The 57,671-nt window shown below is 34.4% G+C and carries 47 protein-coding genes (1 of these 47 cut by a window edge); 19 read left to right on the forward strand and 28 right to left on the reverse strand.

From position 1 onward, the window contains the following. Positions 1–173: 173 nt before the first annotated feature. The 7 genes from L3049_RS03995 (at position 174) to L3049_RS04025 (ending at position 10,272) form a co-directional block, all read left to right on the forward strand. Positions 174–2,519: a TolC family protein gene (locus L3049_RS03995; RefSeq protein ID WP_275108499.1), complete on the forward strand. Its 2,346-nt coding sequence runs from the start codon at positions 174–176 to the stop codon at positions 2,517–2,519. A 75-nt stretch (positions 2,520–2,594) separates the two neighbouring features. Continuing rightward, positions 2,595–3,680, forward strand: a complete 1,086-nt coding sequence (locus tag L3049_RS04000; protein ID WP_275108500.1) for an efflux RND transporter periplasmic adaptor subunit — start codon at positions 2,595–2,597, stop codon at positions 3,678–3,680. Positions 3,681–3,704: 24 nt separating this feature from the next. Further along, complete coding sequence (locus tag L3049_RS04005) at positions 3,705–6,818, forward strand: efflux RND transporter permease subunit (protein ID WP_275108501.1); 3,114 nt, start codon at positions 3,705–3,707, stop codon at positions 6,816–6,818. Between the two features lie 56 nt (positions 6,819–6,874). After that, positions 6,875–7,768 (forward strand): DUF6268 family outer membrane beta-barrel protein, encoded by an 894-nt coding sequence (locus L3049_RS04010; protein WP_275108502.1) that lies wholly within the window; start codon positions 6,875–6,877, stop codon positions 7,766–7,768. Positions 7,769–7,850: 82 nt separating this feature from the next. After that, positions 7,851–8,951: an adenylate/guanylate cyclase domain-containing protein gene (locus tag L3049_RS04015; RefSeq protein WP_275108503.1), complete on the forward strand. Its 1,101-nt coding sequence runs from the start codon at positions 7,851–7,853 to the stop codon at positions 8,949–8,951. A gap of 214 nt (positions 8,952–9,165) precedes the next feature. Next, on the forward strand, positions 9,166–9,663 hold the full coding sequence (locus tag L3049_RS04020) for a TlpA disulfide reductase family protein (protein WP_275108504.1): 498 nt from the start codon (positions 9,166–9,168) through the stop codon (positions 9,661–9,663). A 12-nt stretch (positions 9,664–9,675) separates the two neighbouring features. Next, the gene (locus L3049_RS04025; protein WP_275108505.1) at positions 9,676–10,272 is read left to right on the forward strand and encodes a thioredoxin family protein; all 597 of its coding nucleotides are present in this window, start codon (positions 9,676–9,678) and stop codon (positions 10,270–10,272) included. An 81-nt stretch (positions 10,273–10,353) separates the two neighbouring features. Here the strand turns inward: L3049_RS04025 and L3049_RS04030 are convergent, their stop codons facing one another. The 5 genes from L3049_RS04030 to L3049_RS04050 form a co-directional block, all read right to left on the reverse strand. Next, positions 10,354–11,115: a NigD1/NigD2 family lipoprotein gene (locus L3049_RS04030; protein ID WP_275108506.1), complete on the reverse strand. Its 762-nt coding sequence runs from the start codon at positions 11,113–11,115 to the stop codon at positions 10,354–10,356. Positions 11,116–11,410: 295 nt separating this feature from the next. After that, entirely contained in the window at positions 11,411–12,169 is a 759-nt protein-coding gene (locus tag L3049_RS04035; RefSeq protein WP_275108507.1) for a LytR/AlgR family response regulator transcription factor, read from the reverse strand. Between the two features lie 56 nt (positions 12,170–12,225). Then, a complete protein-coding gene (locus L3049_RS04040) occupies positions 12,226–13,038 on the reverse strand; it encodes a sensor histidine kinase (protein WP_275108508.1) in 813 nt (270 codons plus the stop codon). 632 nt (positions 13,039–13,670) lie between these two features. Further along, a complete protein-coding gene (locus L3049_RS04045; protein ID WP_275108509.1) occupies positions 13,671–14,618 on the reverse strand; it encodes an NAD(P)-dependent alcohol dehydrogenase in 948 nt (315 codons plus the stop codon). A 138-nt stretch (positions 14,619–14,756) separates the two neighbouring features. Continuing rightward, on the reverse strand, positions 14,757–15,329 hold the full coding sequence (locus L3049_RS04050) for a nitroreductase family protein (RefSeq protein WP_275108510.1): 573 nt from the start codon (positions 15,327–15,329) through the stop codon (positions 14,757–14,759). A 187-nt stretch (positions 15,330–15,516) separates the two neighbouring features. Between L3049_RS04050 and L3049_RS04055 the strand changes: the two genes are divergently transcribed. Further along, positions 15,517–16,782 (forward strand): metallophosphoesterase, encoded by a 1,266-nt coding sequence (locus L3049_RS04055; protein WP_275108511.1) that lies wholly within the window; start codon positions 15,517–15,519, stop codon positions 16,780–16,782. A gap of 93 nt (positions 16,783–16,875) precedes the next feature. Here L3049_RS04055 and L3049_RS04060 read toward each other — a convergent pair whose 3' ends face one another. Together L3049_RS04060 and L3049_RS04065 are read right to left on the reverse strand one after the other, a co-directional pair. Continuing rightward, positions 16,876–17,580, reverse strand: coding sequence for a LytR/AlgR family response regulator transcription factor (locus tag L3049_RS04060; RefSeq protein ID WP_275108512.1), 705 nt, complete (start codon positions 17,578–17,580; stop codon positions 16,876–16,878). Next, on the reverse strand, positions 17,568–18,584 hold the full coding sequence (locus L3049_RS04065) for a sensor histidine kinase (protein WP_275108513.1): 1,017 nt from the start codon (positions 18,582–18,584) through the stop codon (positions 17,568–17,570). The genes L3049_RS04060 and L3049_RS04065 overlap by 13 nt, the downstream gene beginning before the upstream one ends. A 400-nt stretch (positions 18,585–18,984) precedes the next feature. On the opposite strand from L3049_RS04065, the gene L3049_RS04070 reads away from it, so the two are divergent. After that, positions 18,985–19,356 carry a hypothetical protein gene (locus L3049_RS04070; protein WP_275108514.1) on the forward strand — a complete coding sequence of 124 codons (372 nt, stop codon included), beginning with the start codon at positions 18,985–18,987 and terminating at the stop codon, positions 19,354–19,356. Positions 19,357–19,469: 113 nt separating this feature from the next. On the opposite strand, the gene L3049_RS04075 is transcribed toward L3049_RS04070, so the two are convergent. Continuing rightward, a complete protein-coding gene (locus L3049_RS04075) occupies positions 19,470–22,511 on the reverse strand; it encodes a DUF2268 domain-containing putative Zn-dependent protease (protein WP_275108515.1) in 3,042 nt (1,013 codons plus the stop codon). Positions 22,512–22,712: 201 nt separating this feature from the next. On the opposite strand from L3049_RS04075, the gene L3049_RS04080 reads away from it, so the two are divergent. The 4 genes from L3049_RS04080 (at position 22,713) to L3049_RS04095 (ending at position 26,489) form a co-directional block, all read left to right on the forward strand. Continuing rightward, positions 22,713–23,570, forward strand: a complete 858-nt coding sequence (locus tag L3049_RS04080) for a PPK2 family polyphosphate kinase (protein WP_275108516.1) — start codon at positions 22,713–22,715, stop codon at positions 23,568–23,570. Positions 23,571–23,752: 182 nt separating this feature from the next. Further along, a complete protein-coding gene (gene map / locus L3049_RS04085; protein WP_275108517.1) occupies positions 23,753–24,532 on the forward strand; it encodes a type I methionyl aminopeptidase in 780 nt (259 codons plus the stop codon). A gap of 107 nt (positions 24,533–24,639) precedes the next feature. Next, entirely contained in the window at positions 24,640–25,335 is a 696-nt protein-coding gene (locus L3049_RS04090) for an IspD/TarI family cytidylyltransferase (RefSeq protein ID WP_275108518.1), read from the forward strand. A gap of 89 nt (positions 25,336–25,424) precedes the next feature. Further along, the gene (locus L3049_RS04095; RefSeq protein WP_275108519.1) at positions 25,425–26,489 is read left to right on the forward strand and encodes a CDP-glycerol glycerophosphotransferase family protein; all 1,065 of its coding nucleotides are present in this window, start codon (positions 25,425–25,427) and stop codon (positions 26,487–26,489) included. A 35-nt stretch (positions 26,490–26,524) separates the two neighbouring features. On the opposite strand, the gene L3049_RS04100 is transcribed toward L3049_RS04095, so the two are convergent. From L3049_RS04100 to L3049_RS04135, 8 genes are all read right to left on the reverse strand, one after another. Beyond that, positions 26,525–27,364, reverse strand: coding sequence for an adenylyltransferase/cytidyltransferase family protein (locus L3049_RS04100; protein ID WP_275108520.1), 840 nt, complete (start codon positions 27,362–27,364; stop codon positions 26,525–26,527). Between the two features lie 178 nt (positions 27,365–27,542). Next, positions 27,543–28,448 (reverse strand): glycosyltransferase family protein, encoded by a 906-nt coding sequence (locus L3049_RS04105; RefSeq protein ID WP_275108521.1) that lies wholly within the window; start codon positions 28,446–28,448, stop codon positions 27,543–27,545. A 30-nt stretch (positions 28,449–28,478) separates the two neighbouring features. Beyond that, complete coding sequence (locus L3049_RS04110; protein ID WP_275108522.1) at positions 28,479–29,438, reverse strand: glycosyltransferase; 960 nt, start codon at positions 29,436–29,438, stop codon at positions 28,479–28,481. Positions 29,439–29,530: 92 nt separating this feature from the next. After that, a complete protein-coding gene (locus L3049_RS04115; protein WP_275108523.1) occupies positions 29,531–30,286 on the reverse strand; it encodes a hypothetical protein in 756 nt (251 codons plus the stop codon). Continuing rightward, positions 30,270–30,815 (reverse strand): NUDIX hydrolase, encoded by a 546-nt coding sequence (locus L3049_RS04120; RefSeq protein WP_275108524.1) that lies wholly within the window; start codon positions 30,813–30,815, stop codon positions 30,270–30,272. The genes L3049_RS04115 and L3049_RS04120 overlap by 17 nt, the downstream gene beginning before the upstream one ends. A 454-nt stretch (positions 30,816–31,269) precedes the next feature. After that, entirely contained in the window at positions 31,270–32,961 is a 1,692-nt protein-coding gene (gene ggt / locus L3049_RS04125; RefSeq protein ID WP_275108525.1) for a gamma-glutamyltransferase, read from the reverse strand. A 126-nt stretch (positions 32,962–33,087) separates the two neighbouring features. Next, positions 33,088–36,270, reverse strand: a complete 3,183-nt coding sequence (locus L3049_RS04130) for a TonB-dependent receptor (RefSeq protein ID WP_275108526.1) — start codon at positions 36,268–36,270, stop codon at positions 33,088–33,090. Between the two features lie 381 nt (positions 36,271–36,651). Continuing rightward, complete coding sequence (locus tag L3049_RS04135) at positions 36,652–37,683, reverse strand: carbohydrate-binding family 9-like protein (RefSeq protein ID WP_275108527.1); 1,032 nt, start codon at positions 37,681–37,683, stop codon at positions 36,652–36,654. A gap of 221 nt (positions 37,684–37,904) precedes the next feature. Here L3049_RS04135 and L3049_RS04140 point away from each other — a divergent pair, with 221 nt between their 5' ends. Both L3049_RS04140 and L3049_RS04145 read left to right on the forward strand, forming a co-directional pair. Next, on the forward strand, positions 37,905–38,423 hold the full coding sequence (locus L3049_RS04140) for a nitroreductase family protein (protein WP_275108528.1): 519 nt from the start codon (positions 37,905–37,907) through the stop codon (positions 38,421–38,423). A gap of 108 nt (positions 38,424–38,531) precedes the next feature. Then, positions 38,532–40,178: an ATP-binding protein gene (locus tag L3049_RS04145; RefSeq protein WP_275108529.1), complete on the forward strand. Its 1,647-nt coding sequence runs from the start codon at positions 38,532–38,534 to the stop codon at positions 40,176–40,178. On the opposite strand, the gene hisIE is transcribed toward L3049_RS04145, so the two are convergent. From hisIE to hisG, 8 genes are read right to left on the reverse strand one after another with little or no spacing between them, the layout of a single operon-like run. After that, entirely contained in the window at positions 40,179–40,799 is a 621-nt protein-coding gene (gene hisIE, locus L3049_RS04150; protein ID WP_275108530.1) for a bifunctional phosphoribosyl-AMP cyclohydrolase/phosphoribosyl-ATP diphosphatase HisIE, read from the reverse strand. Positions 40,800–40,817: 18 nt separating this feature from the next. Further along, the gene (gene hisF / locus L3049_RS04155; RefSeq protein WP_275108531.1) at positions 40,818–41,573 is read right to left on the reverse strand and encodes an imidazole glycerol phosphate synthase subunit HisF; all 756 of its coding nucleotides are present in this window, start codon (positions 41,571–41,573) and stop codon (positions 40,818–40,820) included. 2 nt (positions 41,574–41,575) lie between these two features. After that, positions 41,576–42,307: a 1-(5-phosphoribosyl)-5-[(5-phosphoribosylamino)methylideneamino]imidazole-4-carboxamide isomerase gene (gene hisA, locus L3049_RS04160; protein ID WP_275108532.1), complete on the reverse strand. Its 732-nt coding sequence runs from the start codon at positions 42,305–42,307 to the stop codon at positions 41,576–41,578. 8 nt (positions 42,308–42,315) lie between these two features. Beyond that, the gene (gene hisH / locus L3049_RS04165) at positions 42,316–42,906 is read right to left on the reverse strand and encodes an imidazole glycerol phosphate synthase subunit HisH (RefSeq protein WP_275108533.1); all 591 of its coding nucleotides are present in this window, start codon (positions 42,904–42,906) and stop codon (positions 42,316–42,318) included. Between the two features lie 11 nt (positions 42,907–42,917). Then, positions 42,918–44,063: a bifunctional histidinol-phosphatase/imidazoleglycerol-phosphate dehydratase HisB gene (gene hisB, locus L3049_RS04170; RefSeq protein WP_275108534.1), complete on the reverse strand. Its 1,146-nt coding sequence runs from the start codon at positions 44,061–44,063 to the stop codon at positions 42,918–42,920. A 4-nt stretch (positions 44,064–44,067) separates the two neighbouring features. After that, complete coding sequence (gene hisC / locus L3049_RS04175) at positions 44,068–45,132, reverse strand: histidinol-phosphate transaminase (protein WP_275108535.1); 1,065 nt, start codon at positions 45,130–45,132, stop codon at positions 44,068–44,070. Further along, positions 45,132–46,424 (reverse strand): histidinol dehydrogenase, encoded by a 1,293-nt coding sequence (gene hisD / locus L3049_RS04180; protein WP_275108536.1) that lies wholly within the window; start codon positions 46,422–46,424, stop codon positions 45,132–45,134. Before hisD ends, hisC begins: the two co-directional genes overlap by 1 nt. 18 nt (positions 46,425–46,442) lie before the next feature. Further along, positions 46,443–47,303, reverse strand: coding sequence for an ATP phosphoribosyltransferase (gene hisG, locus L3049_RS04185; protein WP_275108537.1), 861 nt, complete (start codon positions 47,301–47,303; stop codon positions 46,443–46,445). Positions 47,304–48,120: 817 nt separating this feature from the next. Between hisG and L3049_RS04190 the strand changes: the two genes are divergently transcribed. The 4 genes from L3049_RS04190 to L3049_RS04205 all read left to right on the forward strand — a co-directional run bounded on the left by L3049_RS04190 (position 48,121) and on the right by L3049_RS04205 (position 53,300). Then, complete coding sequence (locus L3049_RS04190; protein ID WP_275108538.1) at positions 48,121–48,468, forward strand: P-II family nitrogen regulator; 348 nt, start codon at positions 48,121–48,123, stop codon at positions 48,466–48,468. A gap of 36 nt (positions 48,469–48,504) precedes the next feature. Further along, positions 48,505–49,746 carry an ammonium transporter gene (locus tag L3049_RS04195; protein ID WP_275108539.1) on the forward strand — a complete coding sequence of 414 codons (1,242 nt, stop codon included), beginning with the start codon at positions 48,505–48,507 and terminating at the stop codon, positions 49,744–49,746. A gap of 151 nt (positions 49,747–49,897) precedes the next feature. Further along, a complete protein-coding gene (locus L3049_RS04200; protein WP_275108540.1) occupies positions 49,898–50,479 on the forward strand; it encodes a DUF3332 domain-containing protein in 582 nt (193 codons plus the stop codon). A 139-nt stretch (positions 50,480–50,618) separates the two neighbouring features. After that, on the forward strand, positions 50,619–53,300 hold the full coding sequence (locus L3049_RS04205) for an ABC transporter substrate-binding protein (protein WP_275108541.1): 2,682 nt from the start codon (positions 50,619–50,621) through the stop codon (positions 53,298–53,300). Between the two features lie 21 nt (positions 53,301–53,321). On the opposite strand, the gene L3049_RS04210 is transcribed toward L3049_RS04205, so the two are convergent. The 4 genes from L3049_RS04210 to L3049_RS04225 form a co-directional block, all read right to left on the reverse strand. Beyond that, positions 53,322–54,779, reverse strand: coding sequence for a glycosyltransferase family 2 protein (locus L3049_RS04210; protein ID WP_275108542.1), 1,458 nt, complete (start codon positions 54,777–54,779; stop codon positions 53,322–53,324). Then, complete coding sequence (locus L3049_RS04215) at positions 54,776–55,789, reverse strand: HEAT repeat domain-containing protein (protein WP_275108543.1); 1,014 nt, start codon at positions 55,787–55,789, stop codon at positions 54,776–54,778. The genes L3049_RS04210 and L3049_RS04215 overlap by 4 nt, the downstream gene beginning before the upstream one ends. Before the next feature lie 194 nt (positions 55,790–55,983). Continuing rightward, entirely contained in the window at positions 55,984–57,270 is a 1,287-nt protein-coding gene (locus tag L3049_RS04220) for a CotH kinase family protein (RefSeq protein WP_275108544.1), read from the reverse strand. 5 nt (positions 57,271–57,275) lie between these two features. Next, positions 57,276–57,671: the 3' end of a YaiO family outer membrane beta-barrel protein gene (locus L3049_RS04225; protein WP_275108545.1), read on the reverse strand. 900 nt of this gene lie beyond the right edge of the window; only the last 396 of its 1,296 coding nucleotides appear in the window; the start codon falls outside the window, past its right edge — the gene reads right to left on this strand; it ends in the stop codon at positions 57,276–57,278.

Raw genomic sequence — 57,671 nt, forward strand, 5'->3', positions numbered from 1 at the left:
ATAACCAAGTACTTTTATTTCAAACAATTGATTAAATCTATAATGTCATAAATAAAATTATAGATTAAGACGCCAAACTCTTTTTCTTTTTATTTGATGAGCTTAATCCTTATTTGTAGATTTATAGTAAACGATTCTAATCATATTTAAAATCATTATTAAATGTATTTAACATGAAGAACACTTTCATCTTACTTCTTTTGATATTCTCCTCCTTTTTGGGGCGATCTCAACAACAAGAAGATTATACCATCGCCATTCTAGGTGATAAACTGATTCCTGAAAATGAACAAATACTGCTTCAGCTTAAAGAAGAAATCAAATCGGTTGTCGGACAATCGGCGAATATCGTATTCAAAGATTCTTTCATTCTGTTGAATGACCTAAACCTTGAAAAGGCGAAAAGCAATTATGAAAACATGGTTCAATCAGATGATGTTGACCTGATCCTTTCTTTCGGATCAGTCAATAATTTTGTGATTGGAAAAAACAAGATTTTTTCGAAACCTGTTATTCTCTTTGGTGTTATCAACGACGATTTTATCACTTTTCCTGAAGGACAAATTAGTTCTAACATCACTAACTTAACCTATATATTAACGCCTCAGTCGTACAAAAGGGATTTATTACAGTTTAAGGAGATATATCCTTTTAAGAAGATTGGGATTATAGTCGATGATTACTTAACTGAAATATATCCAGTTAAGAATACACTAAATGACATATTCAAAACGATTGAAGCAGAATATGTTCTTATACCTATTAAACAAGCCAATGATGTTGATGGCAAACTAGAATCTCTTGATGCCGTTTATCTATCTGGCGGACTATTTTTCAATAAAGATGAGCAAATCAGTTTGGTCAATAAGATCAACCAGAAAAATTTACCTAGCTTTACTTCTATCAACGAACATCTTTCTGACTATGGAGTTCTTTTAACCTCTCAACCAGTCAATAATCTGGAGCAATTTTTTAGACGCATTGCATTGAATATTGAATCGGCTGTGAACGGTGATAATTTAGCTCAACTTCCTATCTATATGGATTTACAGGCAAAATTATCTCTAAATATCGAAACGGCTTTTCAAATCAACTTCCCGCTTAAATACAGTTTTCTTTTACGAACCAATATTGTGGGAAACGCGAACCAAATTTCTTTTCAAAAGCAATATACCCTTCCTGAGGTTTTTCATCAGGTGTTGAATCAGAACTTGAACCTAAAAGCAGAACAGAAAAATATAGAACTGGCTAATCAAGAAGTTAAACTATCGAAGAGTGAATACTTACCAGATTTATCAACTTCGCTAAGCGGAACGCATTTGGATCCTGAACTTGCTAAAGTATCGAATGGATCGAATCCTGAATATAGTACTTCGGGTAATATTACATTCGAACAACTTATTTTCTCGGAACAGGCTAGTGCCAACATCAAGATTCAAAAAGAACTAAAAGAAGCGACTAAAGAAACTTACAATGCTAAAGAAAAGGATGCCATTTTAAATGCTGGCGTAGCCTTCTACAATGCACTAATTGCCAAGGCAAACTTTTTAATTAACGATGAAAACCTAAGGGTTACACGTCAGAATTACGAAATAGCTCAGCAAAAATACGATGCAGGGCAAACTGGAAAATCTGATGTTTTGAGGTGGAAAAGTGAACTGGCTATGGCAACCCAAAACATTGTCAATAGCTACACACAACTCAATCAATCATTCAATGAACTGAATCAGATTCTAAACAACCCAATAGGATTAAAAATTGATGTTCTTAATTCCGATTTTAAGAAGCCTGGTGATAAAGACGATTTTAAATTTTTCAATATGCTGGATGATCCATTCCTAAGAGAAAGATTCACTCATCTTATAGAAGAAAAAGCCATTGAGAATGCACATGAGCTAAAATCATTGCAACACAATATTAGTGCAAGCAAACGTTCAGCAATGCTCCAGCAAAGAAGCAAATTCCTGCCAACAATCGGCTTGCAAGGCCAATATAACCATACTTTTAGTAGAGATGGTGAGGGCGCAACATATCCAACTGGTATTACGGGGGCGCCTGACGGCTATTATAATGTTGGCGTGCAGGTGAGTCTGCCAATCTTTCAAAAAAATCAGAGAAATATAAACCGACAAAAGTCATTTATACAACGTGATCAATTGAATATTCAGAAAGATGAAACCATTGTATCAATCAAAAGAAATGTGAATGATATCATTCTTTCCATCGTCAGTCAATTTTCAAACATAGAGCTATCGAAGGTTTCAACCGAGGCCGCTAAAGAGAGTTTAGAGCTAATGCAAATTTCCTATTCTAACGGAGCGATTGGTATTACCTCGTTAATTGATTCTCAGCAAGCTTATTTTCAAGCTCAACAGCAACAAGCCAATGCGGACTACAACTTTCAATTGAGCATTTTACAACTCGAGCGAATCATGTCCTATTTCTTTAGCCTCCATTCCGATGAAGAAAATCAAGTTTTTGTCAACCAGGTTAAAGAACGAATCGTTCAGATGAATTAAAAAATTAATCAAACAATACGAAAGAAGTCTAAACACATTATTGTTCTGACAAATTTCACAAAATAAAACACACATATGAAGACAATATATTATACTTTAATCCTAGCCATCGTCGTATTTAGTTCTGCTTGCTCAAATAAAAAAGAGCCTGTACAAAAAGAAAATTTACGTCCGGTTAAGTATGCCGAAATCAGCTATTCAGGTATCGGACAAGTTAGATCATTCAATGGAACAGCTCGGTCTGATAAAGAAATTAATTTAAGTTTTAGAACAAGCGGTATTCTAACAATATTGAATATTTCGGCTGGTCAAAAAGTAAAAAAAGGTGAATTATTGGCTCAAATCGATAATTCAGAGGCACGTCTTTCGTTAGAACAATCTATTTCATCTTTGAATAGTGCCAAAGCCAATTTAAACACAAGCACATCAACTCTGTCTCGTACTAAAACACTTTTCGAAAAGGGCTCTGCCTCTTTGAGTGATTACGAGAATGCTAAATCATCATTTGCATCTGCCAAAGCTGATTTTGAATCGAAAAAACGCACGGTTGAAATCCAGAAAAAGCAAGTTGGTTATGGTATTATCTATGCACCTGCCAATGGTATTATTGCGTCAAAAAATGTGGAGAATAATGAGAACGTAGGTTCTGGTAGTGTTATCGCTGTTTTAAATGCAGGAAGCTTTATGGAAATTAGCCTGGGTATGCCTGAGAATGTGATTAATCGTGTGCATAAGGGTATGAAAGTGATAGCTAAATTCCCGGCACTTCAGGGAAAAAAATTCGAAGGTGTTGTTGATGAAATTGCACCTTCAATCGAGAGTGGATCGGCAACCTACCCTGTTAGAGTTAAACTCCTTGGTAAGAATACTGAAGTCAAGTCAGGAATGGCTGCGAATATCACCTTTAACTTTCCTAAAACAGATAACCAAGAAGTACTCATTGTTCCAATTTCAGCTGTAGGAGAAGATAGCAAAGGAAACTTTGTTTACCTTATCGAGAAACAGAGTGAAAAGATCGGTTTAATCAAAAAGCAACACTTTACTATTGGTGAATTATCGCCTATAGGTTTCGAAGTTGTAAAAGGGTTAAAGCCCGGACAGATTGTGGCAACAGCAGGTTTACAGACCTTGCTTGACGGACAAAAAGTTAGCCTTAAATAATATCAACACTTTAAATCGGCAAATATGAATCTTACGAAATTCGCAATTGAAAAAAGTCGTATTACATTCACACTGCTTGCTGTAGTGGTGATAATGGGACTAACGCTATACAAATCCTTACCTAGAGACAGTATGCCTCCTTATACGGTTCGGGTTGCAACAATTATCTCTTCCTTTCCGGGAGCCGGCCCCGAGCGAGTTGAGCTTTTGGTTACTGATAAAATTGAGAAGAAAGCACAGGAAATTCCTGAAGTAAAAGAAATAAATAGTACCTCGCGTACAGGTTTATCTATTGTTTCAGTAAAACTTAAGGACGAAGTCAGTCCAGACCAACTTCAAAGTATTTGGGATAAACTAAGACGTAAGCTTAACGACATTAAAGGCTTACCAAAAGGTGTTAGCCCTAAATTAAATGACGACGACGTTGGTGTGGTTTACGGTATTGTTGTCGGTCTAATAAGCGACGGCTATTCTTATACAGAGATGAAAGATTATGCCGACGATCTTCGCGATGATTTAATCAAACTAGATGATGCAGCAAAGGTAGAATTTGGTGGTGCACAAGAAGAACGTATCTTCATCGAATTCGACGAAGCGCAACTTAAAGAATATGGACTAACCTCAACCTCGCTTCAAAATACGATTGCATCAACCAACATTTTAGATTCGGGCGGAGAAGTTAACCTCGAAGATGAAAAAATCATACTAGAACCAACAGGAAATTACAATTCTCTTGAAGATATTGAAAATACCTTAATTCCTATTGGAGATGGTAAGCAAGTTGTACAACTTCGAGACATCACTACTATTCGAAAAGGCTATATTGAGCCAGCAACCTCTATCGTTCACGTTAATGGTCAACCCGCTATTTCCATGTCGATTTCACTAATCGATGGAGCAAATATTATCAAACTTGGAGAAGAGGTAGATAAAGTTGTATCGAAATGGAATAAAAATTTACCAATAGGACTAGAAATACAACGTCTATCGTCCTTAGATACTTATGTAGATCAGAGCATTGATAATTTTATCGGCAATTTGATTCAATCTATTGTAATTGTTCTGTTAGTGATGCTTATTTTCCTTGGTCTAAGAACTGGCTTAATTGTGGCTAGTCTGATTCCTATTGTGACCATTATGACATTGATGCTAATGGGGCTCATTGGTATGGGATTAAACCAAGTAACATTGGCGGCTCTGATTATGGCTCTGGGAATGATGGTAGATAATGCCATTGTAGTTTCCGAATCCATCATGGTAAAAATGGAAAAAGGGATCTCTGCAAAAGAAGCAGCTATTTCATCCTGTTCAGAACTAATAATACCTCTTTTAATATCAACATTAACAACCTCTGTTGCTTTCCTTGCATTCTTTATGGCCGAGTCAACTATGGGTGATATCACAGGACCAATTTTTGTAGTAATCACATTGGCTTTACTTTCCTCATGGATCATATCCTTAACCACTATTACAATGCTATGTTATTTCTTCCTGAAGGTAAAACCTAAGGCAGAAACAAAACCAGCCTTGATGGATAGGATGTTCGATGCCACAAAAGTCTATTATAAATCTCTAATAATGCTAGCCTTGAATTTCAAACGCAGTGTTATTTTAGGAATCTTTGCACTTTTCTTCTTGTCTCTCTACGGATTTGGGCTTGTTCCATTCATCTTTTTTCCCGATAGCGATCGTAACATGATTACTGTTGATATTAATTTGCCATTAGGTACAAAAATTGAACGAACCGAAGAGATTATTGAAAATATAGAAAAATACATTGCCGATGATCTATTGATTAACGATTCCAGATTAAAAGGAATTACCGATTGGTCTTCTTTCATAGGGCAAGGACCAAATTCATACGATTTGGGATATTCTCAGGATGAGGCCAATTCAAGCTATGCTCATATTTTGGTCAATACCAGTTCATTTGAAGTAAACGATAAGATGATTACGCTTTTGGACAAGTATTGCTTCTCACATTTCCCAAATGCCGACATTAAAGTGGGTGCACTAGGTGCAGGGGGAACAGGAACTCCAATCGAAATAAAAGTTTCAGGTAAAGATCCTGATATCCTTTCTAAATTGTCGGATCAAATAAAATCAAAACTATCAGAAATCCAAGGAACAAAGAATGTTAAAGATGATTGGGGACCAAAAACCAAGAAGTTCATCATCGATATTAACCAGAATAATGCTCAAATTGCGGGTATCACCAATCAAGATATTGCAACATCGTTAAAAACGGTATTGGATGGTTTTCAAACAGGAGAATATCGCGAGGACGATAAAAACATTCCTATTCTTCTTAGAGGATTCGATAGTCAGGAACAGAGCTACGAATCTATCGAAACCATGAATGTTTTCTCGCAACAATCGGGAAGATCGGTACCCTTATCGCAGGTTGCCAACATTGTTCCACAATGGCAATACGCAAAAATTAAACGTCTCGATTTAATTAGAAGTGTTAATGTTTCTAGTGAACTGGATGTTACAGGGAATGCCTCTGAGGTAATGGCTGTAATTACTCCATGGCTTGATGAACAAACACAGAATTGGCCAAATGGTTATGAATATCAATTAGGTGGTGACAGCAAAAATACAGCAGATAATATGGGTGCCGTAATTTCTTATCTACCTCTATCTGCATTCATCATTTTGCTCTTACTCATTATTCAGTTTAACTCATTCCGAAAAACTTTGATGGTCATTAGTACCATTCCTTTGGGTGTAATCGGGGTAGTTATTGGTTTAATGGTATTTCGCTCTTTCTTTAGTTTCTTTGGTTTTCTAGGTGTTATTTCTCTTGCCGGAATTGTTATCAATAATGCGATTGTTCTCATCGACAGGATAGAAATTGAGATAACTAAATTTAAACGAACACCCCAAGATGCGGTAATAGCAGCCTGTTTGCAGCGTTTCCGTCCCATCATATTAACCACTTTCACAACCTCTTTTGGGCTTTTGCCTTTGTATTTGGGTGGCGGATTAATGTGGGAGCCTATGGCGATAGCAATCATGATTGGACTTTTGTTTGGAACTATAATCACTCTCGTGTTTATCCCGGCTTTCTATAGTATTCTATACAAGGTCAGCTATAAAGGCTATCAATTCAACAAAGCTTTATTAAAAATATAATCAATTTAAAAAAAAAGAGGTAGTCTAATTCTAGGCTACCTCAACAATAACATTCAATGAAAAATTTCACAATTAAATTAACATTTGCAGTCATTATATCTGCATTTGTATTTTCTAGTGCACAAGCACAAATGGAAAAAGAAGATCTCTCTTTAAATTATTCATATATAGGCGAAGGAGATTCAGGTAGCCATCAGAAAATTGCCTTTAGTAAATTTGAGGCAAAAGCAAATCTGTATCGTAAATTAACTAAAAAAGGGGCTCTATATTTCCATACAGTTTCTTATGCGAATATGAATATTGATTATTCGGCAGAACTAGGTATACCAACTGAATTGGAGCAGTTTCATTCTTTTTCATATTCAATAGGAGCCAGTGTTCCTTTGAAAAATGAATGGCGATTAACAGGTGTTTTTTCTCCAACTTTGGCATCAAACTTCGAAGGTGATGTTCAATTCAACGATTTACAGTTTCTGGGCATCATCTTTTTGGGGAAAGCAATAAACAAATTAAAAAATCTACATCTGAATATTGGAGCCATGTATTCCAATACTCTGGGTAGCCCAACACCACTCCCTTATTTTAGTTTAACTTGGAAACCTAACAAACAGCTTACCTACGAACTTGGTTTCCCAAACACTGGCATTACTTATAAAGTCAACGAAAAACTATCTTTGGGAAGTAAACTATTTATTGCGGGTGATAACCTTCGTTTAGGTGACAATTTAGTTTATCAAAACGAATCGACTCCTATTGATAATATCAGATTAACCAATTTCGGATGGGGCTTAGAAGCGCAAAAGAAATTCGGAAAGCACTTTAAATTAAAACTAGCAGGAGGTCACACTTTCTCTCGTAAATTCGAGTTTAATGATGGAAGTAAAGTGGTTGAAGATTTTGATTTAGATAACAACTTCTATGGCACTGTAGGACTTTCAATTTTATTTTAACATTGCTACTAAAAGATATGAGAAAAAGGACATCTATAGGATGTCCTTTTCAAACATAAATTACATATGATCCCCACTGATAATGATCAATATTAGTCTTAAAAACAAAAAAATAATCAAAGATTTTATATTCTTAAACCTAGTATGGATCTTTGCTTTTTATTTTTTCGATTTCATTCAACTCTCTAATTTCAAAGAAGGAAATGAAGTCGCTCTCGACCCACTTCTTCAACAAATTCAAGGTTTTAACCGTTTTTTCAGCAGTATAGCACTTGGTACATTATTTAGTTTCATTAACCTATATGTACAACGCAATGCTGATCGACTGCGAACAAAATCATATGGCTATATCATTGTTACCTACTCTATTGTACACATCGTTTTAGTATTTGCGGCCATTTCGCTTGTTGCCTCATTATCTGTTTTTGTTTTTTCTGGATCCTTACAAAGGGAAAATTTGGCAGGCTTAATTAAGTTTTTCCAATCGAAAGATCTCATCCGTATATTAATATATACCTTCCTTATCAGCATTAGTATTTTTGTTGTAAAACTTATAAACGAGAAACTTGGCAAAGGTGTTTTATGGAATCTAATTCTGGGTAAATACCGCCAACCCAAAGAGGATCGCTTGCTCTTCCTTTTTATGGATTTGAAATCATCAACCACATATGCAGAACTCTTGGGACATAGAAAATACAGCGAGTTAATTCAAGATTGCTTTTCGGATTTGACGCCAGCCGTATCTGCCTGCCATGCTAAAATTTACCAATACGTTGGTGACGAAGCCGTTCTCTCTTGGAAATACGCCGATGGCATTAAACAGGCCAATTGCATTCGTGTCTTTTTTCATTTTAAATCCATACTCAAAACTCGCTCTCAATACTATTTGGATACTTATGGTTTTGTACCTGAATTTAAAGCAGGGATCAATGGGGGAAGAATTATGGTGGCCGAAGTAGGCTATCTAAAACGATCGATCGCCTACCATGGCGATGCTATAAATACAGCCGCCCGCATACAAGGACAATGCAATAGCTTCGAACGCGATATTCTACTTTCTGAAAAAATTGTAAACGATGTCCAAAAAACCAATCAAGTCAATTTCATTGAATTGGAGGACATTCAACTAAAGGGAAAGAAAGAAAAAGTAAAACTATTTAGTATCGATCAGTTTAAAATATAAGATTAGAACAAACATTTCAGTATAAGTTCACCATACTTTATTAATGCCTCTGTAAGTTGGATTCTATAAATTCACAAACAATTTTCTCATATAAAAGCGGAATACAGTAATCGTATCTCGCTTTTTTGTTTTTAACAAATCAATAACAGGCTAATCTGTTCTTTTTCAATCAATAGTTGTATATTTAATACTCATTAGTCCTTTATACACAAAAATGAAATTTAAAATACAATTTATCCTGTTTGGAGCACTTCTTATACTAGGAAGTAAGACTTCTTTTAGTCAAGAAATCAAAACCTTCAATTTTAATGAATTGGAGCCCATCTTCCATTATCAAAATGACACTACTTACGTGATTAATTTTTGGGCAATGTGGTGCAAACCATGCGTTGAAGAACTTCCTGAATTTGAAGATATCCGTAAAGATTATTCTGATAAAAAAGTAAAAATGATACTTGTCAGTTTAGACTTTGGCAAAAATGTTAGTGAGCGCATATCTAACTTTTTAAAACGAAAGAATATCAATGCAGAAGTCGTTATTCTAGATGATCCAGATGCCAATAGTTGGATTGGTAAAGTTGCTGAAAATTGGGATGGTGCAATTCCAGCGACAGTAGTATACCATAAGAATAATAGAAAAGTTTTTACTCGCCAAGTATCCTATAATGAATTGGCGAAGTCTATTGATCAAGTTAGTAATCAAACAAATTAAAAAGTAATTATCATGAAGAAAATATTGCTTCTTGGCCTAGTTATATTGGCCAGTATCGGAGTTAATGCCCAAGCTTATCAGATAGGTGACGAGGCAATCGATTTTAAACTAAAAAACGTTGATGGAAAACACATCTCTTTATCAGATTATGAAGATGCTAAAGGTTTCATTGTAATTTTCACTTGTAATCATTGTCCCTACTCAGTAGCGTATGAAGATCGAATTATCGAAATCGACAAAAAATACAAAGCAAAAGGATTTCCAGTTATTGCCATCAACCCTAACGATCCGGAATTGTATCCTAGCGATTCTTTTGAGAACATGATTATTCGATCGGAAGAAAAAGGATTCACATTCCCTTATATTTTCGATAATACTCAGGAGATATACAAAACCTACGGTGCTACCAAAACACCACACGTATTCATTCTAAGCAATAATTCAGGAAAATATAAGGTAGAATACATTGGAGCAATAGATAACAACTACAAGGACGCCGAACAGGTAACAGAGCATTACATTAATGATGCAGTGGATGCATTATTACAAAATAAAAAACCAAAAGTAACAAGCACAAAAGCAATTGGCTGCTCAATTAAGTCAAAGTAAAAAAGATAAATCCGCATATAGCAAATGCCCAAACCGTGATCGTTTGGGCATTTTATCTTCTCAATTGCTGATAAGATTCATTTATTCAAAACCTTTTGTTTTTATTTCGTCATCCTTTATTCTTAGATCGGTTTCTAAATCATTTTCTGCATTTTTCTCAAAGGAATAAGTTATTATTTTATTGTAATTGAATTCACCATCTTCACCCATTGTACGAATTAAGAAATCAACAGACTCTTTCCCCTCTTCTTTAAAACTTGAAACATCGAATGAAGCAAGCCCCCATATTCTATGTTTATACTGGTCATTATTGTCATTATGTTTCAACTCTAAAATAATCTCTCCATTTGTAGTGGTTGCATTTTCACCATCATAAACCAAATTAATATAGTGTGTTTTAGAACCACCTTTATATGTGAATTCTACATTAACATAATCGTTATGACTCCAAGTATCTGAAATATGAACCATATCATCCCCTATTGAATCCTTAACTTCCTTTGGTGTTTCAGAATCAAACTTAAAAACAGGTTTTGTCAAAATTTCATTAATATCAAACATTTCAATATAATAATCGTAGAATTCATTATCGTCAGCATCAGAAAGTATTCTAAAATCGACTAAAACCCTCATATCATCTTCTAAAAACTCTGTATCAACATAAGTGGATTTTGGTTTAAGAACATTCCCTTTGTCGGTTGTTATATAAAGAGAATCAGATTTTTTTGTTACCGTACCTACAGACATATAGTAATTGACCCATAAGATATCATTGTCATCATCGTCACAAGATGTATAAATCAAGGAACTGATTGCAAGAAAAATTAATAATATTTTTTTCATCATTTCACTTTATTAATTAATATTTCTTATTTGTTACACTGTAAAAGTAGAGCAAGACAGTAAGGAATTAAGAGCAAAAGTTAATGAGCTGAATAATAACACTAGCGAAATGACAAATTGGCTATGTGAAATGAAAACAATTGATTTTAAGTGCTATTAGACCTAAAATAACGAACAAAAATAGAGGATACTACTAAAATGTAATCTTGTTTTATAGATCCATTTTAAACCGTATCCTCTACTTTGGTTGCTTATCTGTTTGGCAGATGAGTGCCTATATTTATTCTAACCTGAACTAGCTATTCAACCATTTTTTAAGCTCATTACTTTTTAATCTGCTAACAATAATAGCTTCAGGAATATTTATATCACAATGCACCTTTAACTTCCCATTAAAATGTATACTTAGATGTTTAATTGCTTTTCTGTTTAGCAAATATTGTCTGTTGGCACGAAAAAAATAAGATGGATTTAATGTCTTTTCCAAATCTTCCATTGTGTAGGGAATAACATGACTTTCATTATCAAAAGTATGACATTTAACCAAACTACTGTCAACATAAAAGGCTGCTATGCTTTCAACATCGATAGGATAAAGTCTGTCTTTTTTTTGAATTAAAAATGAATTTTTATATGCAGCACTTTTTGACTCATTGAGGCTATCATATATCGACTCTAGTAGAGTTTGATCAATTTGAGGTTTTGTTTCTTGGTATTTATCCATTGCTAGCTCTAGATCTTCAATACTAATTGGTTTCAATAGGTAATCCAAACTATTGTGTTTAAAAGCCTGAATTGCATATTGATCATACGCTGTAGTGAAAATTATTGGAGCGGATATTTTAACATGTTTGAATATCTCGAAAGAATTTCCATCACTTAAGTGAATATCCATTAATATTAAATCGACAGTTGGGTTTGTCTTGAAAAAATCTATACCATCGTTTACCGAATCTATTATACTGATAATATCCAAATCCTTAATTAATTCGGTTAACATGGATTTAATTTGTTCCTGAGCTGCCCACTCATCTTCTATAATAACGATTTTCATTTTTCTATTTGATTTATTGATCAACAATTAAACTAAACAAAGTATAATTAAGTATGCTAAAATGCTTTAATAGGTACTTTAACAGTAAACTTATCGTCCTTAATAATAACCAGTTCTTGTTTTAATAAAATCCTACACCTTTTTGAAAGACTTGAAAGTCCATTGCCAGTGCTATTTACTTTATTTATTCGCTCTTTCAAATAATGCGAAACCACTAATAAATCATCTTCAAGATAAATTGAAATAAGCAATGGCTTACTTCTTGAAAAAATATTGTGTTTTTCTGCATTTTCTAGAAGAAGCTGAATAGCCATTGGAGGAATCAAATAATGCTTTTTAGAAGGCTCAATTTTAACCTCAACATTAAAATTATCCTTATGTCTAATTTTTATCAATTGTATATAATCATTTGTAAATGATAATTCTTCCTCTATAGTGATTAAATCCTTGTCTCTACTAGATAAAATATATCTATAAATTCGAGAAAGATGTGTCACAAATTTCCCTGCATGAGTTTTGTCTAATTGAATTAAAGCACTTAACGTATTTAATGAATTGAATAAAAAATGAGGATTAATTACACCTTTAATTTCGTTCAATTCACTTCGCAGCTTTTCAGTTTGGAGTAATTCTTTTTCTTTTTGCTCCAATAAACTTTCTTGCTGATAATTCATTGCACTGTAAATAACAAAACTAAAAACATACACCACTGTCCATCCAAAATAATAAGCTGAAACGCCATTTTCATTGACAATAAATAATGATTTTCTTACTAAAAAACACATCACCATAAAAAGTGCATATAAGCAAATGTTTCCTATTACCGATAATAAGATTTTTGATTTTTTATGCTGTAATGGAAAAGCCAAAGGCAATACGATCAAATTAAAATAAATGGTAGACCACGATATTACAAATGTCATGATTAAACCATAAGCCCATTGTAAATAATTAACATGATCATTTCCACTATTAAATATCTCCATGAGATACTCAAATGTCCTATTAGCGTTAATAAAAAGAGAAAAAATTAAGGAGATTAAAACTAACCTCTTTTTTGTTTTATTACTTGCATAATGTTGACTCATGTTTTTACTATTTGATTAAGGCCAAAGCTTATAATTTATTAAGAATAATTCGTATTAAACGTAATCAATTTGCTGATTATATTAAAAACATATTTGAATAAACATTCCTTGTTTGCCCAAAGTATATTGGCAAATATTAAATGATGGTAGAAGTTACAAACATTTTTTATTTACAATTCTCATTTTCGCTTACACTTCTCGCTTTTGCATCTATAAAATTACGCGAAAAGGTGCATGTAATCTTGATAATTCTTGTTGAACTGTATTTAGAATACTGGTGAAGTGTCCAAATTAAAAGCTGAAGTGATTTCTATTTTCTTATAATTTGGTAAAACGAGAATTAGAGATAAAATATAAGCATTTATAAAAAACAAAGGCTAGTTTCATCGTGAAACTAGCCTTTTACATTTCGATTATTCGCTAATTTTGAGCGATAGTTTACCAACTACCCTGCCCGTTTCACTATATTCATGTGCTCTAGCTATATCGTTAATATCATATGTTTTATCAATAAAAGTTTTTAAAAGACCTGCATCAACAAAATCAGCTAATAACTCCAAATCTTCTTTACTCTCCTGAACAAATATCTTCTTCATTTTTTTCGAGCTTACCAAATTGTGTATAGATCCAAGCAGAAGAATATTAAATGATGGTAAGGTAGTTACGAAAACTCCTCCACGCTGCAGTAGGTGCTTTACTTTAAAATATTCCTGATTTCCAATCACATCAAAAAAGATATCATAATCTTCTTGTAGTAAATGAAAATCTTCCTTGGTATAATCAATTACTCTATCAGCGCCAAGCTGCTTTGCAAACTCAACATTTTTTGTACTACAAATGCCAGTTGCCTTGCAGCCAAATGCTTTCACCAACTGCAATGCAAAAGAACCAACTCCCCCCGAACAACCGTTAATCAGCACACTCATTCCTTTACGGATTTTCCCCATATTTCGAAGTGCCTGTAAAGCTGTTAAGCCCGCCAATGGCAAGGTTGCAGCCTCTATGAAACTCATTTTCTGTGGTTTTAAGGCTAAATGACTAGCGGAAGTGGCAACATACTCGGCATATGCACCATTTTTAAGAATATCAATTTTACCAAAAACCTCATCGCCAATACGAAAAAACTGAACATTCTTACCAACTTCAGCAATTCGACCAGCAATATCCCCTCCAAGCACACATGGCAGCTTCTTTCTCATGAATAGCTTCAATGTACCTTTACGGATTTTCCAATCTACCGGATTGACTGAAGAAGCATATACTTCTACCAATACCTGATCTGCCTTAATTTTAGGTCGAGAAAGATTGGTTATTTCCAAAACCTCAGGTTCTCCATATCTTGTCATCACCACTGCCTTCATAATGTCTGATTTATAAATTCAACAAGCTCCGAATGAATGTTTTGCACTATCTTCAAGTTACGACAAGTTTAGAATTATTTCAAAATTAAAAGAGGCTCCTCTATATAGAAAAGCCTCCTTTAAATATTTGCAAACTACTTACTTCATATCTTCCCAATCACCATCAAAAAGAATCTTGTTCAATGGCTTTCGTTCCCTTTTATTGGATTCCATTTCTCGAATATTTTCTGGCAAAACATCAGGATTGCCGATATAACCAACTGCAATCATGGTTAGTACATCAAAATCATCAGGAATTTCGAACATTTCCCTTGCCTTTTCGACACTAAAGCCAGCCATTTGATGCATGTAAAGATCCATGCTTGTTGCTTGGGCAGACATATTTCCAATTGCCAAACCAAGATCATGAGCAGCATGATGATTTACTTTACCATTTTGAGCAAACTTTTTAGAAACTAAAGTCAAGATAATCATTGGAGCCGTTTTCACCCACATCTGATTAAATTCTACCAAACAAGACAAAAGTTGTTCGTATCGTTCAGCATATTCCTTTGTGGCGTAAATAAATCGCCAGGGTTGTTCGTTAAAACATGAAGGTGCATAAGATGCTGCTTCGAATAATTTAACAACTTTCTCTTCCTCAATTTCTTGATCAGAAAAAGCTCTTGGACTCCATCTGGTGTCAATTAACTCATGAATTTTCTCGGTCATTTCTTTTGTGGTTTAAAGTGCTTAAAAGTATCATTACTATAGAACCTTTACTTTCAGTAAGATCCTCTTAAATTTTAGGTGCCATTTAAGATAAGCATATTTTAACAAAAATTAAGGACTCACTTGTATTTTATTCTATATATTTGAGGCTAATTTATAATCAATGAACCACTTATTAATTTATTAGATGAAAGCAAGTGTTTTTCTATTGATTCCTCTGTTACTATTTATGCTTTTGGTAGATATTTATACTTACCGCGGTGTAAAACCTCTGATTGCCAGAATTAACAATGCACTGGCAAGACAATCATTAACCATACTGTTCTGGGGAATTTCGGTTTTTATTTTTGCAGCTTTTAGCATTTTCATGTTTGGAATAAAACATGTTAAACAATCCGAATCTTACATATATGTTGGATACCTAGTTGCTGGTTTTTCATTGTTCTACATTCCAAAGTTTGTATTTATACTTTTCGTTCTATTACAGGATATTCAAGGGGCGATAGCGAGAACCATTCGTTGGTTCAGGGAGAGAAAGAAAAAGAGTGTACCACAGTTTAATTCGAAGAGAAAAATGGAGCGTTCCGAATTTTTATATCAAATGGGTTTAATGCTTGCAGCTATACCCTTCGCCTCTATTCTTTATGGTGTAACAAAAGGTAAATTTAAGTTCCGCATCATGCAGGAAAGCTTAAGTTTTCCAAACCTGCCAAAGGCCTTTCAGGGGTTTAGGATTGTTCAGATATCTGACATGCATCTGGGAAGTTTTAATAAGAATTACGAAAAAATAGAAAAAGCAATTGAATTAATTAACGAGCAAGAACCTGATATTATTCTTTTTACTGGTGACCTGGTAAATAATTTTGCTGAGGAGACCGAAGGCTGGGCACCGGTTTTGAATAAGATGAATGCCAGAATGGGGAAATTTTCCATATTGGGGAATCACGATTACGGTGATTATTCCCATTGGCCATCAGCTGAAGCCAAAGCCAAAAATTTACAGGACATTAAAAATTTCCATGCCGATATGGGTTTCAAATTGCTGTTAAATGAGAGCGAAACCATCAGCATAAATGGTGATGAAATCGCTTTAATTGGTGTTGAGAATTGGGGTAAACCACCTTTCCCTCAACATGGCGATTTAGATTTAGCAATGAAGGATAATGAGAAGCTACCATTCAAATTATTAATGAGTCACGATCCCTCACATTGGGATGAAAAAGTTCTGGACACCGATATCGATCTTACATTTGCCGGTCATACACATGGTATGCAATTCGGTATTGAACGTGCCGGCATCAAATGGAGCCCTGTGCAATACAAATACCCGCGTTGGGGAGGTTTATACAATAAGGGGAAGCAATTTCTATATGTAAATCGTGGCTTTGGTTATATTGGTTTCCCGGGAAGAATTGGTATGCCACCTGAGATTACTTTGGTTGAATTGACTTAAAAGAGTCCTAAAAATATTTAAAGAGAAAAGGATATGCTATGGCGTATCCTTTTTTGTATTTCCAAATTACGAATTAACCTTCCGCACCACCACTTACAATTTCATTCGTTCTTTCAAATCTTTACGATAAGAGCGTCCAACAGGTAATTCTTTATCAGAAAGAGAAACTGTGTTGCCAGATATGGATTCAATTTTTGCTAAAGGGACAATAAACTGACGGTGAATACGAATGAATTTATCCTTAGGGAGTATCTCCATTAAATGAGCCATCGTTTCACGACTGATACATTTACCTCCATCGTATCTGCAAATGGCATAATCACCATAACTTTCGAAGTAGCTTATTTTTTCTAATCCTAAGCGAACTATCTTTTTATCGACCTTCAAATTAATTACTTCCTCTGTATCCTGGCTATTGATCACTTTACTGATCGCCTCTTTCTGTCTATCATGATAACGATTAATTGCGCGAGCCATTCTTTCCAGTGATATTGGTTTCATCAGATAATCAACAACATCTAAATCAAAAGCCTCAACAGCATAGTTTCGATATGCTGTAGTAAATATTACTGCTGGCGGATGCTGTAATGATTTTAAAAACTGTAATCCGTTTATCTGCGGCATTTCTATATCCGAAAAAATAAGATCAACCTCATTGCTTCTTAAAAAACTCATAGCTGATGGTGCAAAATTAAAACGCCCTATAATTTCCATTTCAGGAAAACTTTCCAAGTGTCGTTCAATAATTCGAATAGCAATTGGCTCATCATCTAGCAACAAACATTTTATCTTTCGCATACATTGTCGTTTAAGACCATCAATCGCAATTCAACTTCAAAATAATTATCCTGTTCCTTAGTCGTTAACTGATGCTTCTGAGGATAAATTAAATCCAGTCTTTTCTTTAGATTCTCAAGACCGATACCTCCATTTTTATGATCTTGAATTCTTAATCCTGTTGGGTTTTTAACTGTAAATACTAAATCGGTATCTGTAGTCATTCGAATTGTAATTTCACTTTCCTCATTTTCTTTCCTGGAAGAATGCTTAAAGCAATTTTCAACCAATGGAAGAAACAACAAAGGCGCAATTAATATATTTAGTTCCTTCCCTTTACTTAAATCCATATTCAAATCAATAGTATCAGCAAACCTTCCCTTTTGTATGGTTGCATAGTTTTCTATTAATTCAATCTCCTTGGCAAGAGACACAAATTCGGTATTGCAACCATAAAGCGTGTAATCTAAAATATCCGAAAGCAGCATAATCATACGAGGTGTTTCTTCCGATTTTTCCAGACTTAAACCATATATACTATTTAAAGAGTTAAACAAAAAATGCGGATTAACTTGTGCCTTTAAAAGACTTAACTCTGCTTCTTTTAAACGCAATTCAGTTTCTACCTTTACCTTATCTTGTTGTTCTCTCAGCCTTTGTTCTTTTAGGCTTCGTTGAAGCTGACGGTAGGCTACCCCAACCAAGATTACAAAATATAAGCCTACGATTAAAAAACGCACATCCATAGTTGCAGGATCAATTCCCGCCAGGGAATAGTTCCATATTAAAACATAAAGGCCTGCAATAATTAAGGTTTCAATACTAAGCGATAAGCACATCAGGTAAAACAAATACAAACCAAAACGAAAATAACGTTTGGTTAGTAAATATCTGGGAATCAGAAAATTGTTAAGAAGACGTGTACTCACATAGGCAAGCGGCACAAAACAAAGACAAAAAATTAATGCATTGTAATAATCTTGACTATACAAGCCAAAGAAAACCGAAATGAATAAAAAGGCCATAGACCAAGTTAACAGAGATAAAACTGTTCTTCTCCAGTTCCTAAACGTTTTTAATGTAAAAATTGTAGTATTCGCCATAACAAATACGAAAATATATAATTTATACTGAAGCCTTGCTCCTTATTTTTGATATACGACAAACAGTTCGATTTATGCGATAAATGACAATTGGAATAGTGAGAACGGACACACTTGTATAATCCTCTCCTTCTAAACTTTACTTATAACTATTCAACTATATATCTCGAAATAATCTTTCTGAATTTAGTTTTAATCTATTTAACCGATTGCAAGTGTCGTTTATCGCAACATATGATATCCTAAACGCAAATAATTTGAAAATAAACTAACAGACTATAAGTTTGATTTGTATTTTTGTTTAACCAAAACCTATTAAAACATGTTTGATTTTTTTATTAAAGGTGGCATAGCCGGAATGAGTATTGTAATGTTATCTGGAATTGGAGCTATCATTTGGTCAATTATTTCTACTGCCAAATTTTCAAAAAAAGGTTTCATTACCAAAAGACATCTTGATGCAATTTTGTTTCTCGGAAGTTTTAGTTTTTTCATCGGAATTTTATGGCAAGGAATAGGTCTTTCAGAAGTTCTAAGTATCATACAGGGATATCCAAACATATCACCTGAGGCCATTGCAGCAGGTTTGCGAGTGAGTATGATATCAGCAATTACTGGAGCCATACTATTTGCAATATCAGCTATCTTTTGGATTTGTCTTCGTTATTTGAATAATAAGAAAGCAGAAATTTAAAAGTACAAATAAAACCTACCATAAACTCTTGTTGAGCGTGTGGCTATGATTTGAACAAGGATACGCTATGGTGTATCCTTTTTTTGCTATAAAAATACGATATGAATATTCAATTAAAACGCGCTTAACGAGAAAGACACTAACAATTCAGTGAACAGGTTATTCGTTTGATTTTCGTAACCAACTCTTATTCCTAAATCAACTGGAGCCGAGAATCGAAGAACATGCAGGTCAGTGGAAAGTTCTGTTCCAAAAGTTAAAAAGGTATCGGTATAAGTAAACAAATCCTGATTCATATCTTTATACATTCCCTTTTGGTATCCAAAATCAACGAAAGAGTTCATTTTTATACGTTTGAAATAAGCCAGTGGCCCAACATTCCAATCGGGGTAAGCCAATGGCATGGCATAATCAAAGCCTAGGGTAAGAATGTCTTCTCCATACAAATTGCTCATCCCTCTTGGACTTTTTATCATGTTTGAGAATCGAGATTCAAAGCTTGATCGGTTTTGATAAGCTCCATATAGCTTTGTACCATGATGTTTGCTTACTCCTGGAAAATAAAGATAAGCCTCAGCAGAATAAGTCTCTCCTAAATCATTATCGCCGAAAGGTGTGTGGCGATAGTTCAATTCCAAAACTTGTGCCCATTGATATTGGACATCACGTGGAGCCATTTTTACAATATTATATGCAAATAACTGATATTCCATTATTTGCTGTGTAATGCTCTTTTTCCCAAAATCATACTCTCCTAAGCCCAAAGTATTTGTCTGAGTGGTAGCCAAAGGAGTATATTTCATATTTGTCAACTTCGCCAAACTGTAAGTTACTTTAGGCGTTATTTTTGTCGAATACTTGCCCCCTGACAGATTAAATGGCAAACTGATACTGCTTTCCCAATTCCATTGTTTTAAGGAACGATGAACCAAAATTGTATCGATTTGTTGTGGCTCAACTCTATTTGCTAGTGTCGCAAAACTGGCTTCCTGTTTACCGACTGTCAGTTTCGAATCAATTATTGGAAACATTCCTTGGTAAGACATGTTCACATAAAATTGCCCATCATCATAACCTTCTTGCTTTTTATAACCCACTGTTGTAAACAATGTGCTCAACTTATTTTGTGAAGCTACAGACACACCTATATCCGATTTCTGTTCCAATCCATCGATAAAAACAGGTGCCCAAGAATGGAAATTAAATAAATGACCTAATTTGGAATATTTCTTCACCTCAAAACGATCCATATTAGTGGTGTCAGGATTTAACTTTTCGCCCAACTGATCAGATAAACTTTCTGCCAAGGGAAATTTATGAAAAGTATGATTCCAATCCTTCCAATTGTCTGTTTCAATTCTTGCTTTAACTGGCAAATAACCATCCGATGTGTAATCAGAATAATACAATTCATTACCATTTACATGAGGATCGCGCCCTCCAAATCTGGAAGAAGTTACTTGGTAAACTTTACCATTTGATTTCTGATAAGTAAAAATATTATCAATTCCCGTAAAATTGGCTGTGAAGAAAAGAAACCCTTCGCCTACTTCCAATTGAGAAATATCCATACTTCCTGATTTAAACAGGCTAGTCTTATTACCTGATGCTAAATCAAGTTCGACCAATTGTTTTCCTTGCTTATCCAAACTAACATAGACAATGGTTTTGTTCCCATCCCATTTTGGAGAAAGAATAAATTCATTCTCATTAGCCGATATGCGTTGTTCTACCCTTTTATTTTCTGTATTAATAATCAACAGATAATTATTTCCAACATCATCCGTTTCGACTGCCACAATTCGTTTTCCGTTTTCTGAAAAAGCTGGTCCAAATAAGCTGTTCTCGTGCTTAATTTTACTTCTATTCTTTAGTTTGGCATCATAAACTACCAACACACTTTTATCGGCCTTCTCCCAACGCAAATGATCTTTCCTTTCCGACCAAATCAGCTTGCCATCTGCATAATCAAAACCAGTGTTAAAATCATATCCAGGTATATATAATTTTTCCTTCCCACCAGTTTTACGGATTATTTCAAAATAAGCAGCATCTGCCATGCCCTCTTTCAGTACAATTACATCGCCATTATCCTCTTTATGCGGATAACGTATATTGGTATAATATTTTTCACGATTCGACAATTGTTCAAACTTTGTAAGCTCTAGTTGAGCATCTTGCACCTGCCACTCCCATTGCAATTCTTTCATTGTATCGTAATACAACGTCAATTTGCCATCTGCTCTGGTATTTTTATTCTTTACTTCTGCCCAATCAACATCTTCAACGTTAATTCCTTTTGCTAATAGCTCTTTTTGCTTTTCGGATAAAAAAGAAAAAACGGCATCTCGTTTGCCATTCATTCCTTTTTTAATGCCATCTGCAAAACTGGTTATACCCAAAGGCTTTCGTGCAACACGCGTTAATGTTTGTTCCCACAATTGATCACCATAGTGTGCTCTGGCTTTACCAACCAAATAATAACCAAGTTTATATCGATCGGTCGCATAATTCTTATATGATCCATTAATTGCCTTGTCGTAAGAATAATTCCCTTTCTCCAATAATTGCGCCCTTAATTCCTGTTCAAAAAACGGAGAACGTCCTCGTCCCGATTCGCCCAATGCCGTTTCGGTACAAACCGCATCTCCTTCTAAAAACCAAGGTGGTAAATACAATCCTACAACAACCATAGTGGCTTGCTGCCCAAAAATATAATTCATGATACGAGTAAAGCCTTGCTCCATTTTATCTATCTGTATCACATGTCTATATTCATGTGTACTTACATGATCAATCCAAAATTGCGAATCATTATCGGGTGCTGAAGTATTAAAGATCTCCATTCTTTTAGGTGCCCAAGCTACCATACCATTACTTGTGGCACTATGCGTATGCACAACAACGGAAAACTTCTTTGGTTGATGCTCTAAATCTTTTCCTCCTTTTTCAAGTAAATCTTGAAAAATAGCTGCCATGTATTTTGCCTTTTCTTCATAAGCTTGTGGAAAGATAATCTGAAATTCATCAGTATTAATCTGTTTCCAATTAATAGAAGCCGGATCTTGTCCTGTACTAAAATACTGAGCGTTAACAAGTCCGCACGTAGATATCAAACAAAGGAAAACAAAACATATTCTAACAAATCTTATCATACAAAAAGAGTAATTATTACAGTTTTACAAAAATGCCCAAAACTATTTCTAAAATCGAGCCAGATGGACAAAAGTTCCTAAGGCAAGGATCCAAATTCACAAACAACATAAGAATAAAAGACTTAAGTGATCGGCATAGGATAAATAATAATTTTCTAAACGACTAAAAATACTTATTTTTAATTGAATTAAAACTTCTTTATGAATATCAACAAATATAAAGTCGAACAAAAAATAAGCTTAGGAAATATCGCCACTTTCGAAGAAATTGATGATGCTAAGAAAAAACTTAAGCATATCCGAAGAGAGATAAGCGAGTTACAAGACATCATGTATGCACATGGGAAATATAGCATGCTTATTTGTTTGCAAGGCATGGACACATCTGGAAAGGATAGTTTAGTGCGTGAGGTTTTTAAAGATGTAAATGCAAGAGGTGTTGTGGTACATAGTTTTAAAAAACCTACTTCTGCTGAATTAAAGCATGATTTTTTATGGCGGCATTACATTGCCTTACCCGAAAGAGGTAAGATTGGTGTATTTAATCGCACACATTACGAAAATGTTTTAGTGACAAGAGTTCATCCAAATTATATTCTTGGAGAAAAAATACCTTCAGTAACTAATATTAATGTTTTGAATGATGAATTCTATCACAAACGCATGCAGCGCATTGTTAATTTTGAAGAACACATTGCTGAGAGTGGAACAATTGTATTAAAATTCTTCTTACACCTCTCTAAAAATGAACAAAAGAAAAGGTTGTTGCGAAGATTAAACTTGAAAGCAAAAAACTGGAAGTTTTCAAGCGATGATTTAAAAGAACGTAAGTTGTGGAATTCATATCAAGAATGTTACGAGGATGCAATTAATAACACTTCTAAAGATTTTGCTCCTTGGTATATTGTTCCTGCAGACGATAAAGCTACTACCCGATTAATTGTTGCACAAACAATACTTCAAACTTTACAAACTTATAAGGATATAAGTGAACCAAGCCTCGATAAGGAAACGCTGGCAAACTTAGATGAGTTTAAAAAGCAACTTGAAAATGATTAAAAATAAACGATCACAAGTATCAATTCATACAAATATTTACCAATATCAATGATTCATTAGATTTTATTCGTGTAATTTGTTCTAATTAAGGGCCTAATTTGATTTGCAAAATTCGATTACTATGCAGACCTTTGCCCACTTAATAATACAGAACGATTAAGTTCTTCTGAATACAAGTAAATATGAGTAAAATCCTTATCAAAACACCAGAACAAATTGAGGGTATTCGCAAAAGTGCTCAACTAGCTGGTAATACACTAAAATACATTAGCAATTTCGTTGAACAAGGTGTTAGCACCCAATATCTTGATGAGCTAATCGAAAAATACATTAGAGATAATGGAGCCATTCCTGCTCCTTTAAATTATCATGGTTTTCCAAAATCGTGTTGCATTTCTTTAAACGATGTAATATGCCATGGTATTCCCAATGAAAAAACCATCTTAAAAAATGGTGACATTCTAAACATAGATGTAACAACTATTTTAGATGGATATTATGGTGATACTAGTACCATGTTTACTATTGGCGATGTAAGTGAACAAGCATTGAGATTAGTAGAAGATACCGAGCATGCCTTGTACTTGGGAATTGAGCAGGTTAGACCTGGCAACTACTTTGGAAATATCGGTTTTATGATTGGCCGATATGCAAAAGGAAAAAAATACAGTGTTGTTTATGAATTTTGTGGTCATGGTGTTGGGGTTGAATTTCACGAAGCTCCACAAGTAGAGCACATTGCTGCTCGAAACTCAGGCCCAAAAATGAAAGAAGGTATGATTTTCACTATTGAACCGATGATTAACCTTGGAAAAGCAAGAGCCGTTGTTGATGAAAAAGATGGTTGGACAGCTCGTACTATAGATCAAAAATTATCAGCTCAATTCGAACACACAATTCTAATTACGAAAGATGGGTATGAAATTCTTTCGGATGTTGGCAATTACGAAATCTTCCGATAAAATTTCATTTCACAAAATATAAATGCAACCGCTTCCTATTGAAGCGGTTCTTTTTTTATCTTTGAATTGCATCGGAAAATTGTTATTAATTAATCAAAACTCTTTACATGAAAAATGTTGCCGTGATATTAGCTGGTGGAAGCGGAAGAAGAATGGGTGGATCTTTGCCTAAACAATTTTTAGTTCTTGGTGGCAAGCCAATTATTCAACATTCTATTGAAGCTTTCGAAAAAAACACTAATATCGATGAAATATGCATCATTATTCACTCTGATTTTATCCAGGAAATTGAGAATATCCTTATTGAGGGACAAATCCAAAAAGTGAAGCACATTCTTCCTGGTGGCAAGGAAAGAAGTGATTCAAGTTTGGCAGCAATCAATGCCTACCAAAAGGAATCGAATGTAAGCCTAATTTTTCACGATGCAGTAAGACCTTTTATATCGCAGGATATAATCAACAATGTAATTCAAGAAGTTAAAGATGGTAAATCGGTTGCTGTAGCCATATCAACTGTAGATACCATTTTCCAGATTAACGAAAAAAATCAAATTGTATCTGTCCCACAAAGAAACCTTTTAAGACGTGCACAAACACCACAGGCCTTTTCGTACAATGTCATTAAATCTGCTTACGATATTGCTCTAAATGATCCTCATTTTGTTGCTACCGATGATTGCGGCGTCGTTCTAAAATACCTACCGAGCGAATCAATTTTTATCGTTGAAGGTGATGAATCGAATATAAAGATCACTTTTGAGCAGGATTTAGTGCAGGGGGAAATCATTTTAAAAGAGAAATAAGCAATGCTTTAGTAATAATACTTCTCAGACATTCTCCCTTCAGAAATTAGCTTATCTTTGGCGCAAAATCAATAGAAAAACCATCCTACATGAATATCTTATTTGATGTTTTAAACATCTACTACATTCCTCAATATTTTCCTGTTTGGAGAGAACTTAAAAAAAGAGGTCACAATTGCTCTCTAATAGTCTACTCCAAAAAGAACGATAAGAATTTACTTGCAAGTACTCTTGAAAATTTGGACATATCATATACTTGGGTTCATGATGACAGTGAAGCAAAGGATTTATACCTGACTCAAAAGCCTGATTGGATTTTCTTTGGAAATGAATTTGCTTTTCTTGATGAAATTCATCAGAAATCGAAAACAGTGCAAATGGGACACGGAGTTGGACCTAAACCAAGTTATTATCGAAAATCGGATACTCCAATGACCGTTCGTTTCATGGAAGGAGAAGTAAGATTGAAGAAAATTGAAGAAATGTATCCTAAGGATAAGTTTGTTCAGGTTGGATTTAGTAAGCTTGATCCTATTTTTGATGAAACAGAACAAGGATTAGATCTTGCAAAATTGGGATTGGATCCGAGTAAAAAGACAATTTTATATGCTCCTACATTTAATCCAACTTCATTAGGATGTTTCCCAAAAAACTGGCCAAGTGAATTCTCTGAATATAATATTTTAGTAAAAGTTCATTCTCTTACTCTTTCTAGAGATCGATACAAGAAAGATCAAGAAAGAATACAGGCATGGAAGCAGTACTCTAATGTTTATGTTGCAGGAGTTGATGAATTTTCATTGGTCCCATTTCTTAAAACTGCTGATGTTTTAATCAGTGAAGCTTCTTCTACTCTATTTGAGTTTGCTGCTCTAGATAAACCCGTAGTAATATGCGACTTTTATGATTTGAAATGGTCTTACAAAGGCATCTTTAAATATCGTTTTGCAAAAAGATTCGGGGCCGATTCTGTAATATATAAAGAACTAGGAGCTCACGCTGCAAACTATAAAAAACTAAAACCAATAATTCAGGATGAAATAGAAAATCCTAAAAACTATAAAAATAACAGACGCAAATACAATATTGATCATGTTGGACCAACAGATGGTAAAGCTTCGATTAGAATTGCAGATTATTTGGAGAATAACTAAAAGCAAAAGGCTGTTTCAATGAAACAGCCTTTATTTTATTTTATCAATTTTAAAGTATCTTTTAGAATCGTAGAACTTACACTTGGTGTGTAAGGAAAATAGACCATTTCGCAGCTCACAGGCGGATATTTTCCTCTCCAATCATCTCCTACTGAAATGGCATCAATCTGATATTCATCTACAACTTTTTGTTTGTTTTTATCCTTTTGTGGAATCACTTCATCTACAAACTTTATTGACGATATAATTTTTGCACGTTCCTCGAACGGTATAACTGGCTTTTTGCCTTTCGATTCTAAAATCAATTCATCTGTAGACACCCCAACAATAAGATGTTCACACAATTTTTTAGAATTCTCTAAGATGTTTAAGTGTCCGTAATGAAACAAGTCAAAACAACCAGAAGTATAAATTCTTTTGTATTTCTTTTCAGGTGATGACTCTCCTAATTCAATCTGTACTTTTTCTTGAAGAAAACGAAACATTTCTGAATTAACTGGATTATTATTTACAGCTAAATTCGCTGGCCCTGGCCAAAATGCATCAATAAACTCCTGATTATTTATTGTAACTGGTATCTCATAACGAGGAATTACATGAAAATGAACTTCTGGATCAACCATCATTAACATTAAATAGTTAATCTTATCGCATTTAAATGCTCTTGAAAGACCTAGTTCAATATCTTTGGTAACAATACTTAACTCCATCATTGCATCTTGTGAAATTGAATGGAAGTTAGTTTTCTCCTCTTTACAAATTAATATCAAAGAACCCAATGTGATTTGTTCTTTTCTCAACAACACCAACCAATGCTTGTATTCTTTCACCAATGAACTTGGGTAAGCAAATTTAGTTAAGGTATCTCTTAGCATATCAATCTCTCCTTTGATTTATTTCGTTTTTTTTAATTTCCTTACCTTCAATAATATCACAAAACTAACCAATATCGCATAAGATACAAGAATAATAAAAGGCTTTCTTGTGTTTGAATACAAAGAAAGCCTTTTACTATTTTATCAAATTACAGGAACGATCTCACTCCTTAAAATCCTAAAAAATGGATTCATCCCAGATATTTGTTAATCTCTTTCCTTTTCCATATACATGAAAATGTTGATTTTCGGCTAACCTATGACCTGTTAATCTTTCGAACCACATTAGAATACTATCCTTAAAATCAAAATTTCTCTTCTTAGGATCAATCTTAACCTCCCAGTTAATTTCCTTCATACGCTCTTGCATTACTTCAGGATGTGTTCCATTATAATCCAAAACACAGTCATAATCTTTGCTAAAATCAAAACCAGTTTCTACTGATCCTTTGTTCCAAAATCGTTTATTCCAAAGACTACTATTTACCTTTTTCTTCATTAGTAATGGTGAACGAACCCAACCGTAATGATATACATGAGCATCCAATTTAACTCCTGTAGGCTTCTCTCCATCAACTTTCCTAAACCCCTGAGCATCATGCCATGATCTTATCTTTTTATTATTTCGGATGATTCTCATCTCTCTTCGATACCACTTTCGTCCAAACCCCAAGTAATCGTAGCTTCCCCAAAAATGCTTCCAATTGAATAAAAATCCATCAACATCAAGATTATCCTTATGCTTTTCCATTGCTTCTCTAATCTCGGGATAGTCTTTCTCATGCAGAACCTCGTCAGATTGCAAATAAATACACCAAGTATATTCTTCACTAATTTTATCTATGGCCTTATTCGTTTCAACACCTAAAAAATGTCCATTCTTATTGTTTTTAGACCAAACAGAATAAACAAACTCAATTTTATCTGAATCTATTGTACGAATAAAATTCTCTGTATCATCTTCCCCATCTCCAAGTGCAACAATAAATTTATCAACAAGCGGTAAAGCTGATTTGATCGCTTCTAATACAGGGTAATCATAGAGAACCGCATTTTTTACTATTGTAAATCCACAAACTTTCATTCTTTGTCTTATTTTGTTAAACTTTCTCAATTAATCAAACATTGGATAATGTCGTTTGCCAACTTTTAGCTTATGAATAGGAGCATCTTTATGCAAACTATTCCCATTCAATACCTTTTCATAAAGCTCTAAGTAACCATCTGCCATTTGTTTCACACTAAATCGATCACACACGTATTCATGACAATATTTTCGATTATAAGCTCCAAAATTACTAGCAGCATCAATCAATTCAGAATACGAGTTAGAAACAAAACCAACATCTGATGGAATCAATTCTGGTAATGAACCATAAGTACTTCCAAAAACAGGTGCTCCAAAATATAAGCTCTCAACAATAGCCAAACCAAATGGCTCATGCCAAACTACTGGAAAAAGTAAAGCTTTGGATTGATTAATTACCTTGCTTTTCTTTTCTCCTCCGAGGAAACCTTTGTATTTTACAGTTCGATTAAAAGGAATACCTCGACCTCCAATTACCGCTAACTTTTCGTTAAGCTCCTTCGAAATTTTCACACAACCTTTTAAATTTTTCTTACTTCTACTGGCTTTGCCTAAAAATAAAAAATGCTCTCTTTTCAAACTCCAGTCAACAGGGCCATATTCATTAAAATCAATACCATTGTAAACAAATACATCACTACCATGTCTTTCTGCATGATTTTTAGAAATAAAAACGGTGTTTTTGTCATATACAGTTTCGGGAGCACTGTTTCCATGCAAAGTTACGATGTATGGAGTTTTTAATGCTTCCTTAATTGGAAAATTAACATGTACTAAATCAATATCTGCAGGTATTTGATCATTAAGTTTAACATTTGGGTTATAAATATAAACTTTAGCAAATTCGCAAGAAGAACCTTGTCCCGACAAAAAACTAACCTCATGGCCTCGTTTGGTTAATTCTTCGCCTAACCACCATACTATTCTTTCTGTGCCTCCATATAGAAGTGCGGGGATTTTCAGGTCGCAAACCAAAAGAATTTTCATATTTCTTTCTCTTTTTTTTTGGATTAACTGTTATGAATCTAACAAAAGACAATCTACTGACAATGCTCAATTATTTTAATGTTCAAAATAAACTAGCAATTACCTTTCAGCCTTTTTTTCAAATTATTCTTTCTATTTATTTCAGCCTTATGCTCTTTATCAAATTGGATCAATAATTTAGCAGCCTCAGCCTCATTTTTATTATTTATACGAGCGTATTCTTTAGCCACGATCTCAAGTTCCTCTTTGCTAGCCCATATTTGAGAAAAGTTTTTTAAGCCTTTCAAATAATCCATTTTTTCAAATTTTAATCTATTGATATCTACAATTGAGAAATCATACTTATCATTAGCTAATTTAGTAATAAGAATGTTACCTCTCGAATAATCTAAATGGTGAATTCCATTTTTATGAAGCTTTTCATAAGTAAAGACAGCAAATTGTTGAAGAATATTTTCTTTATCAGGAAACTCAAAGCCTATTAAATCACGGATTGTGAATTCATATTTGTGATGAAGTGAAATATAATAACTATCATGAAATAAACCATTCTTTAATTTTTCAACAACAGCTATTGGTTCTGGTGTATTGGCTCCTCTCTTTATAATCTCCATACCATATTGAAAAGAATGTTTTGCCTTTGAACCACGCAACCAAGCGTAAGCGATTTTATTAATTAAATGTGGAATTTTAAAAGATTTCACATTCAACAATATCCCCTCAACTTCAAAAACTTTAATTTCATTTCGCCCTTTATATATGGATTCTCCTGTATTTTCAAAGTTTACAGGTAAATCTTTTAAAAACCGTTTTAGTTTATTGTATTTGGGATTAATATGTATTCTCATTCAAATTTTTATTTACAAATGCCATTACCATTTCCTTCATCGAAACAGAACCTATTTCATCAAATGGAATTTTATCGAATTGATAAAACTCATAAGCCGAAATATCATCTTTAGCATCTATTCCATTAAACGAATTAATTTTGCAAATGTAGGCTAAATCAATTGTAAATACAGAAAGTCCTCCAAAAATATATTCATTAGGGTAAGACATAAAATATTCCATTTTATCCACATTCAAATTCAATTCTTCTTTAATCTCCCTGCGCATTGCTTCTTCTGCGGTCTCCATCACATCAACAAAGCCTCCTGGCAAATCAAGCATGCCTATATCTGGACTACATGCTCTTCTGGTAAGTAATATTTCACCCTTATCATTAACTATTAGTGCTGCAACTGCAGCCGATGCATTTACATACAAATGAAAATCACAACTAGCACATAAAAAAGAATTGTCGAGTTTAAAGTTAAATTCAAGGCTGCCACATTTTGGACAGTATTTTATTACTTTTTGAGGATTTGTAGGACTCATAAATCAATATTAAGTATGGATTTTGCAATTGCATCTCAAAAGTAATATTTATTCGAATTGAAAAGAAGATTACATAAAACAATTAACAATTGTTTACCCAAATCAGAAAATCACTTTCAATTTAATAGAAAACGCTTTATTTATGCGATTCTAATCAATTTAGACTGACTAAAAATTACCCTACACAACTGCTCTTAGCCATGGTTTTCTGAGAAAAGTTACTACTTTTAAATCGAAGCAAATAACTAATGGGACAAGCCGACCTCGTTTTATCCAGACATTTAATATTGGGGTTATCTTTTTTTGAGTTTCAATAAGTCGCTATTATATGGAGAGCTAAAAAATATCATGGCCTCCCATTATTTAATTTGCTAGTCGAAACGATATATCGAAAACCTAACCCAACTACCATAAATTTAAAAAGGCAAATTTCATTTGAAATTTGCCTTTTTTACTAATAGCCACTTACACTGCTATCCTTATGTCTTTTTGAGTCAGCAATACCAATATACTCGCCTGAGTCAGTCACAAAAACATTTGCCATCATTCCAATTCTAGGTTGTTTTTTTATTTTATGTCCAAGAAATTCTAATCTTGCAAGCACCTCTTCCGACAACAATTCGTTCTCAACATAAACCTCATCGGGCAACCATTGAGAGTGGAAACGTGGAGCATCAACAACATCTTGCGGTAACATTTTAAAATCAATTGCATTTACAATATTCTGAAACACCGAGGTAATTATTGTGGATCCTCCTGGAGAACCAAGTACCATGAACAATCGACCATCCTTTTCCACAATAGTTGGTGTCATACTACTCAACATTCTTTTACCAGGCATTATAGCATTCGCCGCACCGCCAACTAGTCCAAATTGATTTGGAATTCCTGGTTTGCTACTAAAATCATCCATTTCATTGTTTAAGAAGAAACCACCACCAACCACAATCACCTTACTTCCGTAATTACCATTTAAGGTTGTAGTTACCGATATGGCATTGCCTTCCGAATCAACAATAGAAAAATGTGTTGTTTCAAAACTTTCAATCAATTCTACACAACCTGCTTTAACATCCTGCGAATTTGTTTTAGCCGTCATGCTTATATTCGAAAAACGATTTTTCAAGTATTCATTATTAATCAAATCTGCTGTTGGAACTTGGCAACAATCAGGATCCCCTAACCAAGTTGCCCGATCAGCATATACTCTACGTTCCAATTCAACCACAGAATGTATGTGCTCAAAAGATCCAAAATCATATTGGTCTAATTGGCATTGTTCTGCTCCTTTTAGCAACTGAATTAAAGCCACGCCTCCACTTGATGGTGGTGGCATAGATATAAGCTTATGGCCTCGGTAATTTCCCAATATTGGCTTTCTCCATACAGAATGGTATTTCTCCAAATCCTTAGCTGTTATTATCCCACCATTTTTTTGCATCTCAGCTACAATCAAATCGGAAGTTTCGCCAGTATAAAAACCATTACGCCCATTTGTTTTTATTCGTATTAATGTTCGCGCTAATGCAATATTCCTAAGCGTATCTCCTTCTTCAAAAAGAGTTTTTCTTAGATATGGAACTGATTCTTTTCCTTTATTCTGACTTTTGATCTGATCTTGATAATCATTTAATTTATTTGCTTCCAACTCACTCAATACAACTCCATCTTTAGCTAGCTTTATTGAAGGTTCGAGCAATGCCTCCCACTTCATTTTTCCATATTTCTGATGAAGTTTTACCATGCCATCTACTGATCCAGGGACCCCTACTGCCAAATGTCCTTTTTGACTTAAATCAGAATTTACATCACCATTTTCATCCAAATACATTTGCTCAAAAGCTGCCTGTGGAGCTGTCTCTCGAAAATCTAACGAATTGTATTCACCATTTGATGTTCGAATTACCGCAAATCCTCCACCGGCAATATTTCCTGCTCTTGGATAAGCAACCGCTAATGCAAACTGAACAGCTACTGCCGCATCGAAAGCATTTCCGCCATCTTTCAGAATTTGATTACCAACATCGGAAGCCAAATAATGTGCTGTAACTACGACACCATTTGGATAAGATTTTGATTTTGTAGGAACATTGCAGGAAAAAACAAAAAGCAATGCAAGGCTTATGGTCGAAAGAAATTTAAACATATCATATACGATTTAGAGCTCTAAAGATAGATAGCTTTTAATTATTTGACAGCTTTTGACCATAAAAAATAGCTGTTGCAAATTGCAACAGCTATTAAATTTATTCCTCAATAGAATCTTAATTTTCTAATTAAAAATATAACGTAATCCAACCTGTAGTTGCCATTTCGAATTAACAGAAACATCATCAATATAAGATTCCTCTAGATTAGGATCAAATTGTAACCAAGGCGTTCCAGAATTATCAACTCCATTAACAGAAATTGGATTCGTAGTTGTTGCAAACTGGCGCACTCCCCAATTAGAACTAATCATATTACCCAAATTCAAAACATCAATTGAAAATTGCAAGGTGTTTTTCTTGCCTCCAACTTGGAAATTATAATCTTGCATAAAACGGAAATCGAGTTGTCCAAACCAAGGCAATAAAGCTCCATTTCGCTCTGCATATTTTCCTCTTCTATCCTTCATGTAATCATCCTGACTAATAAAAGCATCCAAGGCAGCCCATTGTTCAGCCGAATTTACTGCAACAACACCATCACCGCTATTATTAACGGTACCAAAATTAATATCACTTGAATTTTTAGGAATGTAAATCAAATCGTTATTTGCGATCGCATCTCCATTGAGATCTCCCGTATAAGTATACGAGTATCGATTCCCTTTTCCTGCTTCGTAGAACATGGCAAATGAAGAAGCAAATTTACCATAGCTAACCTTATACATTGCTGAAGCGATTACTCTATGCTCTAGGCCATATCGAGACCATGAATAAGCAGGGCTATTAGGATTTCCTACAACAGGATTTCTTTGAAATGCATCAGCAGCAATCTCAGCTGGAATTGAAGTTAAATCTTTTGCGCTTAAATAAGTATATGCAATATCGGTTGTTAAACCAGAATTCCATCTTTTTGCCAATTTCGCAGTTGCCGTAAATTGGTATCCTTTTTTAGTATTGTCCAAAACAATTGCTCCTGCATCAAGAAAAGATTCCGATCCTGCCGATGCTGAATAAATATTCACCTCATTAAAACCTGCAAAACGAGAACGAGTATCTCCTGTTCCAGTCAAATTACCAGAAGGAGGTAGCATATTGTAATTTCGATGAACAACAGCATTTACATCTTTCGAATAAATACCTTCAACAGTAGCTAACCATCCATCTCCAAATTTCACATCCATTGCCAAATTATTCTTCCAAACCTGAGGATATTTAAAGTCATCAGCAGTTGAATTTAACTGAAATTCATATCCTGCGTCGATACGAGCATTTGTCGATTGATTTCCTAACCAAACAAAAGGAATACGACCAGTAAAGATACCTGATCCTCCTCGAAGCTGCATTGTGTTGTCCCCTTTCACATCATAGTTAAATCCGAAACGTGGAGACCACATCAATTTTGAATCTGGCCAAGTTGCAGGATCCAATCGTATAGAATTTCCCTTTTCATTTACCCAACCGTCGAAATTCTTTCCTCGGTCTGTAGCCTCATCTTGTGGAATATTATTATAATACTTAGGAAGGTCAACACGCAATCCTAGTGTCAATTTCAAATCATCATTTACTTGAAATTCATCCTGAGCATAGAATGCTATTTGCGCAACATCCACATCGGACCATGCATAAGCATTTTTATTCGCATCAATTACATCCTGATTTAGATCGTTAGTAGGATTACCTACGAAATAGGCAAAATCGTTGTTTAAAAAATTCTGAGTTCCAAAGGCTGTAACCCAAGGATAATAGAATAAGTTGAAGGAATTTTCGAACTTAAATCTCTCATAATTAAAACCAAGCGTTATCGCATGACGATCTGAGTAATAAGTCATATTATCAGAAATCTGAAATACATCCTGATTCAATACATTACTTGTTGAAAACATTTCAGAACCTGCAGTAATTGCAACATTACCATTCCCATCAAGTATATCAACAACTGGAAATTGTGCTGATTTAGGATCACGCTTATCTCTAAAAGTTGTATATCCTACTAATAACTTATTAGATATTTTTGATGAAAATCTAGAATGTAATTCACCTACGAAAGAATTGATTTTGTTAAAAATTCGATAGGAAGAATTCTCGAATGGCAAACGGAAACTTGTTGGACCTCTACCTCCAACAGCCTCAGGATGAGGCAAAATATCCTTCCATGCATCCAACATATTGTATCGAAGAACTACATTATGATTGCGGGATAAATTAGCATTCAATTTAATTAAGAATTTATCATTTGAAGTTTCGTGATTGTATCCTTGATAAGCCCCTGGTTCATATCCCCATTGAGATCTAAGGTGGCTTTGAACCGCTTTCACATCAGCTTCTGAAACACTCGTTGTATTTGAGTTACCCGTATTCGTTCCATCGTCAGCAACAAAACCGTGTGCCAACTGATCTCTTCTTTCTTGCTCATAATTCACAAAGAAGAACAGTTTATTTTTAATAATTGGACCTCCAACACTAACACCATATTGCTTCGTGCTAAAATCAAAGTTTTCAACTTTCAAGCCTCCAACTTTGTCGCCTATCATATTTTCATTACGGAAATAATAATAAGTAGCTCCTTTAAATTCATTTGTACCTGATTTGGTTACTGCATTTACACCAGCTCCAGTAAAACCACCTTCGCGAACATCGAAAGGAGCAAGAGAAACCTGAATTTGATCAATAGCATCTAAAGATACTGGTTGAGCATCTGCTTGGCCTCCCGGAGTGGAAACATCTAAACCAAATGAATTATTAAAAATTGATCCATCCAATGAAAAATTATTGTAGAGATTGTTTCGACCTCCAAAACTATTCCCATCCGACTCTGGAGTTAGACGAGTCATATCCGACTGAGATCTTGAAATAGTTGGTAATGCAGCAATACGCTCTCTATCAACATTAGTTTGGGCTCCTGTCCTATCTTTACTCATCACATCGTTTTTATCGTAAACAATTGTGATTTCATCAATCTGAACATTATCCTCATTAAGCACTAGATTTACCTCTGAAGATTTATTCAGCTGTAAGTGAATGTTCTCTTGCTTTGTTTCTTTGTAACCAATAAATGTAACCGTTACTGTATAAGGTCCACCAATTTTCATATTCCTCATATCAAAACGACCATCATCCTGAGTAATCGTTCCATACTGAGTTCCTGTTGGAGTGTGAGTTGCAACAACTGTAGCGGCAAAAACAGGTGCATTATTGCCATCAACAATTTTTCCTCGCATAGAGGATGTCGTTACCCCTTGCGATAAAGCATTGGGCAAAAAACTTGCCATTGCTAAAATCAGAAATAGTAATTTAACATTCTTCATTTTAAAAAAGATTAGATTATAATTAGGTTTATTAAAAGTACGAAAACCTAATTCAAACCTCTACATCTTTTTTTCACAATTATTAACAATCAACGTATTACGAGAACAAAACAACCACTATTTTGTTTATTAAAGCAATAATAACGAAAACAAGTATTTGTTAATTTTTGTTAAAATACCTATATATACAAGAAGATAAATAGATCATAATCTACCTATCAAAATTTACTTTTAGTTTATTAAAAAAAATGTTGATAATTTTAAAATAAAATGCACCTATCACTATTCAAATAGGATTATTCAACCTAAAAGTGTCAAAAATCCTAAAATCATACGAAACAAATTAATCAAGTATTAAAACATAAAAATAGATTTTAGAATCTATTCGCTCCAAATCTTACTCTCCTGATCGATATACCAAGTTTTACCTGATTTCCCATTCGAATAGATCAAAAATTGCTTCTTTGTAAACTCAATTTCAACGGAGTATTTAGATTGTAAATCTGAAGTGTATGCATTCGTTTTTTCAAAAAATTGCTTTTGTAAACCATACAACCTAATAAGTTCTTTTTTCAAGTCGTAATCTATATCCTTTTGATACTCCATTATACTTTCCCCAACTTTTACATCTGAAAACTGAACATAGCCCCAAGTCTCTGGTTGATGCATAGCAACAACTCCTTGAGGAGACCAAACCCAATTGTGTTCTGGTAAAGTTTTACCTGTTTCAGGATTAACACATTTTTTATAAATTCCTTTTAGTATTTCAACATCCCAATTTACTCGAGAAAAGTTCACACGCCATTGCTCCCCATCCTTGGGTCCTCTACCTTCAAAAGCACATTCTTTTAACACCTCCCATGGAAAAGCAATTTCAATGGTCCAATACTGATCAGTATCAGATGGATCATTTAAGCTTCCATATACCTTCACTGCAGACTTCAAACCTTTAATATCCCAAGCATTAATGGCCGGCGCACCATCACGGTATGGCTTAACCAGCATCAAATCCCAAATGGTATTTAATGCATTAAGCTCGAACTCATAATACTGATGATTATCTCCCTGTGGATCAATAAACACCTCAAAATCATTATCGTAAAAAATCACCGTATCTCTCTGCTTAAGCTTCGCCCAAATATGTGGTTCTTCTAATTTTGCAGCAATGTAAAAATAATCTTCATCCCATGCCATCTTCACCTTGGTTTCATAGGTTGGCAAAGGTTTTTTATCTCCTTCGATATCTACAAATGAATCAGACCACTTGAATTTCCCCCACTCCGAATCATTTAATTCGCCATCAACATTAATAATTTCATCTGTCTTATAGCAGACATATGATTTCGGATTATCTTGTGCGAATAATTCAATAACACTACTAAATAAAATAGCAAAACAGACTAATATCTTCATTTGATTCGATTTTTTTTAATTTTAACAATAGAACTTACTTTTAAAATCCTTATCCAAATCTAAGCATAAAATCCCTCTTAAAGCCTTTATTTATCGTGCTTTTCACCAAGTAAAAATAAGCATCAGGCCGAATAATCAATACTAATCTGGTTTAGTAAAACAAAAGAAGATTATAAATTAATTTATATCTTCCATTTTTGAAATAAATAAAAAACAAATACATGCTAGACTTACTTTATAAAAGGCGAAGTATTCGCAAATTTACAGATCAAGTAATTGAAGAAGAAAAAATAGATCGAATTATGCAGGCTGCTCTGCTCGCTCCTTCATCAAAAAGCAAATACCCTTGCGAATTTATTGTTGTCGACCAAAAAGAACTAAACGAAAAACTTTCTGAATGTAAACCTCACGGAGCTAGCTTTTTAAAATCCACACCTGTATCTATTGTTATTGCCGGAGATATTGACAAAAGTGATGTTTGGATTGAGGACTGTTCGATCGCTGCATCCTACGTTCAAATACAAGCGGAAAAAGAAGGATTAGGCTCTTGTTGGATCCAAATTCGAGAACGTCCACACGACATTCAAAAATCTTCAGAATTATACATTCAAGAATGTTTAAATATGCCTTCCAATATTAAAATACTAGCTATTATAGCGCTAGGTTACAAAGAGGGAGTAAAAGTCGGTAGAGATAAAACACATCTAAAAAGGGAAAAAATACACAAAAACTCATATTAGGAAAACTAGAGAGGATCTTAAGGATCCTCTTTTCTTGCGATAATAATTTTCCGTTCTCAAAAAAAAATACATATATTTCTAAATCAAACAATTCAAAGCTAATTGATCATGAAGTTCAAGAAATGTATTCACTTAATTCTTATCGGAATAATTGTACTTCTTACTTCTTGCGATACTAAAAACGAAGATTTTCTTACTCAAAAGGAAAAAAGCTGGCTAAAACAACATCCAAACATCAAAATTGCAGTCAGTACAAGCTTTCCTCCATTTCAATTTATCGACGAAGAACAGAAATCAATTGGGATTTCTATTGATATCTTAAACTTACTTGAGGAAAATATTGATTATACTTTCGAGAAAGTATATTTCAATAACTGGAAAAATATTTTAACTGCTGGTAAAACAAAACAAGTTGATGTAATCTTGGAAATACAGGAAACTGTTGACCGAAAAAACTATTTTCATTTTACCAAGCCATTTATTTCTATCCCTCATGTAATTATCATGAGAAAAAATACAGTTGATCAAATCTCTATTGATGAACTTGAAAATCTACAAATTGGCGTTGTAAACAACTACGCAGTTCAAGAATACATAAAGGATTTTTATCCGGAATTAAAATTATATCCGCTCCCTGATGATCTAACTTGTTTACAAGCTTTATCAAATCAAAAAATTGACGCTGTCATCACACAACAAGGATATGCTAGTTACGAAATCCACAAAGAAGTTATTTCTAATCTACAAATTGTAGGAAATATTGGCTATGATAACGAATTAGGCTTTGCCATTCGTAAAGACTGGGCAATATTAACTCGCATATTAGACAAAGGACTTGCTCGCATTCAGCTGAAGGAAAAAAATGCAATCATCAATAAATGGATACCTATTCATCCTATCCCATTCTGGCAATCAAATATTTTCTGGGGTATTATGCTACTAATACTTATTGGCCTAATTCTATTTTTTGCGATGGTATATCTTTGGAATAAATCCTTAAGAAGAAGAGTTGCGATAAAAACACATCAATTAACCAAGCTAAAAGAAAAAGCAGAGGAAAGTAATCGTCTAAAATCTTCATTCTTGGCTAATATGTCTCACGAAATAAGAACTCCCATGAATGCGATTCAGGGATTTTCGGAACTCATCATAACTGACAAACTTAGCCCAGAACAAAAGGAAAGGTATTCACAAATCATAAGCAAAAACTGTGATTCTCTAAGTAATTTAGTAGATGAAATTCTAGATTTATCTCAAATTGAATCTGGTCTGATCACAATTACAAATCAAGAATTCGAATTAATTAATTGCATTGAAGAAGTAATCTATTCCAATTCAATTAACATACCAAAAGATAAAAACATACAAATCATTTTTTCAAATCAGTTCAAACAGGACTCACTACTAATCAATACAGATCCTCTGCGTTTTAAGCAAATACTCAATAATTTACTTAACAATGCAATTAAGTTCACCAATCAAGGAGATATAACAATCACAGGAAGTTTCAGCGATATTAATGAACTTCAATTCTGTGTTCAAGATCATGGTATTGGAATTGAAAAATCGGCTCTAAACAGCATTTTCGATCGCTTTAGAAAAATAGAAAACGATACAACCGTTTTGTACAGAGGATCTGGCCTTGGGCTAAATATTTGCAAAAAATTATTAGAATTAATGGATGGGCAAATATGGGTAAAATCAACGATTGGCACTGGCTCATCGTTCTATTTTACCCTCCCAATTAAACCATAGTTACTTACTGTGTCTTTCAACTAACAATTCGACAACTTCTTCTAGTCGATAATCTTTTGCTGCAAGTAAAACAAGGTAGTGGAACATTAAATCTGCAGCTTCACCCATAAATAAATCCTTATCATCATCCTTGGCTTCAATCACCAACTCTACCGCTTCCTCTCCAACTTTCTGAGCTATTTTATTGATTCCTTTATTGAAAAGACTAGCCGTATAAGATTTTTCAGATAGGTTTTTCTTGCGCTCACCAATTACCTGCTGCAACTGCAATAGAAAATCAATTGATGAAGCCTTATTCTCCTCATCCCAGCACGTATCCGTTCCTTTATGGCAAACAGGACCTACCGGGTCTACCTTAATTAACAGCGTATCTTTATCACAGTCCAAACTTAAATCTTTTAGCTCTAAAAAATTTCCACTTTCTTCCCCTTTTGTCCAAAGTCGCTCTTTACTTCGGCTGTAAAATGTCACTTTATTGGTTTCAATCGTTTTTTCGTACGATTCTTTATTCATATACCCTAACATTAAAACTTTTTGAGTTTTAACATCCTGAATAATTGCAGGAACTAGGCCTTCTCCTTTATCAAAATCAATTTGATTTGTTAGATCTTTAAAATTCATCTTTTCTATGTGGTTAAATTATATTCTTACTGGTATGTTTTTACTTTTTAAATAATTTTTCAAATCAGGAATTTCAATTTCCTTAAAATGAAAAACACTAGCTGCTAATGCTGCATCTGCTTTTCCATCAATAAAAGTATCTGCAAAGTGCTCCATATTCCCTGCTCCACCCGAAGCAATAATTGGAATATTAACCATAGCAGACAATTTCGCTAAAGTTTCATTTGCAAAACCATTTTTGGTTCCATCATGATTCATTGATGTAAACAGAATTTCTCCGGCTCCTAGTCTTTCTGCTTCCAATATCCATTCAAACAAATCAATTCCTGTTGCCAATCTTCCACCATTCAAATAAACTTCCCATTTTTCATCTTCAAAACGAGCATCAACGGCAACAACAACACATTGACTTCCAAAACGAGATGCTAAATCAGAAATTAATTGAGGATTTCGCACAGCCGAGGAATTAATCGATACTTTATCTGCTCCTGCATTTAACAGAATGCCAACATCTTCTGGTGTAGAAATTCCACCTCCAACGGTAAATGGAATGTTTAGTTCTTTTGCAACCTTCTGAACCAGATCAACCAAAGTTTTTCTTTTCTCATGAGTTGCTGTAATATCTAGAAAAACCAATTCATCAGCTCCTTGCTCAGCATAATAAGCCGCCAATTCAACAGCATCGCCAGCATCTCTTAAATCAACAAAATTTACTCCCTTAACTGTTCGTCCGTCTTTCACATCCAAACATGGTATTATTCGTTTCGACAGCATAATTATAAGATAAATTCGTTAACCAATTCGTTCATGTCAATTCGCTTTTCGTATATCGCTTTACCGATAATTGCACCCCAACAGCCAACCTCATTTAATATTCGAACATCTTCGATATTTCCAACGCCACCACTGGCAACCAATTCCAATTCTGGAAATTCTGCAATTACTTTCTGATATAGTTCTACCGCTGGCCCTTGCAACATTCCATCTTTAGAAATATCTGTGCAAATTACGGTTTTAACACCTTTCTTCTGATAGCTTTCCAAAAACGAAAACAAATGATAATCCGAATCTTCTTTCCAACCCGAAATTGAAACCATTTCATTTCTCACATCAGCACCCAAAATCATTTTGTCTGATCCGTACTTGGCCAACCATTCTTCAAATAATTCTGGTTTTGAAACTGCAATACTTCCTCCTGTAACCTGAGAAGCACCCGACTGAAAAGCCAATTCAATATCTTCATTGGATTTTACTCCTCCTCCAAAATCAATTTTTAAATTCGTTTCTGAAGCTATTCTTCTTAATACTTCTGCATTGCAAATATGTCCAGATTTGGCTCCTTCTAAATCAACCAAGTGCAAACGAGTAATCCCTAGCCTCTCAAATTCTTTAGCTATTTCTAACGGATCTTCACTATAAACCTTCTCGGTATCGTAATCTCCTTTTGTAAGCCTAACACATCTTCCTCCGATAGTATCAATGGCTGGTATTATTTTTATTGTAGACATGATTTTCTTTATAAATTGATGAAATTCTCCAAAACCTTAACTCCTACCGCTCCTGATTTTTCAGGGTGAAACTGACAAGCGTAAAAGTTATCTCTCTGAAGACTGGCAGAGAAATTTCGGATGTAATCACATGAAGCAACGGTTCCTGAGGCGTCTGGCACATAAAACGAATGAACAAAATAAGCATACTCATTTGGTGATATGCCTGAAAATAAATCACCAGATAAATTCTCCAACTGATTCCATCCCATGTGTGGGACCTTTCGTTCATTTGTAAAACGTTTTACTTTAACAGGAAAAATACCCAAACCTTTTGTATGGCTTTCTTCGCTGCTCTCGCACATCAATTGCATGCCTAAACAAATGCCTAAAACGGGTTGTTTAAGTTGAGGGATCAATTCATCCAGCCCATTTTTTTGTAACATCTTCATGGCCCATGCCGCTTCACCAACACCTGGAAATATGACTTTGTCAGCTTTGGTAATTTTATCAACATCATCCGATAATTCTGCCGATATACCAATGCGTTCAAGTGCATATTTAACAGACTGAACATTACCCGCATCATAGTCGATAATCACTATATTTTGATTGTTCATTGTTTTTATTTTTATAATAGCCCTTTGGTAGAAGGCAGTTGAAGGTTATTGACATCACGTTTAATAGCCATACGAATGGCTCTTGCAAAGGCTTTAAAAATGCCTTCAATTTTGTGGTGCTCATTCTTTCCTTCGGCCTTAATATTCAGATTGCAAAGCGCTGCATTACTAAACGATTTAAAAAAGTGAGAGAACATTTCTGTTGGTACATCGCCAATCATTTCTCTCTTGAATTCAGCATCCCATACTAATTCGTTTCTTCCACCAAAATCAAGTGCTACTTGTGCCAGACAATCATCCATTGGTAAACAGAATCCGTATCGTTCTAGTCCTAATTTATCTCCAAGGGCTTTTTTAAAGGCTTCACCTAAAGCAATGCCTGTGTCTTCGATGCAGTGGTGTTCGTCAACTTCTAAATCAGCTACAGTTAGGATAGAAAGGTTAATTCCCGAGTGCTTTAGAATCTGCTCCAACATGTGATCGAAAAAGCCAATACCTGTATCAAACGAACCTTTTCCTTCGCCATCCAAATCCAAAACAATCTTTATTTTGGTTTCGTTGGTGTTCCTTTCAATAACAGCAGTTCTCTCACTCAATCTTAAAAACTCATAAATCTGCTCCCACGATTCTGTTCGCAATTCAATACACGCTTCTAATTCTTGCTTTGACTCCGACAACTCATCATCGCCAATATTTCCACTTGATGAGATAAAGATTGCTTTACATTTAAGATTTTTAGCCAGCTCAACATCCGTCCAACGATCCCCAATTACAAAGGAATTTTCTAAATCATATTCCTCTGAAAAATATTTGGTTAACAAAGCAGTTTCTGGTTTTCTTGTTGCAGCATTTTCATGTGGAAAAGTTTTATCAATACACACCTCAGCAAATTCAATTCCTTCACCACTAAAGGCTTCCATCATTTTGTTCTGAGCTGGCCAAAAAGTTTCTTCCGGATAAGAATCTGTTCCCAAACCATCTTGATTGGTAACCATTACCAATTCAAAATCCATTTGCTTAACTATCTTAGCAAGTCCTGAGAATACGCCCGGGTAAAATGCTAATTTTTCCAAACTATCCACCTGATAATCAACCGGAGGCTCCAGTATCAAGGTTCCGTCTCTATCTATAAACAGTACTTTCTTTTTTACTTTCATAGCCTTATTTTTTTAGATCAAATTTACTAAGAGCTCCTTTTAATATTTCATTTTCCTTACTTGTTCCCATACTGATTCTGACACAGCCTTCTAAACTTTCAATTTTAGAACGGTCACGAATAATAATCTCTTCTTTTAGCAAAAAGTTATACAAGCCTCGCGCATCATCTACACGAACCAAAAGGAAATTAGCATCAGATGGAAATACTTCCTTCACAAAAGTCAAACCATCCAAGAATACAGAAAGCTTTTCTCTTTCTTTAATGATACAGTCAACTTGGTCTTTATAAGAATCCTCGTTCTTTAATAAATCCAAAGCCTTATCTTGACTCAATCCATTAACATTATAAGGAGGTTTTATACGATTAAGATATCCAACAACTTCAGGAGAAGCCATTCCAATGCCCAAACGAATTCCTGCCATTCCCCAAGCTTTAGATAAAGTCTGCAGAATCACTAAATTGGGATAGGTTGCCAATTTATCTGCAAAGCTTTTTTCTGGTGCAAAATCCACATAAGCCTCATCAACAATAACAATTCCAGGAAACTGCTCCAATAAACCGATGACTTTATCAGCCTCCATTACATTCGCAGTTGGATTATTGGGTGAACACAAAAATAACATTTTCGATTGCTCATCAGCTACAGCAAGAACCGCATCAACATTGGGTTGAAAATCTTGATCTAAAGAAACCTCTTTAATTTCAACAGCATTTACCCCAGCCGCAACTTCGTACATACCATAAGTTGGCGTACAAATAATTACATTGTCCTTATTTGGTTCACAAAATGCTCTAAAAAGCAAATCAATTACTTCATCGCTACCATTACCAAGAATCATTCTTTGCGGATCAATTCTCTTAAGTTCACTCAATCTATTCTTTACAATTCTTTGAAGAGGATCTGGATAACGATTAACCCCATTTTCGAAAGGATTTTCATTTGCATCCAAAAACACAGAACCTTTACCGGTAAATTCATCTCTTGCCGAAGAATAAGGCACCAACTTTTTCACATTCTCTCGAACTAGCTTATTTAAGTCAAAGCTTGATTTTGTATCTGTTCCCATCACGACTTTGCTTTAATCTTGTTTAAACGAAGGCTTACCGCATTACAGTGAGCATCTAATTGTTCTGCCGTGGCCATCACTTCTATTACTGGTCCTAAATTTCGCAATCCTTCTTCACTGATTTTCTGAAAAGTGATACTCTTCATAAATGAGCCTAGCCCAACTCCTGAATACGATTTGGCATAACCATTGGTTGGTAAGGTGTGATTGGTTCCGGAGGCATAATCACCAGCACTTTCTGGAGTGTAATTGCCAATAAAAACCGAACCTGCATTTTGAATGCCATTCAGAAGATCGTCTTCATTCTTTACAGATAGAATAAGGTGTTCTGGGCCATACAAGTTGCTTAAGGCAAGAGCCTCTTCCATCTTACCCACCAAAATAAGTTTTGAATTAGCCAAAGCTTTGCTCGCAACCTCTTTTCGGGTTAATGATTTCAATTGCTTTTCCACTTCGATCGCTACATCCTTTATTAATGTCTCATTCCATGAAATTAAAATCACCTGACTATCTGCGCCGTGTTCCGCTTGTGACAACAAATCAGAAGCGACAAATTCAGGAACAGAGCTCTCATCAGCCATAACCAACACCTCTGATGGTCCTGCAGGCATATCAATCGCTACTCCTTTTTTAGTAACTTCTTGCTTGGCTGCTGTCACATACTGATTGCCCGGACCAAATATTTTATAAACATGCGGCACCGTCTCAGTACCAAAAGCCATTGCAGCGATTGCTTGAATTCCACCAATTCGAAATACTCGATCGACACCAACAAGCTTACAAGCATAAAGAATAACTGGATTGATTTTTCCATCCTTGTTTGGAGGTGTACACAAGACCACTTCTTTACAACCAGCTATACGTGCTGGAATTCCAAGCATTAAAACGGTTGAAAATAGGGGAGCGGAACCACCTGGAATATACAAGCCAACCTTATCGATGGGTGTGAATTTTCTCCAACAACTTACACCTACCGATGTCTCAATAAGCTCAGGCTTGGTCAATTGACTAGAATGGTATTTTTCTATATTGTTTGCTGCTACAGTCAAGGCATTTTTCAATTCTTGGCTTACCAAGCTTTCCGATGCTTCAATTTCTTCAAGACTTACTTCAACAGAATCAATCTCTGCCCCATCGTAAAGACTTGTATATTTTAAAAGAGCCTTGTCTCCGTCATTCTTGACTTGTTCAAAAACCTGGTTCACGAGTTCAGCCATTTCCTCCACATTATTCTCAGGGCGGCTTAAAATCTGGTTCCAATCTTTTCTTTTGGGATATTTTATTACTTGCATGTTATCAAGAGTTAAAGCTTACAATACCATTTTCTGAATAGGAATAATCAAAATTCCTTCTGCCCCATTGATTTTTAGTTGATCGATTACCCCCCAAAAATCATTCTCATTAATAACAGAGTGAATTGAACTCCAACCTTCTTGAGCTAAAGGCAAAACCGTAGGACTCTTCATCCCTGGTAATACTTTAATGATATCGTCAATTTTATCGTTAGGAGCATTCAACAGAATGTATTTGTTGTTTTTTGCAGCTAGAACAGATTTCATACGAAACAGCAGACGATCCAATATCGCTCTTTTCAAATCGCTAATGTTCTTATTGGCAACCAAACATGCTTCCGAAACTAAAACCTCTTCAACTTCTTTCAATCCATTCTTAAACAAAGTGCTACCAGAACTAACTAAATCACATATTCCATCAGCCAAACCTATGTTTGGAGCAATCTCTACAGATCCAGAAATAACGTGTATATCACAATCCAAGTTATTTTCGTCTAGAAATTGCTGAAGAGAATTAGGATAAGATGTGGCTAACTTTTTCCCATTAAAATATTCCAAGCCAGTATATTCAACATCCTTAGGCAAAGCCATTGCTAATCTACACTTTGAAAAACCAAGCTTTTGAAGAATTTCCAACTCCTTCTGTTTCTCAACAATTACATTCCCTCCTACAATAGCAATATCCGCTACTCCATCTTCAACATACTGAGGAATATCAGAATTCCTAAGGTACAAAACTTCCAGTGGAAAATTGGACGCATTGGCTTTCAACTGATCTTTTCCATTATCAATTGATATTCCACACTCTTTTAAAATTTTTAATGAATCTTCCTGCAGTCTTCCTGATTTCTGCACTGCAATTGTTAATTTTTCTCCCATGGTTAAAATTTTGGCTCCTGCCGATTTCAGTTATGGGCATAAAAAATACCCGACTGAAATCAGGCGGGCATTGTTAATGTTACTTAATATCTTTTGAGATAAGGCACAACATCTTCAGCTCACCTGGCGGTAAGGATAATGATGATGGTGATGTAGTGCATTAAAAATCATTTCTATTTCTTTTGTGTGCAACAAAGATTAACAATTTATTTTAAGCATCCAAATATCAAGATTAAAACAATTCATATTTTAATGAAAAATTAACATCACCCCCAAATACAAACAAGGACTATTATATATAAAGGATAAAAAAGAGCTTCGCAAATTCAAAAATGGGGGTTCCCCTCTAAAAAATATACTTATTTATCGGCACACCCCCTTTTCGAAAACGTTACAATTGAAAATAATGCACTTTTTCTACACATACCCCCTATTTTTTAGTGGTAGTTTCATTTTTTTTAATACTTTTACATCGTCACCCTATCGAATTAAGGGGGTTGATTTAAAAAAAAGCATATTTCACAAACTTGACCCTGTAATTTATAGGGGTATTAAAAAATAAAAAGACCATTATCACTAAACACTATAAAAATCAAAAATTAACCAATGCAGATGAATTACAAAACAATTCGAAATGAAACCACACTGCATTTCGAATCACGGATAAAACAATCACAATCTTCAATTTCTCGACAACGGTCGAATTTACGCTTGGTCTAAACCCGAAACCCGAAGCTTCTTAATCCGGGGAGCTTCGGTGTTTCAACCATCCAAAATGAAGAAAAATGATTCTAATCACTGCAAAATCAATTAGTTTATGAAAAAGATCGAAGCAATTATTCGGAAAACAAAATTTGAAGAAGTAAAAAAAGGCTTGCACGAAATCGGTATTGATTATTTCACCTTTTGGGATGTCAGAGGTGTTGGAAAATCAGTAGAAGAGAGAGTATATCGTGGCGTTACCTATGATACTAGTAGTATTGAAAGAACTTTAATCTCTTTTATTGTAAGAGATAAATATGTTGACAGCTGTATCGTGAGCATTCGAGAAAATGCATTTACAGGAGAAGTGGGAGATGGAAGAATCTTTATTTACGAGGTACAAGACGCTTACAGAATCCGCACTGGAGATTCAGGAGATCGTTCCTTATACGATGAAGAATAAGACAGCTAGTAAATTCAACAATTAAAATTATTTATCATGGAAGAAACACTCACTTTACATACATTACAGACAACAATTACCGAAACCAGTCATTCATTAGACGTTGTCTGGGTACTAATATCTGCAGCACTTGTAATGTTCATGCAGCCTGGTTTCGCAATGGCAGAAGCTGGCTTTACCAGATCTAAAAATACTGCTAACATTTTAATGAAGAACCTTCTTGATTTCGGTGTTGGCTCCATTACATTTTTTCTTATTGGTTACGCATTAATGTTTGGAACAGATGTAGGAGGATTAATTGGAAAACTTCCTTTTATGGAAGATGTTCGACCAGACATTGATTTATCCTTTCTAATGTTTCAAACCGTGTTTGCAGCTACAGCAGCCACTATTGTATCTGGTGCTGTGGCCGAAAGAACGGAATTTAAAACCTACTTGTTTTTTAGCGTAATTACTACAGCAATTATTTACCCAATATCAGGCCATTGGATTTGGGGTGGCGGATGGTTAAGCGAACTTGGATTTCACGATTTTGCTGGATCAACAGTTGTACACTCTGTAGGTGCTTGGATGGGATTGGTTGGAGCTATCTTAATAGGCCCTAGAATTGGCAAATACAATGGGAAAGCCAATGCTATCCCTGGTCACAACCTTACTTTTGCCGCTCTTGGAGTATTCATTTTATGGTTCGGATGGTTTGGATTTAATGCTGGCTCACAATTAGCTGCCGCAGGAACCTCAAACACCGTTGCAATCTCTCACATATTCTTAACTACAAACTTATCTGCAGCTGCAGGAACTCTTGCTGCTTTATTTACTAGTTGGATGAGATATAAACGCCCAACCCTATCCTTAAGTCTAAATGGCTCTTTGGCAGGATTGGTAGCCATTACAGCAGGTTGCGATATTGTTTCACCTGAAGCTGCAATTATCATTGGTCTTATTGCTGGTGTTGCTCTGGTATTTGGTGTTGAATTTATTGATAAAGTATTGCGTATTGATGATCCTGTAGGTGCTGTAACTGTGCATGGTATTAATGGTGCATTAGGAACAATTTTAGTTGGATTCTTTGCTACCGATGGTGGTTTATTTTACGGAGGTGGATTCAGCCTATTAGGCGTTCAACTTCTAGGTGTAGTTGCTGTCGCCGCTTGGGCAATTGGAACAGCATACATTCTATTTAAAATACTTAAAGTTACAATTGGACTAAGAGTATCAGCTCGTGTAGAAGAAGAAGGCTTGGATATCTACGAACACGGTGAAAAAGCTTACCACTAGCACTTAACTATAAACTCGTTTCTCGTAAAATGACAAGAACTTTATGTTCTTGTCATTTTTTTTTCATCCAACTCATACTAATTCCGAGAATACTTCGTAATTTCATTAATTCAAAATCGTTTTTTAATACACACATCATAAAATTTATCACATGAAAAAACTAAATGTATTTCTATTAGCCTGTTTCTTTTTCGTCCTTAGTATTGGTCAATCTGGATGCTATGGCCCTTTTCGATTGACAAAAAATCTACACGAATGGAATGGTACTGTCGGAGACAAATTCATTAACTCACTAGTATTTTTTGCATTTATTGTTATTCCTGTTTATGAGGTGGCAGTATTTATCGATGGAGTCGTGTTGAACACAATTGAATTTTGGACTGGCGATAATCCTATAGCAATGGGAGAAAAGGATAAAGATGTACAAATCGTAAAAAGAGATGGCAACAAATACCGTATCACTGCAACAAAGAATAAGTTTCACATTGAACAACTACAAGGTGAAAACAAAGGTGATACTGCTGAATTAATTTTTGATCCCGAAAGCAGCAGTTGGAACCTTAAAGATGGTAATAAAGAATTGCAAAAGCTTGTTCAAATAAACGAAGCAGCAAATCTAATTCAAGTTTACAAACCAAATGGACAAATTCTAACCTTTGATCAAAACACGAATAATTTGGCCTCAATAAAAACACAACTACAAGCAGAATCTATCAACTGGTCGATGAAATAGAAATTAATCTTATTAAATAATAAGCGAAAAGCCTTAGAACTGGAGTTCTAAGGCTTCTTTTTTAAAAAATCAATTCAAAATTTTTTTCCTTTACCTGATAAATGTAACTTTAGTAGAGCCGGAATAAATTTTGACAGATATGCTTGCATTAAAAAAAAGATATATTAGAAATTTAAAAATTGAATTCCTTTTTCTATTTTTCTTATTATGCATTCCACTATCCTCCTATTCCAAACCAACCAATTCCCCTCCAAAAACTGAAAAAATAAAGCTTCAACTTAAATATTTTCATCAGTTTCAATTTGCAGGATACTACGCTGCACTTCATAAAGGTTATTACAAAAACGCTGGACTTGATGTAGAAATCATTGAAGGTGGCACAATTAATTCAATCGAGACGGTTGTCTCCGGTCAAGCAGATTATGGAATCGCTGCCAACGATATACTCATTGAAAGAATCAACAAACAACCTATCGTTTTACTGGCATGCATCTTTCAAAGTTCTCCATCCGTATTTCTGAGTCTCGAAAAATCGAACATTCATACCGCTCACGACCTTATAGATAAAAAAGTTATGCTCTTGGACGAATTCCGAGATCCGGAGTTGATGGCCATATTCCATCAAGAAGGAATACAAATCAATGATATCCATAGAATTTCAACCTCTTATGATATAAATGATCTTATTGGTGGTAAAACAGATGCATTAAACGCTTACATAACAAACGAACCATACTTTTTAAAAGAACAGAACATCCCTCACACTATCATATCTCCTAAAACTTATGGCATTGATTTTTATGGAGATGGTATTTTCACTAGTGAAGATGAAGTGAAATTAAATCCAGATAGAGTACAAGCTTTTTTGAATGCAAGCAAAAAAGGATGGGAATACGCCTTGGAAAATCAAGATGAGATTATTGACGTAATCATTAGCAAGTATTCAGATAAAAAATCAAGAGCTCATCTTGAATTTGAAGCTGAGCAAATCAAAAAGCTAATTCTAAACGAATATGTTGAAATAGGTCACATCAATCCAGGCAGGATTCAAAACATTGCCGATATCTGTGCAAAAATGGGAATGATTCCGCTTAATTACGATCTTACAGGATTTATCTATGAACCTGAATCATTCAATACGCCAACATGGCTAAAATGGCTTTTGGGAACAACTTTAGGCCTTATCATTATTGTAATTGGTATATCATCCTACTTATTTCTTTTCAACAAGCAATTAAAAAAAGCTGTTGCCAAACAAACATCAAGCCTTAGCAATAAAAATAGCGAATTGCAGAAAGAAATATCTGAAAGAATAAGAATTGTTGCCGCCTTAAAACAATCTGAAAAACGCTTTAGAGAAATGGTTGAAAACTTACCTTCAGGTGCCATTCTAAATGAAAATGATAAGTTATTTATAAATAAAAAGGCATACGAGATTACAGGATATACCAACAAAGAACTAGCGGACTTTGACACCTGGTTTTTAAAATTATATCCTAGTAGTAAAAAGAAAAATTTACAATTATACCTTGAGAATAAAAACAATAATTTCAATGAGATTATCACGACAAGTATTACGTGCAAAAACGGCAAACAAAAACAAGTAGAATTTCACTGCTACCAATTTGAACGCAAAGAAATATGGTTAATGAATGATATTTCTCGCAGATTAAAGACTGAAAATGCTTTAATTGCCAGTGAAAATAAACTCAGAGCTTACATTGAAGAATCTCCTAATGGATTGGTTATTTTTTCACCAAATACAAAAATAGTATTTACCAATCGGGCTTTTATTGATCTAATGGATATTTCAAATGATAGACTCGACGATATCTACATACCTGATTTTTTCGCTCCTAAGCATCTAGAACAAAACCAAAAATTACTCACCCAACTTTTAACGGAAGGCAAATGCCAAGGTGAAGTTGTTATTCAATCATTTCAGGGTAAGAAACACCCTGTATATATAAGTGCTGTAAAACTAATCAACAACGAATACCTAGCCTTTATCGTTGATATTTCCGCAATCAAGAAGGCTGAACATGAATTACGAATAGCTTTAGAAAGAGCAGAAGAAAGCGATCGGTTAAAATCAGCCTTTCTTGCAAACATGAGTCACGAAATTAGAACTCCTATGAATGGAATTCTTGGCTTTAGTCAATTACTATTAAAACCAGGTCTTACACAAGAAAAAAAAGAGAAATACCTCGATATTTTAAATCAAAATGGAAAACAATTACTTGGGATTATTAATAATATTATAGATATCTCCTACCTTGAGGTAAACCAATTAAAATCCAACCCAACGTCATTCTCCATTAAAAAACTGTTTGATGATCTAAACACCTTCTTTATTCTTGACGAAAATCGATTTCACAAGACAAATGTCAAACTCATATTTGACAACCAAGTTCCCCAGGAAACAGACTTCGTTATTTCTGATCTGGGCAAGATCAAGCAAATTCTAATAAACCTCATTAACAATGCTTTAAAATTCACTAAAGAAGGACACATTCGTATCTCATCGCAGGTTAAAAAATCAAATCTACACCTTAGCGTAGAAGATAGCGGTATTGGTATTCCAAAGGAAAAACAAAAATTGATTTTTGAACGATTTGGGCAAGTTGAAAATATTTACACTCGCCAATTTGGAGGTGCAGGCCTAGGCCTTCCTATTTCGAAAGGATTAATAGAACTACTTAAAGGTGAACTACACATGGAATCTAATGAAGGAATTGGGTCTAAGTTTGAATTTCATATCCCAATAAATACAAGCCCAAAAGAAACAACACTCAAAAACTTGAAACAAGAAGATAAATAGCAATAATCCTTACATTTGATACTACTTTTTAGAAAGTTGATCATCTTTCTTTTCTTTATTATGTAAAAATCCTTTACGCTCCATTTTACCCCAAGAACGATTCCCCATTAAATATTCAATATTCCCCTTTACTGCAAAACATAAAGTTAACGGATGCAGAATAAAAGGCTCTAAAAGAGCAGCTATCCATAAACGAAGAACATCCATTTTTCGCTCGTATCGATGAAAGGTTAACTCCTCGTACAAAATAGCCCAAGTAGAGAAAAATACGGCAAAAGTATAGACAAATAAAGAAGTCACAAGAATAAAATTTAGACTCAAGTTATCCGTAAAGTATAGAATTATTACATAAATAATACCTAACACCTCGATTAAAGGGGCTAGCCATTCAAATAAAAACCAAAATGGATAACCTAATAAGCCCATTGCTCCATATTGTGGAGATAAAAATATTTTAGAATGATCGGTTAAGGTTTCTATTGTTCCTCTTGTCCATCTACTTCGCTGTCTACCTAAAACCTTTATATCTACAGGTGCCTCTGTCCAGCAAAGTGGATCTGGAATATATTCAATCTTGTATTTCTCTCTATTTTCAGACATATACCTACGGATACGAACAACCAACTCCATATCCTCTCCAATAGAATGCGCATAGCCACCACTTTGCACAACCACATCTCTATCGAACATACCCATTGCCCCAGAAATAATAATCAAACCATCTAATTGAGCCCAGGCCATTCGTCCCATTAAAAAGGAACGAGTATATTCCAGCACTTGCATTCTGGCCAATAAATTACTCGGAACTTTAACGTCGGTAATTCGTCCATTTTCAACCAAACAGGAGTTGGCAATTCGAACTACTCCACCAGCTGCAATTACCCTTCGATCAGTTCTCTCTAAAAATGGCTTCACCAATTTCAACACAGCATCTGGCTCCAGAATTGAATCGGCATCAATAGCCATAAACAATGCTTTATCGGAAACATTAATTCCAGCGTTCAAAGCATCAGCCTTCCCACCATTCTCCTTATCTACTACGATCAGGTTGGAATAGGTTGATAGTTTTGATTTATATATTCCACGCACCTCTTTGGTAGGAATCTCCATATTCAAAGCAAAATCAACTCTCTCCAACTTGAAAGCCGTCCTCATATCATCAAAGGTAGAATCTGTACTACCATCATTAATTACAATTACATCGAAATTATTGTAATGAATCGTATAAATGGATTCCACATTATCAACGATTGTTTTTGCTTCATTAAATGCTGGAACTAGAACAGAAACAGAAGGAGCTAAAGGAGAATCTAATATTACTTTATAATCAACAAAACTATTTTTCTTCAGGTAAAAATTCAAAGCAATACCAGAAATAATACTCAAAACGGTATAACTAAAAATCAATACGAATGCATAGGATATAAATATCCTATCCAAAAAATAGCTTATAAACCTTATAAATTCGTCGTAATTCATATTCTCGGATCTAACACGTGCTTCACTATCCTCTTTAACTCTTCATCGCCACTTAAAGCTAAGGATTTCAGCTTATTTACTCCCACCTCACCAATTAATGCAATTGATTTGCAACATTCCAGTCTAATTTTAAATTCCTCATCATTAATATTTTCAAGCAAAAAACTCAATTCACTTTCCAACTTTAAATGTCCTATCGATCTAATGATATTAATTTGATTCGGTAACTCCTCGAGTAAAAAAAGTTCTTTTAATTTACCAACCGCCTCTTTATTTTCAAGATCCACAAGCGTCTTAATCACCTTCCCTTTTACCAAATCATTATCATGACTTACCAATTTAAGCACTTCTGGCACTGCCTCATTCTGCTTTAAAATTCGAATCATATCAAGGCAGAACATCACAACAGAATCATTCCAATGATTTAGCCACAAATGAAATTCAGGTATTTCAATTCTCTTTTTACGGATCAAATCAAAAACATTAATTTGCTCCCATACCGTAAATGGCTTCTCCTGTGAATCAAGAAAAGCAAAAGGGACAAAAGGCAGCAATTTTATCAATCCCATTTGAGATTCAATACGAAGAATTTCGTTAGGCTTTTGAAGATAATCCATAATTCGCTTATTTTCACTCTTCACCCTCATGTGACTCAACTCTCTGATACCTTTAATTTTTTGATGCCATCTTTTTCGAAGTTTATTTACAGAGTCCTCATTTAATTTCAAATCCAAATATAATTTTCTAATTTTTCTACTGACTACTTTATTTTCAGCAGTATCAATAGCAATTAGAACGGCAGTAAAAACTTTTCTGTGAAATTTCGACTTTAAGCTTTTCAACTCTTTAAGCTCATCATCAGTCAATTCATCAATTAAAAAGCGAACAGCATAACCAGAATACTTTCTGAACAATCGCTCATATCTTTCCTTACGATAAGCGATGTATAATTTTGAAAATATAATTGAAGGCAATAACACCATAAGTGCAATAGCAAAAATAATAATCATATAAATGATCAACCTATTTAGCACATTATATGGTAAGCGTTCAAAAGTGTAATTAATTAACGCCTCTACCCTCTCAAATATTGAATTGAACAAATCTAGAAACACAAGCGAGACCCCGAACGTACCATGAGTACATTCAACTATGCTATAAAAAATGATATTTATAAATGACAAATACATATTTAGGTCCTACTCTATTTTTTCAATTCCTTATTTAGAAAATCAATTCGTTTATTTAAAAATGACTTTAAGCCCGGTATAAATGCTCCCGCATCATTATAATCTCCAATCGTTTCATTAATATTCTTCTCAAAATCCTCATTACTATACATCTTATGCGTATCGTAATATACCGACCTACGAATCCTCAATGTCAATTTATCAATTTCGTCACCCAAGGCAATTTTTGAAAATTTATCATCAAGTAAATGGTTGATATAGTCGAGATAAAATTTGCGATATTCAGAATTCGCAAATATGAATTTCATTAATGGACTATTCTTTTTCTCATACTGATAGAAAATATCCAATTGCTGAGCTTGTTCTAAATTAAACTCTGGACTAAAAGCGCAAAAGGCATAATTTCCATCATAAGGAATCCATTCAAACTTTTCCGTTTGCTTATTTTTATACAGGTAAAAATTATGTCGATAATGAATGTTATAAGCATCGATATTAACGAATAAATTAGTGATTGCAAAAATCTTCAAACAGTCCTCAATGTTGAACATTTCCTCAAAATCTACCAAGGCTTCATTCTCCTTTCCATTAACAACTTTAATTAAATCAATCAGATCAGAAAACCCATCTATCGAATCTTTCTTGTTTCTATAACTATTCTGATAATCTATAATTTGATCACCTAAAAATTCAAAACTAGCCTTAGGTTCACCTTTAAAGAATGCACCTTTCTTATTTTGAAAATTACGCTTTAAAAAGCCTTTGTTAATCTCTTCTACTAAAGAATACAAGCCCATATATTCACCGTTCACATATACATTAGCGTAAGTACATCGGGGTGCTGGCAAACCTTCTTTTCTCATAAAATCGAGATAAAGCTTTTCCCTTAAAAAACTGGGATCTCGAAAAGCATTATTCAAATTAATAGTCTTTAAACCATCTAATTTTTGCTTTTTAATATACTTCCCAAAATTAATTTTCAGTGACTTCTTTTTCCCAGGATAAAATTCAAAGGAAGACTCTCCCTTTATTCTAACGCCACTGCTATAAAACTTAACTCCATCAACTTCAACATTAGCTTGCATATATTTTTTAATTTCCAGAGAATCCCTCTCCTTCTTCATCAAAAACAATGAATCCCAAGGATTACTTTGAAGAAAGCTAATACGCACTTCATGAATTACATCTACTCCAAATATTCTGTCTCCACACAATGAATCTTTCTTTTCAGAAACATCCTGAGCAAATATTGGTGATGCATATAACAATCCTAACATTAGGATATTTAAAAATCTATTCATACCATTTAAAATTGATAAGACAACTTAAGGGATAATGATATCACATCTCGTTTCACATCCACTAAATACTCTTCTTTTTCATATCCTAATCGAAGCAAGTAAATAAAACGATCGGTAAACAGACGATCTTGATATGAAAGACGAATTTTTTGACTTTTGTAATTATAAGTATCAAAAGATGAAATATTTCCTTTTGGTTCATCTGGCGAAACTCCAGTACCCAATTGCAATCCAAAATAATTCTTAGCGTTTCGTAAATAGCGTCTTACCGACAACCAATAAGATTGAGATACTTCACTATTCTTAGGAGTAAGATAGGTTCTGAAGTTGAACCAATAGTTACGATAATACTTCCCTAAGGAAGCAGTATAAATATATATGTCCTTGCTGCCAGAGTCAGA

This window comes from Labilibaculum sp. DW002, from assembly GCF_029029525.1.
Classification (GTDB): Bacteria; Bacteroidota; Bacteroidia; order Bacteroidales; family Marinifilaceae; genus Paralabilibaculum; species Paralabilibaculum antarcticum.

Excerpts from the sequence above, each read along its gene's own strand:
- L3049_RS04065 (WP_275108513.1), bottom strand. The coding sequence starts at position 18,584 with ATGGCCTTTTTATTCATTTCGGTTTTCTTTGGCTTGTATAGTCAAGAT.
- L3049_RS04210 (WP_275108542.1), bottom strand. The coding sequence starts at position 54,779 with ATGAATTACGACGAATTTATAAGGTTTATAAGCTATTTTTTGGATAGG.
- L3049_RS04140 (WP_275108528.1), top strand. The coding sequence starts at position 37,905 with ATGCTAGACTTACTTTATAAAAGGCGAAGTATTCGCAAATTTACAGAT.
- L3049_RS04200 (WP_275108540.1), top strand. The coding sequence starts at position 49,898 with ATGAAAAAACTAAATGTATTTCTATTAGCCTGTTTCTTTTTCGTCCTT.
- L3049_RS04005 (WP_275108501.1), top strand. The coding sequence starts at position 3,705 with ATGAATCTTACGAAATTCGCAATTGAAAAAAGTCGTATTACATTCACA.
- L3049_RS04220 (WP_275108544.1), bottom strand. The coding sequence starts at position 57,270 with ATGAATAGATTTTTAAATATCCTAATGTTAGGATTGTTATATGCATCA.
- L3049_RS04000 (WP_275108500.1), top strand. The coding sequence starts at position 2,595 with ATGAAGACAATATATTATACTTTAATCCTAGCCATCGTCGTATTTAGT.
- L3049_RS04055 (WP_275108511.1), top strand. The coding sequence starts at position 15,517 with ATGAAAGCAAGTGTTTTTCTATTGATTCCTCTGTTACTATTTATGCTT.
- L3049_RS04045 (WP_275108509.1), bottom strand. The coding sequence starts at position 14,618 with ATGAAGGCAGTGGTGATGACAAGATATGGAGAACCTGAGGTTTTGGAA.
- hisF (WP_275108531.1), bottom strand. The coding sequence starts at position 41,573 with ATGCTGTCGAAACGAATAATACCATGTTTGGATGTGAAAGACGGACGA.
- L3049_RS04105 (WP_275108521.1), bottom strand. The coding sequence starts at position 28,448 with ATGAAAGTTTGTGGATTTACAATAGTAAAAAATGCGGTTCTCTATGAT.
- map (WP_275108517.1), top strand. The coding sequence starts at position 23,753 with ATGAGTAAAATCCTTATCAAAACACCAGAACAAATTGAGGGTATTCGC.
- hisIE (WP_275108530.1), bottom strand. The coding sequence starts at position 40,799 with ATGAATTTTAAAGATCTAACAAATCAAATTGATTTTGATAAAGGAGAA.
- L3049_RS04195 (WP_275108539.1), top strand. The coding sequence starts at position 48,505 with ATGGAAGAAACACTCACTTTACATACATTACAGACAACAATTACCGAA.
- hisA (WP_275108532.1), bottom strand. The coding sequence starts at position 42,307 with ATGTCTACAATAAAAATAATACCAGCCATTGATACTATCGGAGGAAGA.
- L3049_RS04015 (WP_275108503.1), top strand. The coding sequence starts at position 7,851 with ATGATCAATATTAGTCTTAAAAACAAAAAAATAATCAAAGATTTTATA.
- hisH (WP_275108533.1), bottom strand. The coding sequence starts at position 42,906 with ATGAACAATCAAAATATAGTGATTATCGACTATGATGCGGGTAATGTT.
- L3049_RS04215 (WP_275108543.1), bottom strand. The coding sequence starts at position 55,789 with ATGATTATTATTTTTGCTATTGCACTTATGGTGTTATTGCCTTCAATT.
- L3049_RS03995 (WP_275108499.1), top strand. The coding sequence starts at position 174 with ATGAAGAACACTTTCATCTTACTTCTTTTGATATTCTCCTCCTTTTTG.
- L3049_RS04095 (WP_275108519.1), top strand. The coding sequence starts at position 25,425 with ATGAATATCTTATTTGATGTTTTAAACATCTACTACATTCCTCAATAT.
- L3049_RS04070 (WP_275108514.1), top strand. The coding sequence starts at position 18,985 with ATGTTTGATTTTTTTATTAAAGGTGGCATAGCCGGAATGAGTATTGTA.
- L3049_RS04025 (WP_275108505.1), top strand. The coding sequence starts at position 9,676 with ATGAAGAAAATATTGCTTCTTGGCCTAGTTATATTGGCCAGTATCGGA.
- L3049_RS04080 (WP_275108516.1), top strand. The coding sequence starts at position 22,713 with ATGAATATCAACAAATATAAAGTCGAACAAAAAATAAGCTTAGGAAAT.
- L3049_RS04060 (WP_275108512.1), bottom strand. The coding sequence starts at position 17,580 with ATGCGAAAGATAAAATGTTTGTTGCTAGATGATGAGCCAATTGCTATT.
- hisG (WP_275108537.1), bottom strand. The coding sequence starts at position 47,303 with ATGGGAGAAAAATTAACAATTGCAGTGCAGAAATCAGGAAGACTGCAG.
- hisB (WP_275108534.1), bottom strand. The coding sequence starts at position 44,063 with ATGAAAGTAAAAAAGAAAGTACTGTTTATAGATAGAGACGGAACCTTG.
- L3049_RS04100 (WP_275108520.1), bottom strand. The coding sequence starts at position 27,364 with ATGCTAAGAGATACCTTAACTAAATTTGCTTACCCAAGTTCATTGGTG.
- L3049_RS04135 (WP_275108527.1), bottom strand. The coding sequence starts at position 37,683 with ATGAAGATATTAGTCTGTTTTGCTATTTTATTTAGTAGTGTTATTGAA.
- hisD (WP_275108536.1), bottom strand. The coding sequence starts at position 46,424 with ATGCAAGTAATAAAATATCCCAAAAGAAAAGATTGGAACCAGATTTTA.
- hisC (WP_275108535.1), bottom strand. The coding sequence starts at position 45,132 with ATGGGAACAGATACAAAATCAAGCTTTGACTTAAATAAGCTAGTTCGA.
- L3049_RS04120 (WP_275108524.1), bottom strand. The coding sequence starts at position 30,815 with ATGAGTCCTACAAATCCTCAAAAAGTAATAAAATACTGTCCAAAATGT.
- L3049_RS04145 (WP_275108529.1), top strand. The coding sequence starts at position 38,532 with ATGAAGTTCAAGAAATGTATTCACTTAATTCTTATCGGAATAATTGTA.
- L3049_RS04030 (WP_275108506.1), bottom strand. The coding sequence starts at position 11,115 with ATGAAAAAAATATTATTAATTTTTCTTGCAATCAGTTCCTTGATTTAT.
- L3049_RS04020 (WP_275108504.1), top strand. The coding sequence starts at position 9,166 with ATGAAATTTAAAATACAATTTATCCTGTTTGGAGCACTTCTTATACTA.
- L3049_RS04130 (WP_275108526.1), bottom strand. The coding sequence starts at position 36,270 with ATGAAGAATGTTAAATTACTATTTCTGATTTTAGCAATGGCAAGTTTT.
- L3049_RS04110 (WP_275108522.1), bottom strand. The coding sequence starts at position 29,438 with ATGAAAATTCTTTTGGTTTGCGACCTGAAAATCCCCGCACTTCTATAT.
- L3049_RS04010 (WP_275108502.1), top strand. The coding sequence starts at position 6,875 with ATGAAAAATTTCACAATTAAATTAACATTTGCAGTCATTATATCTGCA.
- L3049_RS04205 (WP_275108541.1), top strand. The coding sequence starts at position 50,619 with ATGCTTGCATTAAAAAAAAGATATATTAGAAATTTAAAAATTGAATTC.
- L3049_RS04090 (WP_275108518.1), top strand. The coding sequence starts at position 24,640 with ATGAAAAATGTTGCCGTGATATTAGCTGGTGGAAGCGGAAGAAGAATG.
- L3049_RS04050 (WP_275108510.1), bottom strand. The coding sequence starts at position 15,329 with ATGACCGAGAAAATTCATGAGTTAATTGACACCAGATGGAGTCCAAGA.
- L3049_RS04075 (WP_275108515.1), bottom strand. The coding sequence starts at position 22,511 with ATGATAAGATTTGTTAGAATATGTTTTGTTTTCCTTTGTTTGATATCT.
- L3049_RS04190 (WP_275108538.1), top strand. The coding sequence starts at position 48,121 with ATGAAAAAGATCGAAGCAATTATTCGGAAAACAAAATTTGAAGAAGTA.
- ggt (WP_275108525.1), bottom strand. The coding sequence starts at position 32,961 with ATGTTTAAATTTCTTTCGACCATAAGCCTTGCATTGCTTTTTGTTTTT.
- L3049_RS04115 (WP_275108523.1), bottom strand. The coding sequence starts at position 30,286 with ATGAGAATACATATTAATCCCAAATACAATAAACTAAAACGGTTTTTA.
- L3049_RS04035 (WP_275108507.1), bottom strand. The coding sequence starts at position 12,169 with ATGAAAATCGTTATTATAGAAGATGAGTGGGCAGCTCAGGAACAAATT.